The following is a 56898-nucleotide window of genomic DNA, read 5'->3' as shown; positions in this document are numbered from 1 at the left end:
GAACAGTTTGCCGGCAACGCCAGCCTGCGTGCGGCCGTCAATCAGGAACTGGTGCCGGATTCGGCGCTGGTGCAGCCGGGCGACGAGGTAGCATTCTTCCCGCCCGTCACGGGAGGCTGAATGACGGCACGCGTGCAGGAGAAGGATTTCGACGTAGGCGAGGAAATCACCCGCTTGCGTCTGCAGTACCCCCAGGCGGGCGCGGTGGTGTCGTTCACCGGGCAGGTGCGCGACCTGAATGACGGCAATGCCGTTTCCAGCCTGACGCTGGAGCATTATCCAGGCATGACCGAGAAATCGCTTGCCGCCATTATCGAGCAGGCAAGACAGCGCTGGCCGATACTCGATGCGGTCGTGATCCATCGCATCGGGACGCTGCAGCCGCAGGCGCAGATCGTGCTGGTCGTCGTGGCAAGCGCACACCGGGGCGATGCCTTTGCCGCCTGCGAGTTCATCATGGACTATCTCAAGACCGAAGCGCCTTTCTGGAAAAAGGAAGCGACTCCGGAAGGTGAAAAATGGCTGGATTCCCGCGAAAGCGACCAGTCTGCGCGCGAGCGCTGGCAATAGCATTCCTGCAACCTCAACCCTGACAACATGCCCATCTGATGCTAAGCAAGCTGACACCGCAACAACTCAATATATCCATTCATCCGCACACCCTGGGATTCGATACCACCGCAGAATTGCTGCCGGATGACCGGCATGCGACACAATGGATAGGCCAGGAGCGTGCATTTGCAGCGGCTAGCTTAGGCTTGCGCATGCAGCATCCCGGCTACCATATGCTGGTGATCGGCGAGCCCGGTTCCGGCCGGACCTCGTTGATGAAGAGCCTGATGGAACGGGCGCTGGCGCAGCAGCCGGTGCCGCCGGACCTGGTGTACCTGCTGAACTTCCAGCTGCCGGAAAAGCCAATCCTGCTGCGCCTGCAAGCAGGCAAGGGGAGCGAGCTGCGGCATTTGCTCGACCAATTTGCACGCAGGCAATTGCGGACCATTCCCGCCCTGCTGCAGTCAAGAATTCCGGGCGAGTCCCGGCATGGCAGCCCTGCAGTCATTAGCCCCGAGGGCAATCTCAAGTCGTCCCTGGAGCAAGAGCTGGCGAAGATTCGCCAGCAAATACTGCCGGGCCTGCTTGAACCTGAACTGTTCGACCGCTGGTCAGCGCAGCTAGTGCAGGAAGTGCTCGATAATACCGAACTGTTCGCCTTGGCGGCCAATAACGAAACCGATGAAATGCAGGAAGCTTTTCTCGGGCGGTTTCGCGCCAATCTCCTGCTCAGCAACCACGACCTCGCCGGAAGCCCAGTCATCTATGACGACGATCCCAGCCATACCTCGCTGTTTGGAGGCGTGGAGGCATCGGCTGACCATCATTTGGCGGATTTCATGCGCCTCAAGGCAGGCAATTTGTTGCGCGCCAACGGCGGCGTGCTGATCCTGCACCTGGAGGATATCCTTGGCGACCAGCAGGCAGGGGCGAACCCATTGCTGGAAAAGCTGGGGCGCGTATTGCGCAACCGCAAGCTGCAGATCGAGGATGCGGGCAGCGCCTCAGGCAATGCCGCATTGAATGCGCTGACGCCCGATGCCCTGCCGCTCGATTTCAAGCTGATCCTGGTGGCGAGCCGCGACGATTATTATCACCTGCACGAGCAACATGCAGCCTTCCTGGAATATTTCCGCATTAAGGTCGAGTTCGCGGACAGCGCAAAAGCCACGCCCGATGTGTATCGCCAGGTAGCCGGCTATATCGCGCGTTGTTCGGCTGAAAATGGCTTGCCGCATTTCACTGCCGCCGCGGTAGCGCGTTTGCTCCAGGTATTGCACGAGTGGGAGGAGGACCAGTCCCGGGTCAGTCTGGCGCTTGGGCGCTTGCTGCCTTTGCTGCATGAGGCGGCGGCCTTGGCGTCACAGGGCGGCGCAGTCGATGCGGCAGAGGTCGAGCAGGCGTTGTCGGCAACGCGGCAGCGCCACGATTATGCCGAGGAGCAGATCAGGGATTCCATCCTTGACGGCGAGCTGAAGATAGCGGTGACGGGGCGCCAGGTCGGGCGCATCAACGGCCTGACCCATATCGACATGGGGGATGCCGCGTTCGGGTCGCCGGTGCAGATTTCCGCACGCTGCCATCCCGGCCGGCACGGCATCATCAATATCGACCGCGAGGTCAAGCTGACGGGGCCGCAGCATGACAAGGGCATGTTCATCCTGCAGCACTGGCTGGCCGCCATGTTCGTGCAGCAGGCGCCTTTGTCGCTCAACGCTTCACTGGTGTTCGAGCAGGAGTATCACGGCGTGGAGGGCGATTCCGCTTCGTGCGCCGAGCTGTATGCCTTGCTTTCCAGCCTTTCTGGCCTGCCGTTGGCGCAAGGCATCGCAGTGACGGGCGCATTGAACCAGCATGGGGAAGTGCTGCCGATAGGCGGGATCAACGAAAAAATAGAAGGGCATTTCCGCCTGTGCGAAAAGCTGGGGCTCGACGGCCAGCAAGGCGTATTGCTGCCGGCAAGCAACCTGCGCCACGTGCTGCTGCATCAGGATGTCATCCGTGCAATGACGGAGGGCAGGTTCCATCTCTATGCCATGGAGCATGTGCTGGACGGGATAGAGCTGTTGACCGGGTTGGCGGCAGGCAGTGCGGATGCGGCCGGTGTTTATCCGGCCGGCAGTGTGCTTGGCCATGTGCAGCGCAGCTTGCAGGCCTACCAGGACATCTACCAGCGTAATCACCACCCTACAGGCCGATAGCATGAGCGAACAGGACAACAAGTGCCGCCTGGACAAATGGCTCTGGGCCGCAAGATTTTTCAAGACCCGCAGCCTGGCGACGGATGCCATCGATACCGGCAAGATACATGTGGACGGAGACCGCGTTAAGCCGGCTAAGGAAGTCCGTCTGGGGCAAGTGATTCACATCCGCCGCAAGGAGCTGGAAATGGAAGTCATCGTGCGCGGGCTTAGCACGCAACGCCGCGGCGCGCCAGAAGCGGCGCTATTGTATGAAGAAACCCCTGAAAGCATGGCCAAGCGCGAGAACCTTGCCGTGACCCGCGAGCATGAGCATGCACAGCGCGAACGCGGCATGGGGCGCCCCACCAAGCGCCAGCGCCGCGATATCAAGAAGTTTACCGGTATTGATTGGTGACTAAGTACTGCAGGCTTGTTCGTTGCAATACCTGATGATATTAATGAAAAAGCCCTCATGAAGAGGGCTTTTTAAATTTAGATGAATGCTATTTGTCTAACTCAAGAACAGCTTCACAATAACAATGGCAGCACCAAAAATACCGGCCACTGCAATGAATGGATACCATTTTGCCTCGGCATTGATCTTGCTGGTTTCAGCGATCAGTTTGGCAATCTCTGCGTCGATTTTCCTTAAATCGTGTTCTTGTGTGCTCATGTGCTAGACTCCTTTCGCTCGTATCTTACGCTTTTTATCTTGAGTGTTAAAACTCCACCTTTCATATTGCAGTAAAATCGCGGCTGGTTGCTTTTGTTGGGAAGCTTGATATATTGCTTGATCTAATCGAACAAGCCAATTTGTTCAGGTTTCCCTGGCGGTCGGAACAGCCCGGCATTCATCTCCAGGTTGCGCTGGTTGAGCCCTAGTTTCTTGGTCGCCAGCTTGAAGCGTTGGCGGATCATGTCGGCGAATATGCCCTTGCCCCTCATGCGCTCATGGAACTCGGACTGGTTGTTTTGCCCGCCCCGGCTTTGGCGGATGATGCTCATCACATGGCTGGCTTTGAGCGGGTAGTGGTGCTGCAGCCATTCCTCGAACAGCGGCGCAACCTCCAGGGGCAGCCGCAACAGCACATAACCCGCGCTGGCGGCCCCGGCATCGTGGGCGGCAGCCAGTATCTCTTCCATTTCCGGGTCAGTCAGCACCGGGATAACCGGCGCCGTCATCACGCCAACCGGAATCCCGGCCGCATGCAGGCGCCTGATCGTCTCCAGGCGGCGCTGTGGCGCTGCTGCACGGGGCTCCAGCGTGCGGCTGATCTGGTTGCTCAAGGTGGTGACTGAAATAAACACCTGGGCCAGCCCCTCACGAGCCATCTCGGACAGGATGTCGATATCGCGCTCCACCATCGCGGCCTTGGTGACGATGCTGACGGGATGCTTGAACTCCGCCAATACCTGCAGGATCTGCCGTGTGAGCTGTTGCTGCCTTTCCAGCGGCTGGTAGGGGTCGGTGTTGGTTCCCATCGCCATGGGCGCGCAGCGGTAATTCTTATTGCTCAACTCCTTGCGCAGCAGGCGTGCCGCATCCGGCTTGACCAGGATGCGGCTTTCGAAATCCAGCCCGGCGGAAAGGCCCAGGTAGGTATGGGTAGGGCGCGCAAAGCAGTAAATGCATCCATGCTCGCACCCGCGGTAGGGATTGATGGAGCGGTCGAAAGGGATGTCCGGTGATTTGACCCAGTTAATGATGCTGCGCGTGCTGTCGATCAGCACTTCGGTGGCAAGCGGCGCCAGGTCTTGTTCCAGGTTGCTCCAGCCGTCATCGATATCCGCATGTTGCAGATGATCGAAGCGGCCGCTGTGGTTGCTGATCGCGCCGCGCCCCTTGAACACCAACGGGCGCAGCACGGCATGGGCGTGCAATGGATTACCAGGGGATTTCTTGCCCGTCATATGCGTAAAATTTGCCTGCATCCGCAAGCGTGGCATGGTCTATCACCTGGCGCAGGCCGCTGATGCTCTGCTCGGTGTTGATCAATGCGTTGGGGCCGCCCATATCGGTCAGCACCCAGCCGGGATGCAGCACCAGAGTCGTAATGCCTTCTTTTGCCAGTTCGATCGCCAGGCTTTTGGTGATCATATTGAGCGCGGTCTTGCTGGAACGGTATATGTAGCTGCCGCCGCTGGTGTTGTCCGCAATACTGCCCATCTTGCTGGTCATATTGACAAGCTTCTTGACCTGCCCCTGTTTCAAATGGGGAGTGAAGGCCTGGGCCATCTTGAACGGCGCCAGACTGTTGATGCGGAATGCCTCGATCCATGCTTCATAATCCGCATCTGCAAAGAACTGGGTTGGGCCATCAGGGTAAATCCCGGCATTGTTGATCAATACGTCAATCGGCTGGCCTGACAACGAGGCGGCCAATTCGTCCACCTGGTGGAAATTGCCCACGTCCAGCTTATGCACGCTGACCAAGTCCTTGAAACGGGATGCAAGCTGCAACAGCTCCTCGGCCGATTCCGGCTGGCGACAGCAGGCCAATACATGCCAGCCGGCTTCGGCATATTGCCGTGTGAATTCAAGGCCCAGGCCCCGATTGGCGCCGGTAATGAGGACAGTTGCCATGCTTCAATGCTCCGTAGTGACTAGGGCTAACTAGGATAACATCCGGGGGTGAATTTTTCAGGGTTGTGAGGATTGAAAAGTTTTTGTAAACTGCGTTCATCATTTGAACGCAGTGCGATCCAATATATTCATGCTCACCGACGAATACCGGTACAAGATCCTCAAGCTGGTGCAGGAAAAGCCGGAGATCAGCCAGCGTGAGCTGGCGAAGGCTTTGGGTATCAGCCTGGGAAAGACGAATTTCTGCCTCAAGGCCTTGGCTGAAGTCGGCTTGCTCAAGGTTTCCAACTTCCGCAACAGCAAGAATAAGCTGGCCTATATGTATGTGCTGACGCCTAAAGGGATAGAGGAGAAAGCCGGTATCACCATGCGCTTCCTTAAATACAAAATGCAAGAATATGAAAACCTGCAGGCGGAAATTGAAGAGCTGCGCCGGGCAGCAGGTGAACTCGTAGATGAGGAGGCCAAATGAGCGAGCGCTATGCCGTGATGCTTTGCGGCGGTTCTGGGACACGGCTATGGCCGTTGTCACGCACATTGCGGCCCAAGCAACTGCTTGCCTTGAACGGCAAGGAAACCTTGCTTCAGCAAACTGCGCTGCGTCTTTCCCGTCATGTACAGTCCAGTAACCTGATTACCGTCACTCACGAGGATCACAAGTTCGAGGTCAAGGGCCAGCTTGCCGACATCCTGCCGGAGGCAATCAACGGCGTCATGGCAGAACCGTGCGCCCGCAATACACTGCCTGCCATTGCATGGGCTGTCAGCCGCATCCATCTTCGATCCCCGGACGCGATCGTCGGCGTCTTTCCTTCTGATCATTCGATTGATAATGAAGAAGCTTTCCATCAGGCTTGGACTGCTGCGGAAGAGGGAGCGGCCCAGGGATACCTCACCCTGCTTGGCATATCGCCGACCGAGCCGGCAACCGGTTACGGATATATCCAGCCTGCCGATACGACTGTCGGAGGCAATTCCGGGCATGCCATATACGAAGTCGCCCGTTTCGTGGAGAAGCCCGACCGGGCCAATGCTGAAGCGTTCCTGGCGCAAGGCTATTTGTGGAATAGCGGCATGTTCGTTTTCCGTGCCGATATCTTTATGCAATTGCTGGCCGAACATCAGCCTGAAATCAGTGCATTGATAAGCAAGCTCGATAGCGGAAACCTGGCCGAAGAATATGCAAAACTGCCCAATGTTTCCATTGACTACGGATTGGCTGAAAAAGTGAGCAGCGCCGCTGTCGTACCGGTCGATATGGCCTGGAGCGACCTAGGCAATTGGGATTCGATCTATCAGCGCAATGGCAAGAATGCCGATGACAATGTCTGCGAGGGCGACGTCATCGCTTTGGATACCAACAACAGCCTGTTATGGAACACGCATGGCTTATTGGCAACATTGGGTGTCAGCAACCTCGCCATCATCCAGACCGCTGATGCCACCTTGATCTGTGATCGCGGACGGACCGAGGACATCAAGCAGTTGGTGGCGTTGGTGCAGAAGCAAAAACCTGAGCTTACCGAGCTGCATCGGACAGTTCAGCGTCCCTGGGGAGCATATACCGTGTTGGAGGAAGGCATCAATTTCAAGATCAAGCGCATCTCGGTCAACCCCGGCGCCAGCCTTTCAATGCAAATGCATCACCACCGGTCTGAACACTGGGTGGTAGTGTCCGGCGTTGCCCGCATTACCAATGGCGATCGGGAAGTCACATTAACAGAAAACGAATCCACATATATTCCCAAAACCCACCGTCACCGATTATCGAATCCGGGAGATGTGCCGTTGCATATCATCGAAGTGCAATGCGGTGAATATGTTGGAGAGGACGATATTGTCCGCTTTGAAGATACTTATGGAAGGTGTGAGAAACAATGAGCAAGGTTGCTTTGATTACGGGTGTTACCGGGCAGGATGGCGCCTATCTATCTGAATTTCTATTGAGTAAAGGTTATATAGTCCACGGCATCAAGCGCCGTGCATCGTTGTTCAATACCGATCGTATCGACCACCTGTACCAAGACCCGCATGTCGACAATCAGAACTTCATTCTGCATTACGGCGACCTGACCGACTCCACCAATCTTATTCGCATCATCCAGCAAGTCCAGCCAGACGAAATCTACAACCTGGCTGCCATGAGTCATGTTGCCGTCAGCTTTGAAACCCCGGAATACACCGCCAATGCCGATGGTATTGGTACATTGCGCATTCTTGAAGCCATCCGCATCCTCGGCCTGGAAAAAAAGACTCGCTTCTACCAAGCCTCTACTTCTGAGCTCTATGGCCTTGTACAAGAAGTGCCGCAGAAAGAAACCACACCTTTCTATCCACGTAGCCCCTATGCCGTCGCCAAGCTCTACGGCTACTGGATAACCGTTAACTACCGCGAAGCCTATGGCATCTACGCCTGTAACGGCGTCCTCTTCAATCACGAAAGCCCGTTGCGTGGCGAAACCTTCGTCACCCGCAAGATCACCCGTGCATTGGCCCGTATCAAGCTAGGCCTGCAAGACAGTCTCTACCTCGGTAATCTCGATGCCTTGCGCGACTGGGGCCACGCCAAGGACTACGTCGAAATGCAATGGCTCATGCTGCAACAAGACCATCCAGAAGACTTCGTCATCGCCACAGGCGTGCAATACAGCGTGCGTGACTTCGTCAACGCTGCTGCCAAGGAACTCGATATTGCCATTACCTGGAAGGGCGAAGGCGTAGAAGAAAAGGGCTATGACGCCAATGGCAAAGCCATCGTCCAGGTCGACCCACGCTACTTCCGTCCGACCGAAGTTGAAACCTTACTGGGTGACCCGACCAAAGCCAAACAAAAACTCGGCTGGACTCCTAAGACCACCTTCCAGGAACTCGTCTCTGAAATGGTGCGTGAAGACCTCAAGAGCGCCGAGCGTGACGAACTTGTCAAAAAGCACGGCTTTGCTGCCTACGACTACAACGAGTAATTTCATGGAACAAAATGCAAAAATCTATGTAGCAGGGCATCGCGGTTTGGTAGGATCCGCTTTTATCCGTCAATTGCAGCGCCTTGGTTATCAAAACATTGTGACACGTACACACGCAGAGCTGGATTTGACAGACCAGTCTGCCGTGCAGAAATTTTTTGAAGCAGAGCAACCAAAGTATGTGTTGCTTGCGGCGGCAAAAGTAGGGGGCATCCACGCCAATAACATCTATCCGGCAGAATTCATCCATGAAAACCTGGCCATACAAACCAATGTCATCCATCAGTCCTATCTCTCCGGGGTGAAACGTCTGCTGTTTCTTGGCTCAAGCTGTATCTATCCACGAGATTGCACGCAGCCCATTAAAGAGGAGTATCTCCTGACCGGCCCGCTGGAACCGACTAACCGTCCTTACGCACTAGCCAAGATCGCCGGCATCGAAATGTGCTGGAGTTACAATCGTCAGTACGGTACGCAATACCTTGCCGTTATGCCTACTAACCTTTATGGGCCTGGGGATAACTATAATTTGCAGACATCGCATGTCTTGCCTGCACTCATTAGGAAATTTCATGAAGCTAGGCAATCCGGTAGCCCAACTGTTACTGTGTGGGGAACAGGTATGCCGAGGCGAGAGTTACTGCACAGCGATGATATGGCTGAAGCCTGCATCCATTTTTTGCAGATTTCTCCAGAGAAATTAGCGCAACATCTAGCAACGGATCAGCCGCCTCTTATCAATATTGGTTGTGGTGAAGATCTGACTATTTCTGAATTAGCCAATAAAGTGAAGGCTATCGTTGGCTATCAGGGTGAAATTGTATTGGATGCTACAAAACCTGATGGCACCATGCGCAAATTGCTAGATGTAAATCTCGCTAAAAAGCTGGGTTGGCAGGCAAGGATATCGCTCGATGATGGGATTGCCTGTACCTATGAGGACTATGCTAAATGAAAATTGCAGTGGCTGGTACTGGATATGTTGGTTTGTCAAATGCAATACTGCTATCACAGCAGAATGAGGTTGTTGCTTATGATATTGATGCGAGCAAGGTTGCGCTTCTTAATCAGCGAAAGTCGCCTATTGTTGATGCAGAAATTATTGATTATATTAAAACTAAAACACTTCATTTCCGAGCCACTATAGACAAGGATGATGCTTATAAAAATGCTGAATTTGTCATTATCGCAACTCCCACCGATTACGACACCGAGACAAACCATTTCAATACACAATCAGTAGAGAATGTGATCGCTGATGTAAGGCGTATCGCACCCGATGCAACTATTATCATTAAATCGACTGTTCCGGTAGGTTATACAGCCAAATCTAGGGCAAAATTTTCCTATGAGCGGATTATTTTTTCTCCAGAATTTCTACGAGAAGGTAAAGCGTTGCAAGATAATCTTTATCCCTCTCGTATTGTCGTGGGAGATTACTCACCAATTGCACAAAAATTTGCACATTTATTGCAAGAGGGAGCATTAAAGGAAAATATTCCAACTATTTTTACAGGCTCAACTGAGGCAGAAGCCATTAAGTTGTTTGCCAACACCTATTTGGCAATGAGAGTAGCCTATTTTAATGAGTTGGATACTTATGCGCTTACGCATGATTTAAATACTCAGCAAATTATTGAAGGAGTGTGTCTTGATCCACGCATTGGCAGTCACTACAACAATCCATCATTTGGGTATGGTGGCTATTGCCTGCCCAAAGACACCAAACAACTCCTAGCTAACTATCAGGATGTACCTCAAAACCTGATTAATGCGATTGTCGATGCCAACACCACCAGAAAAGACTTTATTGCTCAGGATATCCTCAAGCGAAAGCCCAAGGTGGTGGGAATTTATCGTCTGATCATGAAGTCCGGCTCAGATAACTTTAGAGCATCCAGCGTGCAGGGGGTCATGAAACGCATCAAGGCTAAGGGTACTGAGATATTGATCTATGAGCCCGTACTTAAGGAGGATAGTTTCTTTAACTCACGCGTATGCCGCGATCTGCATGAATTCAAGAGCAATGCAGATGTGATTGTGGCCAACAGAATGACCCCCGAGATAGAGGATGTTGCTGGCAAGGTATACACGCGTGATTTGTTTGGTTTGGATTAGGTTACTATGATATCCCCTTCACGCTGGATACGTTATCTACCAGCCAACTTGAGAGCTACGCTTGAGCATCGTCCAAATTTGCAAAAAATAATTTCTAATATTGGGTGGTTATTTGGCGATCGTATATTGCGTATGGGTTTGGGGTTGTTTATTGGAATCTGGATAGCACGTTATCTTGGACCACAGCAGTATGGATTATTAAATTACGCTTTATCCTTTGTTGCGTTATTTAGTGCTATTGCCAGTTTAGGATTAAATGGGATTGTGGTTCGTGATTTAGTCAAAGAGCCTGACACTGCGAATATTTCACTTGGATCCGCTTTTTTTCTGCAAGTTATTGGTGGGTTTCTGGCTTTAGGTCTTGCTGTATTTGCTATTGGTATTTTTCGGCCTGCTGATTCGGTGATCCGCCTCATGGTCGCAGTGCTTGGTTGTATCATGGTGTTTAAAGCTAGCGAAGTAGTGAAATATTGGTTTGAATCTCAGGTGCAGTCAAAATATGTTGTCTGGGTTGAAAACTCTGTATTTCTAATCTTTGGCATTATTAATGTTATCTTGATTTTAACTCAATCCCAGCTTATGACATTCGTTTGGGCCTTATTTGCTGAAGGTGCGATGGTTGCTATTGCTTTAATCAGTCTTTACACATGGCGCGGGAGAAGTTTGCTTGATTGGCATTTTAGTATCCAACGAGTCAGGATATTAATTAAGGATAGTTGGCCATTAGTTCTTTCGGGGCTGGCTATTATGGCGTATATGCGTATAGACCAGATCATGATTGGGCAAATGCTAGGCGATGAAGCCGTAGGGGTTTATTCTGTAGCAGTGCGGGTTAGTGAGATTTGGTATTTTATCCCAATGGCAATAGCAGCATCGACTTTTCCGGCTATTATTGAGTCAAAAAATCGGGGTGAAATGATTTATTATCAGCGACTCCAGCGACTTTATAACTTGATGGTATTGTTAGCCTTTATAGTTGCCTTGCCAATGACAGTTTTTTCAAAATTATTGGTTGTTATGCTTTTTGGACAGGCTTATGAGCAAGCGGGAAATGTTCTTGTTATTCATATTTGGGCAAGTGTATTTGTTTTTCTAGGGGTTGCAAGTAGTAAATGGTTCGTGATGGAAAACATGCAAAAATACCTCTTTTATAGATCCGCTTGTGGCTTATTAGTAAATGTTTTAGCTAATTTTATGCTTATTCCACTTTATGGTGTCGTTGGTGCTGCATTTGGAACATTACTTTCGCAAATATTTTCAACCTATTTATTCGATATATTTAATAAAAAAACTAGGCATAAATTTTGGATGAAAACTTCATCTTTAATTCCTCTAAATTTTATAAGAAAGAAAGCTAATAGTTATATTGATAATTAAAATTTATCGCTTTATATTTGCGCGCCCAGTTTTTAATTTTTTTAATATAGCAATTTATCGTCTTAGTTTGGCTGGTCTAGGAGTGCTGAACTATGAATCTGAAAAAGTCAGCGGCGAAGCTTATTTCTTAAAGCAGTATTTTAAAAAAATACAGGTGTTGTTGTGGATGTTGGGGCAAATATTAGAAATTTTTCTAACTTGTCAGAAGTTATAGTAGTAAGTCTAATATATATGCATTTGAGCCACACCCCAAAACATATCAGAAGCTTAAACAGTCTTGTGACTCTGATAAAGGAATTCATTGTTTTAATGTGGCTGTGGCACAATAGCGCTTTACGATTACGAAAATAATGATGGATCATCTCATGCATCAATATTTAAAGATGTTATAGAGGAAATTCATCATGCCAAAGCTGTTGAGCATATTGTGAATATGATTACTCTTGATGAGTTTGTAATTAAATATAAGCTTAACAATATTTCCTTGTTAAAAATTGATACAGAAGGAAATGAGTTAAATGTGTTAATGAGTGCCTTGGAAAGTATAAGAAAGAGAAAAGTTAATGCAATGCAGTTTGAATTTAATGAGATGAATGTTGCAAAACTTATTTTAGAGATTTCTGGAACTTACTGAGTGATTATGACTTTTATCGTCTCCATACCTAATGGAATGATCAAAATAGATGAGTATAGCCCACTTTTATGTGAAATTTTTGCATATCAGAATATTGTTGCCATATTGAAGACGAATGCAAATGGCTGATCTGTCTCCTATCGCCTTATTTGTTTATAACCGGCCCAAGCATACCCGTGAGACAGTAGAAGCGCTGCTGAAGAACGCTGAGGCCGAGAATTCTGATTTATTAATATTTTCTGATGCTGCAAAGCATGAAGGTGCGCACGCCGCTGTAAATGAGGTTAGGGAATATATACGCCAGATAGCTGGGTTTAAGACGGTCACTATTGTTGAGCGTGAAAAAAACTGGGGCCTCGCAAATTCGGTGATTGATGGTGTGACAAGGCTGTGTAATGAGCATGGCAGTGTCATTGTGCTTGAAGATGATTTGCGTGTGTCACCACATTTTCTGGCGTATATGAATGCCGGACTGCAACGCTACCAAAATAATGAGAATGTCATGCAAATTGCTGGTTACATGTTTCCAGCCAAGTTGGAATTGGAAGATGACGCTTTCTTTTTACCGTTTATTTCTTCATGGGGGTGGGCAACATGGTCGCGTGCTTGGGATAAATTTGACCCGTCAGCATCAAACTTTAGCCTGCTTAAAAATGATAAGAAGAAAATTAAAGAATTTAATCTTGGTGGAAAATATGATTACTTTAGGATGCTTAAGTCCCAACAAGACGGTAAAACAAACTCGTGGGCTATTCGCTGGTATTTGTCTGTCTTCTATTTGAAAGGCTTAACACTCTATCCCAAAAAAAACCTGGTTGAGAATTTGGGGTTCGATGGTACTGGTGAGAACTGTATTGTCAGTGGTATTGAAACTTCAGAATTGGATATTAATTTTAGAGTTCAAAATCTCCCAAGCTCGGTTGCTATCACATCATATCTAAATGATGTTCTTGATGTTTTACCTAAGCCAAGGCCAAAGATTGAACTTATATTCTCATACCTTAGAAGGATTTTAACCAATTGAAAATAGTTAGAAATTTAATTATTTTGTTGTCAAAATTTTATCTAAAGTCCCGGCTAGAGGTTTTTTCTTGTGAGGATAGAGCCAATGTTTACGGATGGCGTGTAAAAGGGCAAAAGAAAGTAAAACTTATAGTGGCAAATGATTCTGTAGTGATGGCAAATATCTATTTCGAGAGGCCTGGGTCTCAACTCAAAGTTGGCAGAAGAACGTTTGTGGGAAAATCAATGTTTTCAGTAGCTCATAATGTTGAGATAGGTGATGACGTGATGATCTCTTGGGGAGTAACTCTTTCTGATCACAACTCACATAGTACTAAATTTAGTGAAAGAGCCACCGATGTTGTCGATTGGATTATTGGTAGTAAGAATTGGACAAATGTTAAAGTCGACGCTGTGAAGATTGGCGATAAATCATGGATCGGATTCAATAGCATTATTCTTAAAGGTGTTTGTATAGGCGAAGGCGCTATTGTCGGCGCTGGTTCAGTAGTGACAAAAGATGTCCCGCCATGGACGATTGTTGCAGGCAATCCTGCCAAGGTTATCAGGGAGCTGTCACCAGATGAGCGATAAAATGTTCATGACATGGGAAGCCGCGGTTTCCTGGTTAATGACACAGCCTGATAAGCAGCAATTGGTGCTGGATTGCTACTACGATGCTTCTGTTCATGAGGCGGCTGAACGCTACCACCAGAGCCTTGAATGGCAAGCTATTCAAAAATTGATTCCAACTACGCCCGGCATGGCGCTTGATCTTGGCGCTGGTCGAGGAATAGCAAGTTATGCGTTGGCAAAAGATGGTTGGCGTGTGGCTGCGGTTGAGCCAGATGATAGCAATCTGGTTGGGGCTGGGGCGATTCAATCTTTGGCTGATGCAAATCAACTGCCAATTTCAGTATCTCGTGATTTTGGAGAGCGCATTCAGTTTGAGTCTAATACCTTTGATTTGGTATTTGCTCGGCAAGTGTTGCATCACGCAAATCAACTCGACCAACTGTGTATGGAGTTATTTCGGGTGTTAAAGCCAGGAGGTACTTTTATTGCTGTAAGAGACCATGTGATTTCTTCTCACGCAGATTTGCCTAAATTCTACGAGGCCCATCCTCTTCATTATCTTTATGGCGGTGAAAATGCATACACAATGGAACAGTACCTGGCAGCCATGAGGCAGGCTGGTTTTGAGATCAAGAGGGTCATGCGTCCTTTTGATAGCGTAATCAATTATTCCCCTTATACATATGAAACGCTCAGGCAGGCAATCAAGGCGCGACTTTCCAGGATTCCACTTCTGGGTTGGGCTTCAGCTATGTTAAATGCAGATGTTGTATTCAATGCTCTGTTGCGTTTGCTGTCGTGGCTGGATAAAAGGCCCGGCAGATTGTGTTCGTTTGTGTGTGTCAAGCCCCTGAAATCATGACGCAACCAATCTGGATCACCGGTGGAAAGGGCTTTATTGGCCGCAATCTTGCCCAATATATTTCCAAGAAATCACAAACTGTGCGTGGCTTGGGGCATGGGTTCTGGACGGAAGATGACTTTGCACCCTGGGGCTTCAAGAGCTGGTTGAATGCCGAGGTCGATTTTTCCAGTCTGAGTCATCTGGCTTCCAGTTTCGGGTTGCCCAATATTATTTTTCATCTGGCAGGCGGATCGGCGGTTGGGCCTTCTATTCAGAATCCTTATGAAGATTTTCAACGTACTGTTGAAACCACGGCGCGGTTACTGGAATGGGTGCGGCAGCATGCGCCTGAAACCAGGGTGGTCGGGGTATCCAGTGCTGCAGTGTATGGCGCTGGTTTTACAGGGCCAATCAGTGAACAGGCCCAGAGCACGCCATTTTCACCTTATGGTTTTCATAAAGCCATGCTGGAAAGTCTGTTTGCTTCTTACCGGGAAACTTATGGGTTAAAGCTGGGGGTGGCGCGTCTGTTCTCTGTATATGGGCCGGGCTTGGAGAAGCAGTTGCTGTGGGATATCTGCCAAAAGCTTGAGAAAGCGAATGACGGTGAAGTTCTGTTGCACGGCACCGGGCGGGAGTTGCGAGACTGGCTGCATGTGAATGATGCCTGTGACCTGCTTTGGCGTATGGCTACTACGCCTGAGTTACCGCAGGTAATCAACGGTGGTACCGGGCAGGCAACCAGTATTGCAGGCATCGCTGCACTGGTTTCAGCAGCATGGGGTGGCCGCAATAATATTGTGTTCAGTGGTATTGGCCGCAAAGGCGACCCAGCCTCACTGGTGGCTGATATTACCCGTGCGCGGGAACTGGGCTTTTCTCCGAAAATTACAACCGACATGGGCATTGAAGAAGTTGTTCGCTGGTATCGGGCGAGGTCACGTTGAGGCGTATTGCATTCACCCAGATTGGCGGGCGTGGCTGGATGGGCGGGTTGAATTATCAGGCTAATCTGTTGAGCGCCTTGGTTGCCAACGAGGGCCATAGGATTAAACCGGTTTTGTTTCTAGGGCTCGATACAGATCAAGCTGTCCTGAAGAGGTTTCAGCAAATACAAGACCTTGAAATTGTGCAATCAGCCGTGTTTGATCAAAAGCATAAGCGCACTCGCTTGATCAACGCCTTATTCCTGGGTGTTGATGCCCAGGCGCTAAAGTTGTTCAAGCAGCATGCCATTGATATTGTGTTTGAGTCTGCCAATTTTTATGGTTGGCGATTCCCGATTAAAAGTATTGCCTGGATTCCGGATCTGCAGCATCAGCGGCTGAGGCATTATTTTGGTTTTTTTGCGTTCTGGAAGCGTGAAATCGGCTTTCGCATGCAGATCCTAGGTGGCCGCCATATTATGCTGAGCAGCAATGATGCCAGGGCTGATTTTCAGCATTTCTACCGTATTCCACAGCAAAGATTGCATGTGGTCCGGTTTTCCGTCCCGATAGAAGCTCGTACCTTTGATGTGGATGTGCTGGTTTCCAGATATGGATTGCCAGAACATTTTTTTTACCTGCCCAACCAGTTCTGGCGACACAAGAACCATGAATGTGTAATTCGTGCACTGGCAATTGCTAAACAGGCTGGTCACGAGATTGTCGTTGCCGTATCAGGGAACACTAGTGACCCGCGTGATCCGGAATATTTTCCCAATCTGCTGGCGCTTGCGAATAGACTGGGGGTAGAGAATAACTTCAGAGTGCTCGGCTTGATTCCCTACGAGGATGTTCAAGCCTTGATGATGAGTTGTATTGCGCTTCTCAATCCCTCACGGTTTGAGGGGTGGAGTACTACCGTGGAAGAGGCGAAGGTATTGGGCGTGGAAATGCTGCTCTCCGATATCAATGTGCATCGCGAGCAAGCTGGAGAGCAAGCGAAGTATTTTAAGCTAGATGACGCTGAGCATTTGGCCGAGATGCTGAAGAGACATGTCATCCGCCCCCAGCGTCCAAGACTGCAGCAAGAGCAAACGGTGGTTGAGCGGGCGTGTAAAGGTATGGCTGATTTTTCAGCCAGCTTTGCCAACATGGTTAAAGAGGTTGCCGGGTAAGTATGAAAATTTCCATTATCACCGTTTGCTATAACAGTGCTGCAACCATTGCTGATACGATTGCCTCAGTCGCGTCCCAGCAATACAGTAATCGTGAGCATATTGTTGTGGATGGCGCTTCTCAGGACAACACCATGGAGATTGTAAAGGGCGCTCCCAGTGTTACGCAGTATGTCTCGGAGCTGGATCAAGGTATTTATGATGCGATGAACAAGGGATTGAAGCTGGCGACAGGTGATGTGGTCGGGCTGTTGAATGCGGATGATTTCTATGCCGATGATACAGTGCTGGATCAGGTGGCCGAGGTTTTCAAGGATCCGGATGTGCAAGCCTGTTATGCCGATCTTTTATATGTAGATCAATCTGATACGTCACGCGTGATTAGATACTGGAAATCTAGAGATTTTGAAGCGGGTCTTTTCAAGCGGGGCTGGATGCCGGCCCATCCCACTTTTTTTGTGAGGCGCAGCGTCTATGAATCATTGGGAGGGTTCGACCTTCGCTTCCCACGACAGGCGGATTTTGAGCTCACGATGCGGTTTCTTGAAGTTCACGGTATCCGGTCAGTTTATGTCCCGCGTGTCTGGATCAGAATGCGCGTGGGTGGCGCTTCCAATAACAGCATCCGTGGCGTGATCAAGGGTAATCTGGAAGCGTATCGCGCATGTAAGCTGCATGGCCTGAATGTGGGGCCGCTGTTTATTCCGCGTAAGGTCTTCTCTCGCTTGCCACAATTTTTCATTAAACCTCATATAGATAATACGAATTAATGCGTATTTTGATTACAGGGGCAAGTGGATTTGTTGGTCGAGCATTGTGTACTGCTCTGGCAGATTCTGCTCATAAAGTGGTCGCTTGTGCCAGAAGCAAGCTATTTCAAGAAGTTGCCAAGCATGAGTATATTTTAGTACCGGTCGTTGATGGTCATACTGATTGGCAAATGTACTTGGCTGAGATGGATGTTGTTGTCCATCTTGCTGCCCGGGTTCATGTCATGCGTGAATCGCTTGCCAATCCTTTGGATGCATATCGCGAAACGAATGTCGAAGGGACTTTGAACCTGGCCCGTCAAGCTGCTCTTGCTGGGGTAAAACGGTTTGTTTTTGTTAGCTCAATCAAAGTTAACGGTGAACAGACGGTATCTGAGCAGCCTTTTACTGCGAACGATATACCAGCTCCCGAAGATGCATACGGTATTTCAAAGTTCGAGGCGGAGCAGGGTTTATTGGCCTTGGCGAGGGAAACTGGGATGGAGGTTGTGATCATTCGTCCTCCGTTGGTGTATGGATCTGGGGTGAAAGGTAACTTTGCCAGTATGATGAAACTGGTTACAAGCGGTGTGCCTTTGCCTTTGGGGGCTATCCACAACCAGCGCTCTTTGGTGGCGATTGATAATTTGGTGAGCCTGATCATGACATGCATTGATCATCCAGCAGCTGCTAACCAGGTTTTTCTGGTAAGCGATGGCGAGGATTTGTCCACTTCTGATTTGTTGCGGCGTTTAGCCAAGGCTGCAGGAGTTTCTTCCCGGTTAATTCCGATTCCAGCCGGTGTGTTAAACACGGGTTTGACCATGCTGGGTAAAAGGATGGTTGCCCAGCGGCTTTTAGGTTCTTTGCAAGTCGATATTTCCAAAACTCAGGAAATGTTGGAATGGACGCCGCCTGTGACTGTAGATGAAGGTCTGCGACGTTGCTTTGTTGCAGAAGGCTGATCGTGATTCGATTTTTTGATGTTGTGTTCTCACTATTAGGCTTGGTTCTCGGTTTGCCATTGCTGCTGATTATCTATTTATTAGGATTATGGGATACAGGGTCGCCTTTATTTCGCCAGGTGCGTGTCGGACGCTACCAGCAACCTTTCACCTTGGTGAAGTTTCGCACCATGCAGGTGGATACTGCTTCGGTCGCCAGTCATTTGGCTTCAGCTTCATCGATTACAAAGTTGGGAAGTTTTTTGCGCAAGACCAAGTTGGATGAGTTGCCGCAGTTATGGAATGTACTGAAAGGGGAAATGAGCCTTGTCGGACCGCGGCCTAATTTGTTCAATCAAGAGGAGCTGATCGCCGAGCGGGCAAAGCTAGGTGTCTATGATGCGCGCCCTGGCATTACGGGAATTGCGCAGGTAAACGATATTGATATGTCCGTTCCTAAGCTGTTGGCTGAAACCGATGCGCGAATGTTGCGCGACATGCGGATATCGCTTTATTTTAAATTGTTGTTCCAGACATTGCTGGGTAAAGGGCGTGGCGATCGTGTTGTGCGTTAACTGCAAGGACATGAGCTAGTTGTTTTGGATGATGGATTATTGGGAAACGTTTTTGAGTAAAATGCATTTATTTCATTTTGGGTTTGATGCGTGCTGAACATCCATTCAACATTCAAGTGGTCCAATTATATTAGTTTGAGGAACCCACGGTCTTTAAGCGCCTGGCTTCATGATATTGCTGTGGCGGCGTTGGCATGGTGGGTGGCTTTTCTTTTCCGCTTTAATTTCGACATTCCAAGCAATTTCACGCAAAGCATGCTGGAAAGTGCCGCTTGGGTGATTCCTTTGCAGGCAATGGTGTTCTTGTTTACTGGCCTTTATCGCGGAGTTTGGCGCTTTGCCAGCATTCCGGACTTGCAACGCTTGATTCGTGCGATTTCTATAAGTGCTGCTGCTGTCGTTGCCATCTTGTTCATGTTCAAGCCGCACGGCATTGTCCCAAGATCGGTATTGCTCATGGACCCGATGTTGTTATTGCTATTCATGGGAGGCAGCCGTTTTGCCTATCGTGCATGGAAAGAGCATCGATTGTATGGCGCTGCCGAATTAGCTGGAAAACCGGTGCTGGTGCTCGGGGCTGGCGAGGCGGCGATTGCCTTGTTGAAAGACCTTTCCAAAAGCCGTGAATGGTATGTGGTCGGATTGCTGGATGACAAGAAAACGATGCTTGGGCGAGAGTTGCTGGGCATCAATGTGTTGGGGGAAATTGAGCAATTGCCGCAGATTGCCGATGATTTGTCCGTCAGCCATGTGATTGTCGCCATGCCGTCCGCACGTCATCAACGGCGCAGGCAGGTGGTTGAACTAGCCAACAAGAGCGGCTTGACCGCACTCACCGTGCCGTCTTTTGACGACCTGATGAGCGGGCGCCTGAGCATGGCACAGCTTAGGCCGGTGGAAGTGGAGGATTTGCTCGGACGCGAGCCGGTCAGTCTTGACGGGGAGGGGCTGCAACATTTGCTTGAGGGGCAGGCGGTGTTGATCAGCGGCGCCGGCGGTTCCATCGGTTCTGAGTTGTGCCGCCAGGTGCTGAAGTATCGCCCGGCATGCCTGGTTTGCCTGGATCAGTCGGAATATGCGCTGTATCGATTGGAGCAGGAGTTCAATAGGGTTGAGACCGATACCAGCATCGAGTATGTGGTGGGCGATGTGAGAAATGCCCGGCGGGTAAGGCAAGTGCTTGGGCGCTACATGCCCCAGGTGGTGTTTCATGCCGCAGCGTACAAGCATGTGCCCATGATGGAGAACCGAAATGTGGCCGAGTCATTGTCAAATAATGTCAACGGTACTTACACATTGGCCCAGGCGTGTAAAACTGCAGGGGTTGCCAAGTTTGTGCTGGTCTCGACCGATAAGGCGGTGAACCCGACGAACGTCATGGGGGCCAGCAAGCGCTTGGCGGAGATGGTATGTCAAGGCTTGCAGGAGGAGTCGGGCACGCGCTTCGTCGTGGTACGTTTTGGCAATGTGCTGGGCAGCAGCGGCAGTGTCATCCCTAAGTTCCGGGAGCAGATTGCGGCAGGCGGGCCGATTACGGTCACGCATCCCGAGATTACCCGTTATTTCATGTCGATTCCCGAGGCGTGCCAGTTGGTCATGCAGGCCGGCATGATGGGAAGCGGAGGGGAGATATTCGTGTTGGACATGGGAGACCCTGTCAGGATTGTGGACTTGGCGCGTGATATGATACGGCTATCCGGTCTTAATGAAGATGACATTGAGATCGTATATTCTGGGTTGCGTCCCGGCGAGAAGCTCTATGAGGAACTTTTGGCCGACGACGAACTCACTTTACCGACGCCGCATGATAAGTTGCGTATTGCTGTGGCGCGGAACGTAGATGAGGCTTGGGTGCAAGCGCTGCTGAAGTGGATAGACAGGGCATCGCTCATAGATGAATCTGTCATCAAGCAAGAGCTGGGCATGTGGGTGGAGGAGTATGCGGGGGACATCCATGCTAACCCGGCGCTAGTGTTGCCATCCGAGTCTTCAACCATACATTAAATCAAGAAAGACATTGAAGAGATGACCAAAAAAATTACCAAGGCAGTATTCCCTGTAGCTGGTTTGGGTACACGTTTCTTGCCGGCAACCAAGGCAAGCCCTAAAGAGATGTTGCCCATCGTAGATAAGCCATTGATCCAGTATGCGGCAGAGGAAGCCGTGGCGGCCGGTGCGACAGAGCTGATTTTCATCATTGGGCGCAACAAGCGCTCGATTCCAGACCATTTCGATAAGTCTTTCGAGCTTGAGGCAACACTTGAGATTAGTAAGAAGCTGGATGTGCTGCACCAGATCCAGAACATTCTGCCGAAAAATGTTTCCTGCATCTATATTCGCCAGGCTGAGGCGCTTGGCCTGGGACATGCAGTACTGCTTGCCAAATCTGTCGTCGGCAATGAGCCTTTCTCGGTGATTCTGGCGGACGACTTGATCGATGCCGACAAGCCCGCAATGCAACAAATGACAGAGCTGTTTGAAAAGGAAGGCGTCAGTATCCTGGGCGTTGAAGATGTCGAGCCTAGTGAGACTGCCAGCTATGGCATCGTGGATGCGACAGAGGTGAGCGGACCCAATGTCCTGCAGTTGAATGGCATTGTGGAGAAGCCTCAGCCAGAAGAGGCGCCATCCAACCTAGCCGTTGTCGGCCGTTATATCCTTACGCCTGAGATTTTTGCATGCCTGGAGAACGTCAAGCCTGGCAAGGGCGGTGAAATCCAATTGACCGATGGTATAGCCGCCTTGATGGAGCAACAAAAAATACTGGCCTACCGCTTTGACGGAAAACGCTACGATTGCGGCAGCAAGCTGGGTTACGTCAAGGCCAATGTCGAATACTCCTTGAAGCATGAGGAATTCGGCACAGAGTTTGCACAGTATTTGCGTGACCTGACCAAGTAGTCGTTGTGTCTGTGTTACAGGGAAATCCCGGGCTCATCTTGCAGCAGTCCATTCTGATTCATGATGAGCAACATGTAGCGCAAGCAGTGGCGAGGGTTGCGCAGGAGGTGATTGCCCTGCTGAAGGAAGAGAAGCCCCTCGTCCTATGTGTCATGGGAGGAGGGGTCGTATTCACCGGGCAGCTATTGCCTCAGCTGACATTTCCCTTGGAATTCGGCTATGTCCAGGCGAGCCGTTATCACAACCGTACGCATGGTGATGCGCAACTGGTTTGGAAGGTAAAGCCTGGGGAGGAGGTTCGCGGCAGGACCGTTTTGGTGCTGGACGATATCCTGGATGAGGGCGTGACGCTGGCGGAAATCAAGACGCAATGCTTGGCGCTTGGCGCCAAGCGTGTGGTGGTGGCAGTTCTGGTCGAAAAAACGCTGGGGCGTGATAAGCCGATCAAGGCGGATTTCGTCGGCCTGGAAGTCCCGGATCAGTATGTTTTTGGCTGCGGCATGGATGCATATGGCTGGTGGCGTAACTTGCCTGCCATCTATGCCCTGCAGGATTGATCTGACTTAGTAGTGTTTGGCCGCGGCATTGCTGTTTGCGAGCAGGGACTTGACGATTTCCGCCAGCCTGATCGGACTGAAGGGTTTGACCAGGTAGTCGTCGCAACCTGAGCGGTAGCCGTCCAGCATGTCTTGCTCTTGGGCGCGGGCAGTCAGGAACACGATTCTAGTGTTCTTGAAGTCTTTCTTTCCCTTCAATGCGTCGCATATCTGGTAGCCGTTCATGATGCCCGGCATCATGATGTCCATCAGGATCAGGTCCGGTTTCAATTGCTCTGCCAGGGCTAGGCCGCTATCTCCGTTGGTCGCTTCGTAAATGGCATACTGATCGTCTCCCAGGCTGATGTGGATGAGTTTGCGCACGTCTTCTTGATCTTCAATGATGAGTATCTTACGCAATTCGCGCTCCCCTTTTTTTGTTGGTTTTATTGGCATGACACCATAATGCTATTTATGAGTGGTATTCTTATCATTTTTATCATATTGATTAAATATGTCAACGCACATGATAGGGGAGTGAATCTATCTGATTGATTTTTATTTATAACTCAGGATAATGTCTATATTACATTCCAATAATAGCGTCATGGTTAATCAAGATACTGGGAAGGAAGAGTTCATATCCACGAGGGATGCCTCCAGGGTGCTGGAGGTTTCCTTGCGCACAGTACAATTATGGGTCGAGTCGGGGGTGCTGAAGGCGTGGAAGACGGCAGGGGGGCATCGCCGGATCGCGCGCTCTTCGATTGACCATATCCTCGGCCAGCGCAAGCAGGCCATTGCACATGCGAGCGGCGCGGCCGTAGCGCCAAAAGCATTCCATATTCTTCTGGTCGAGGATGACAGCGCATTGCGCAATCTCTTTACTTATTTCTTTTCCAGTTGGAAGCACCCTGTACGCATCGATGTGGCCACAGACGGATTCGAGGGGCTGATCAGCCTTGGGCGTGAAGTCCCGAACCTTTTGATCACCGACCTGAACATGCCCGGCATGAGCGGCTTCGAGATGTTGCGTCACCTGAAAAGCTCCAATCAGTTCAGCAAGCTGAATATCATTGCACTGACGGCATTGAACGATGACTATATCCAAGACAAGGGCGGGTTGCCTGAAGGCGTATTGTTGTTCCGCAAACCAGTCGCCCTGAGTCAACTCGAACCCATCATTGAGTCGATGATCGCCAATGCATCGGACAAGGCCAGATGAAAGCTCATGCGTCAATTTAGGCCAGCGCTACAATTACCCCGTTCAATACCAGATTTCCTGGCTGCTTTTCCCTTCCATATCATTGTCGATGAACAACTGGTTATCCAGGAGTCGGGCGATGGGCTGCAGGTTTTGGATTGCGGGCGGCTGAATGGCCGCAAGCTGCCTGACTGCTTCGAGAGCATTTCCCCGGTTGAGGAGTTTTGCCTGGCGTCGTTGCTGAACATGCGCGGGCAGGCCTGCCTTTTGCGGCATAAGGCAAGCGGATTGCTGTTAGGCGGCAAGGTGGCATTGCATCAAGAGGACTGTGTTGCCTTCCTGCTGGTGCCCTGGATCGAAGATACATCGGATATGAGCAAACTTCGCATCGGCCCCAGGATTTCGAGACGTGCGGGCTCCCGCATCTCCAATTCATCTGTAGCCAATATGCGCAAGCTGACTGTGCAGAAAAAACAGTTGTTCCAAGCGCATGCCTTGCTGTCAATGCGGGAAACCGAATCCAGGACGCTCACCCATATCGTCTCCATGACCGACAACTCCGTGGTCATTGCCAATGCGCTGGGCTATGTGGAATGGGTGAATGATGCCTATGTGCGTCGTTCGGGATACTTGCCCGAAGAGGTGGTCGGCCGATATCTCGGAGACCTGATGGACGGAGATGAGGAAGCGGTTGCGCAGATCAAGCGGCAGCTAGACGCCAAGCAAAGCTTCCAAGCCGAGTTGCTGCGGACTGCAAAAGATGGCTCAAGCTATTGGGTTGACCTTGATATCGAACCTTTGTTCGATGCCAATGGGCAGGTCTTCAACTATATTGCCGTTGCGCGCGACATTACCGAAAAGAAAGCAGCCCAGGAAACCTCCAGCCGCCTGCATGGCATCATGCAAAGCACGTTTGAACTTAGCCCGGATGGTTTCGTGACATTCAACAAGAAAGGCATCCTGAGTTTCTTCAATCCTGCCTTCTTGAACATGACGGGGCTGAAGCCAGAGCAACTGTATGCAATCCCGCAGGATGAATTTGTCCGTCTTCTGAAGTCGCTTTGCCAGGATGACCACGGGACGGCATCCCAACGGTTGCCGGATGCCGTCGTCATGCGGATGACGAAACCAAAATTGACGGTAATCAAGCACTCTGTCCGCGAGGCACATGATTCAGATGACCGTTTCGTGGGTACCATCCATTATTTTCGCGACATTACCCAAGAGTCGGAGCTGCACCGTATGAAAGGGGAGTTCCTTTCCATGGCCGCGCATGAGCTAAGAACGCCGATGTCGAGCATCCATGGCTTCACGGAACTGCTCTTGAAGCGCGAGTTCACCGCCGAGCAGCAAAAAGACATGTTGGCGACCGTGCACCGGCAATCCGTGAGGTTGACCAAGCTGATCAACGATCTGCTCGACCTTGCCAAGATCGAGGCAAGGAAGGGGATGAGTTTCGATATCAAGCCTTATCGGCTGACGGACATTGTCGATACTGCGCTCAAAGAGTTTCTCGTCAGCGGCGATGGGCGGGCGATCAGCTTCCACTTCAACAATCATGCGCTCAAAGTGTCTGCGGATTTTGACAAACTGATCCAAGCCCTGGTGAACGTGCTTTCCAATGCGCATAAATATTCCGATCCGGGCACCGAGATCCGCCTGCATATCCAGGAACAGCAGCGATATCAGCATACCTATGTCGGGATTGCGATCGAGGATCATGGGATCGGCATGAGCAAGGAGCACATGGATCATTTGTTCGAGCGTTTTTACCGCGCCGATACCTCAGGCAGCATTCCCGGCACAGGCCTGGGGCTCTGCTTGGTCAAGGAAATCATGGAGATTCATGGCGGATGGGTTGACGTTTCCTCTGTTTATGGAGAGGGCAGTGTGGTCACCTTATGGCTGAAGAAGCTCAAGGACTAAATTAGGAGCCATCAATTGTCTCTGAAGCCGATCGGCTGATTTTTCCTCTAGTTTCGATATACAAGCCATTTCCCGAGTGATTAGGGAAATGGCTTTTTTATTTCCATCACATGAATACAGGAAAATAATTGACACTTTTGATAAAAGTGATAAAAATGATAAATATGTGGCTTGGATATGAAATAAACAGCCACTCGATCGACAACAAGCTACCCAACAAGTCGCTTTACGTTATCTGGGCCGCTTGGCGTTATGTATGGAAACGGAACCAAGTACTAATTGGCTCCATCAATATTGAAGGGGAATGCAATGTCCACCAAATCAAAAGTGCCGCTGAACAATGCGATCAGCATGGCCGTCATCTGCTCTTCCATCGCGTTGGTCGGCTGCGATGGCGACGGCAAAAGCAACGTTAGACCAACATCATCCAGCAATACTCCAGTTGTAACGACCACCTCCAATACGCTCAATGACACGATTGACAGCGTCAACAGCCTGACCAATGACGTCATCGAACCAGTCACCACCGCTTTGCAGCCAGTGACCGATCCGCTAGGAACGGCGCTGGATCCTGTGCTGGCGCCAGTGGTTTCAGCCTTGCAGCCTGTGCTGACTCCAGTCATACATACTGTCAATCCGTTAACCAGCGCGCTTGCTCCCGTCACCGATAGTTTATTGCCCGTGACCGGCGCCTTGGGAGATATTGTCGCCCCCGTTGCTACGGCGCTCGGGCCTACGTCCGAATCACTTTCCGGTGTTGTCGCACCGTTGGCAACCGCCTTGGGCCCTGTGGCGGACGGGGTGAACGGAGCACTGCTGCCGCTGACGTCGGCAACCGGCAATGCGATCACCCCGGTGCTTGGCGGCCTTGGCGCAGTGATCGAGCCGATTGCCGGCCCGTTGGCGCCAGTGATCAATACGGCTGGCGGCGTCTTGCAGCCGGTGGTTGAGCCTGTGGCAGGCGTGCTTGCTCCGGTGGTGCAGACATTGTCGCCTGTCACGGACACGCTTGCTCCTGTGGTCAATACGGTAGCGGGCGTTGCCAATCCGTTGCTGGATACTGTCGCGGGCGTCACTGCCCCTGTAGCGTCAACACTGGCCCCTACCTTGCAAACCGTGGGTAATACAGTAGGCACGCTGGCTGGCGCAACTACCGCTGTCGGTGGCACTGTGGACGGCATCGTGACGCCCTTGACCACGACAGTCGGCGGCGTGGTGGGACAGCTTGGCTCCAGCCTCGGCAGCGCTATTCCTGGCGTTGAGGGCGGCTTGTCCCCAGTAACTGATCTGCTCGGCGGCGGCAATGGCTTGCCAGGCCTGGACGGTCTGGGCAACGGCCTGATCGCGCAAGTGGCGGATACCAGCAAATATGCGGTCGATGGCGTGGCCGGCCTGGCCAAGAGTGTCGTTGGTTCTGTCGCGGGCAATGGCGCCTTGGCTCCAGTCACTAATGTACTGGCTGGGGCGGGCGGTGTCCTTGATCCCCTGGTCGGCACCAATGGCGTCCTGCCTTTGACCACCGCAGGCGGCGACCAGACATTGCTCGACCCGTTGGTGGGCAAGAATGGCGTTTTGCCATTGACTAGCGGCCAAGCCGGAAATGGCCAGCCGACACTGCTTGATCCCCTGGTGGGCCAAGGCGGCGTGTTGCCGTTGGCGAGTGCGGAGGGTAATAAGACAGCGTTGGATCCATTGATCGGCCCATCTGGCGTCTTGCCGCTCACCAGCAGTGCCGCCGGGAATGGCAATGGCGGTGTGCTGGCGCCCGTTCTGAACCTCTCGTCGGGCAACCTGGGCGGATTAGGCAACGTGCTTGCCCCGGTCACCAATGTGCTGGCCGCTGGCACTGGCAATGTGAACGGTTTGAATGGGTTGCTGGCACCTCTAACCGGCCTGCTGGGAGGAGCATTACCCAACGGCAACTTGTTGGCCCCAGTGACAAACCTGGCGGGTAACGGCACATCTCTCAATGGCGGCTTATTGACGCCTCTCACCAACGTCTTGGCATTGGGCTCTGCAGAGGGGGGCGCTCCTGCAGGTAATCTTCTGACACCAGTCACGGCATTGTTGTCAGGCAATAATGGTGGTGGTCTGCTTGTACCTGTTACCAATATTCTGAGTGGCATCACCCAGAATGGGGGGGTGGCTGCTGCAAGCTCACCTGCGGCCAATGGCGGCAATTCTGCAGGGAATGGCTTGTCCGGCCTGTTGGGCGCTCTTTTGGGGCAGTAATGTCTTGAAAGCCATAAGGTCCCGGTAGTAGTTCCTACTGCCGGGATTTTTATTGAGTTGCATGGATGGACTGCATAGGGGAGAAGATGCAGAAGGGAAAAAAATGCCTGGCAAGGGCAGGAGTAGGCGTGCTGGTGGCCAGCATGCTGGCGGGCCCGCCTTATTCATACGCAGTGGAAAACCCGGTGGATACCTTGCCCAAGGCCGAGGCCCCAAGAACCAGGCCGCAAGCCGAAGTGCAGGTGGAGCAAAAAAGCGGGATATCCCCGGAGGTGCAGAAGATACTGGCGACGGAGGTGCAGCCTGCCAGTTTCGGGATTTATGGCGTGAAAGCGGTGCCGTTCGAGGAGGTCAGCGCTTTTTTCGCCCCTTATGCCAATAAAAAGATCACTATTGCCAAGATCATAGAATTATCCAACCAGGTCACCGAGTTTTACCAGAAGCGCGGCCTGCCGTTATCGTTCTGCTATATTCCCGCACAAAACTTCAATGAGCCGATCATCAAGGTCGTCGTCATCGAAGGGCATATCGGTTCCGTCAAGATCGAGGGCAATCCGGGAGCCACCGAAGGCAAGATCCGCGAGATCATCGCCCCGCTGCTGGCGGAAAAGCCATTGACCCGCCCCACCATGGAGCGTTATACGACCATGCTGGGCTTGTTGCCGGGCTTGAAGATACAAGCCTCCCTCCCATTGCCCCAACAGATGGATGGCGCGTCCGAGTTGTCCCTCAAGGTAGAGCGCAAGGCCATGGAGGCCTTGGGCCGGCTGGAGACTGTGCAGCCGTTCACGCGCGGCATCTTTACTGTCAAGGCAAGCGGCAATACCCGGCTGGCGGAGGAGATCACGGCATCCACCCTGATTTCCGCGGAGAACGAGCAATACTATGCGTTGAGCTATGCGCAGCCCATCGGCAAGGAAGGGCTGGTGGCGAGGGTGGAGGCCTCCGATTATGACGGCAAGCCAACTGCGGAGCTGGCATCAGGTTTAGGCCGCCAGGTGAAGTCGCAGCGGCTGAGCGTCGGCCTGAGCTATCCCTTGGTGCTGCGCCAGGATAGAAGCCTGCTGGCGAACGTGTCATTGACCGCCAATAATTTCGAGGATGAGATCCACAGCAAGCAAAACGGCGCCGCCATTACCACGACCTCCGACGTGCGCACGCTCTCGGTAGGAGGCAGCTATAGCGATAGCACCGCGCGGCGCGGGCGACGGTTGCAGTTGACGATGAGCCGCGGCTTGGACGCCATGGGCGCTTCGAAGGAGATTGCCACCAATTTCCCTGCACCGCCCATTAACAGCGACATCGACTTGAATTTTTCCAAGTACGTCGTGAGCTTCGTGCAGCGCAACTACCTTGATGGGGCCTGGGGCACGTCGGTATCAGGCACTGTGCAGTATTCGCCGGATAACTTGCCCATCACCGAGAAAGTGCAGTTCGGCGGCTACCAGCATGGCCGCGCTTACCGTCCCGGCCGCTTGGTAGGCGATTCGGGGTGGGGGATCACCCTAGAGCTGAACCGTACCGTGCCATTCAATTACAAATTGCCGTTTTACCAGATGGTCGGCTTGCAACCCTATGTGTTGCTTGAGTCGGCGCGCATCTACGAGCATACCAAGACGCAGGACTTCGACCATATGAGTTCGGTCTCTCTCGGCGTGCGCTTGATCAGCGACCAGCCTGACCGTACCAACCTGGATTTTTCCCTTTCCAAGGCGATTACGTCGGGCGGACGCGGCAATGCGTTGAAGGATCTCGCATTCGGCTTCAATTTCGGCATTCCGTTCTAAAGCGGCGCAAGCCGGCATAAAAAAAGAGCACCCATAGGGTGCTCTTTTTGTGAGGCAGTCGGGCGTCTAGATCACGCCTTGCGCCAGCATGGCGTCGGCTACCTTGACGAATCCGGCGATGTTGGCGCCGTCGACATAGTTCACGCTGCCGTCTTCACGGGTGCCGTATTGCACGCAGGCATCGTGGATGCCCTTCATGATGTCGAACAGGCGCGCATCGACTTCTTCACGCGTCCATGACAGGCGCATGGCATTCTGGGTCATCTCGAGGCCGGATGTCGCCACGCCGCCGGCATTGGTCGCCTTGCCTGGCGCATAAAGGATACGGTGCTCGTCGAACAGCTTCATCGCTTCGGCGGTACATGGCATATTGGCGCCTTCGGCTACGCACAGCACACCATTTGCAACCAGGGCGGCCGCGTCATCCTTGGTCAGTTCGTTCTGTGTAGCGCATGGCAATGCGACATCGGCTTTGACGCTCCATGGGGAGGCGCCGGGGACGAAACGTGCGCCGACACGCTCGGCATAGTCCTTGATGCGGCCATACTCGACATTCTTGACCTGCATGAGGACTTGCAGCTTTTCGGTGGTGAAACCGGCTTCGTCAATCACCGTGCCGCTGGAGTCGGAGGCTGTAATCACCTTGGCGCCCAGCGCCAGGGCCTTTTCAATCGCGTATTGGGCCACGTTGCCGGAGCCGGAAACGGCGACGCGCAGGCCCGCAATGGTGCGGCCGCTATGGCGCAGCATCTCTTCGGCGAAATAGACGGTGCCGTAGCCAGTGGCTTCGGGACGGATCAGCGATCCGCCGTAGCTCAGGCCCTTGCCGGTCAGCACGCAGTCGGCACGGTTGGTGAGTTTCTTGATCATGCCGGCCATGAAGCCGATCTCGCGCGCTCCCACGCCGATATCGCCGGCAGGGACGTCGGTGTCGGAACCTACATGCCGGAACAACTCGCTGGCAAACGCCTGGCAGAAGCGCATGATCTCGCCATTGCTCTTGCCTTTGGGGTCGAAATCGGAGCCGCCCTTGCCGCCGCCCATGGGCAATGTGGTCAATGCATTCTTGAAGGTCTGCTCGAAAGCGAGGAATTTCAGGATGGACAAGTTCACGGAAGGGTGGAAACGCAAGCCACCCTTGTATGGGCCGATGGCGCCATTGTGCTGGATGCGGTAACCGCGGTTGACCTGGACCTCGCCCTTGTCATCCACCCAGGAGACGCGGAACAGAATGGCACGCTCCGGCTCTACCAGCCGGTCCAGGACGCCGTGTTCAGCGTAACGCGGATTGGCGCTGATGAATGGCCACAGGCTTTCCACTACTTCAGTGACTGCCTGCAGGTATTCCGGCTGACCGGGATTTTTTTGTGCGACAACGGCTAGGAAATCATGTGCCGATTGATACTTCATTCCCTCTTATCTCCATGAGCATGATCAAAAGTAGTGCATTTTCTCTTATTGAAAGTAAAAATGCACCAAAATAATTCATATGCTGATGATTTATTGCCCCAAATTCGTGCATTGGCGTTGTGGGTAGGGTATGGCGGCAAGTGGATGCTTGATTCAGCGATAGCGTGATAAGCTATCCCGCGCGATAAACCAGGCGTTGGATAATGCAATCACGCCAGTTTCTCGAATCTCACCTTAATCCTATAAAGCTTTTCCGATGACAATGACGCCGTTTTCCACCCTGACCCCAGACCTGATTCTTGACGCCATGAGCAGCGTCGGCATTCTGGGAGACGGGCGCCTGCTGGCTTTGAACAGCTATGAAAACCGCGTTTACCAAGTCGGGGTCGAGGACCAGGCGCCGGTGGTCGCCAAGTTCTACCGCCCCGGACGTTGGAGCGAAGCGAAGATACTGGAGGAACATGCGTTTTCATTGGAGCTCGCAGAGGAGGAAATACCGGTAATAGCGCCGCTTGCGTTGGCAGGCAGAACATTGCAGCATTACCAAGGCTTCCATTTCGCGGTCTTTCCCCGGCGCGGCGGGCGCATCCCAGAACTGGACCAGCCAGGGCGCCTGGAATGGATAGGGCGTTTCCTCGGCCGTATCCATGCGATAGGGGCGCAGACAACATTCCAGCACCGGCCCGCCATCGATATCAGGAGTTTTGGCGAAGAGCCTGCCGCTTGGTTGATGGCCAACAATTTCATTCCCGCGGACATACTTCCCGCATACCGCAGCGTGGTGGAACAGGCACTGGAGGGAGCGAGGTCCTGTTATCAGCGGGCAGGAAACGTGGCATCGCTGCGCTTGCATGGCGATTGCCATTTGAGCAATATGTTGTGGACGGATGACGGGCCGCATTTCGTGGATTTTGACGACAGCAGGATGGGGCCGGCAGTTCAGGATTTATGGATGCTGCTTTCCGGATCGCATGCCGAAATGAGCCTGCAGCTTGGCGAGCTGCTCGAAGGCTATGAATGCTTTTATGATTTCAACCCGGCAGAGCTGCACTTGATCGAGGCGCTACGCACCCTGCGTCTGATCCATTATTCCGCCTGGCTGGCAAAGCGCTGGAATGATCCGGCATTCCCGATGACGTTTACCTGGTTCAATACCCAGCAGTATTGGCAGGACCGCATTCTGGAACTGCGGGAGCAGGTCGCATTGATGCAGGAACCGCCGCTCTCGATCGCAGGCGGCAATCGATAGTGTGATTTTTAAGGAGATGATCATGAGTACAATCAAGGTAGAGCATAATCCCAGCACCGAGCGGCTGAACGAGCTTGGCGTCTCCCGCTGGCCGACCTGGTCCAAGGAAGTCTCGGTATTTCCTTGGAGTTTCGGCGAACAGGAAATCGCCTATATCCTGGAAGGCGAGGTAACCATCACCCCGGACGGCGGTGGCGGGCCGGTCAATTTCGGCAAGGGCGATCTCGTCACTTTCCCCGCCGGCCTATCCTGCACCTGGAACGTCAAGCAGGCGTTGCGCAAGCATTATCAATTAGGGTAGCACAACCTTAAAACTGCAACATTGTTGCAATTTTGGTGGAGAGCGAGGATAATCTGGCATGTCCTGAATGAGGAGCTTGTTATGAAAATCCTGTCGTCACTCAAATCTGCCAAGACACGCCACCGCGACTGTAAGGTCGTGCGCCGTCATGGCAAAATATTCGTGATCTGCAAAAGCAATCCGCGCTTCAAGGCGCGTCAGCGCTGATGAGTCAAATTGGATGACTTAAAAAAATAAAGGGAAGCCATGCTTCCCTTTATTTTTTCAGTTGTTGGCTGACTCCAGCACAAAACGATTCGCGCCGGCTCTGCTGCCATGGTACAAGCCTGCGAGCGTGACGGCAGTGATGAGCCAGCCCGCTTTATCCCAATTGCCGCTTGCCTCATGAATGATCCCCAGCAACAAGGGACCCAGGGAGGCCAGGATATAGCCCAGCCCTTGCGACATGGCGGAAAGCTGCGCAGCCTGTACCGGATTGCGAGTGCGCAACACAATCATGGTCAGTGCCATGGCAAAACCTCCGCCTTGGCCCAGCCCCAGCAATACCATCCACCACCACATATAGCCAACAGGCGCATATATCGCGCCCATCAAGCCGGTATAGATCAAGGCGAACATGATGCCGTTGACGAGTTTCTGGTCCCGCATGAGCGAAGATAACCACGGAACCAACAAGGCCGAGATGACCTGCACCATCACCGAACCGGAAAGAAATAAGCCGGACTGCACGGCAGGGACGCCGCGGGCCTGCAATATGGTAGGCAGCCAGCCGAACACGCAATAGGCCAACGCGCTTTGCGTAGCCATGAACAATGTCACTTGCCAGGCAAGGGGATCACGCAATAAATGCGGGTTGCGGCGGCGATCCGCGACGGCGGAGGGGCTGCCTGCCAAGCGACGGAGCGGCCACCACGACAAGGCGGCCAGTCCTGCGGGCAGCGACCAGAAGGCGAGCGCCAATGGCAGGCTGCCCAAAGCTTCGAGCAAAGGCACGGAGAATCCAGCTGCCAGCGCCGTGCCCAGGCACAAGGCCATGGTGTAGACCCCGGTCATGAGGTCGGGGTGGCGCGGAAACTCACGCTTGATCACGCTGGGCAGCAATATGCCCAGCAAACCGATGCTCATGCCTGCGAGGCCGGTGCCGAGGAAGAGGCTGGCGGTATTCCATACGCCGCGCAAGGCAAGGCCGGCCGCCAATGCCAGCAGCAGCGGTATGACCAGCCTTTCTGCCCCATAGCGTTTTGCCAGCCAGGCAGCGAAAGGGGCGAACAACCCGAGAAAAGCCACGGGCAGCGTCGTCAGCATGCCGGCGGCACTGCCGCTCAGGCCCAGGCTCAGGCTGATGTGAGCCAGCAACGGGGAAACGCTGGAGAATGCCGGCCGCAGGTTGATGCCGACCAGGATGACGGCGACCACGAGCAATACGGTTTGCGGGCGATGATGCGGACTGTCAGGGCTAGTGTTGATCATAAGCAAGCGTCAGCCCTGTCTGACGGGCATTTCGGAATAAGCTGATAGGGTAGGGAGTCGTTCATCTTTATGCTAAGGGTATCCGGCATCAAGTAAAGCACACAATCCATGGAGAATACCATGCGCCAATTTACCGCAATAGCCTTGGGCAGCCTGTTTGCAATGCTGGCTTGCCATGCTTACAGCGTCGAGCTGGACTTGGATGACCCGCTTACCCCGGGCAAACGGGATTCTGAAGTCCAGCCCCCGCCGACCCATAATTCGGACCCTACCAGGGATAAGTTGCAGCGTCCTGTCCGCCCCGATGCCGAGCAAAAAACTCCTGCGCCAAAGTCGCTGCCTAATAAGCGTAAGCCAAGCGATGCGCCCGCGATCGACCCCGATGCCGAACAAATCAACCGCGGAGCCGTGAGCCCGCGTTAAAGGCTTTCATTATTTGCAATTCACCTAGAAAAGGAAGAACAATGGCGGATTATCTGGATAGCGTGACCGGCATTTACCCGACCGTGGATGATGCCCAGAAGGCAGCCCAAGCGTTAATCGACCAAGGCTTTAGCCAGGAGCAGGTGCAAATCGCAATCGGACGCACCGACCATATAGAGCAGGATGAGGACGACAAGGAAACGCTGAAGAATGTCGTCGTGGATAGCGCAATCGGTACCGCGGTGGGTGCCGGGGTAGGCGCCCTCGGGCAATTAGCCATCGTGGCAGCCAATGTCAGCCTGTTTGTAGCCAGTCCGCTGGTGGGCCCTCTATTCATGGTGGGATGGGGGGCGGCCGTTGGCGGCTTCATCGGGGCAGGTAAAGGGATTTCCAACCAGGATCGACGTTACGCTGAGTTGCTAGCGAATGCAGTAGAGAAGGGCCATGCCGTCCTGGTGGCATATGCCAAGACAGAAGCCGAGGCCGAGACTGCGCGCGTAGTGGTGGGGACCTCCATGGAGCAATATGCATAAACTGAGAAACAGGCAAATAAAAAGCCGTCGCATGCGACGGCTTTTTATTTGATCAAATAGACCTTGATCCCTGTCTAATCCTAATCCACCTTGACCTGATGCTCGGCAGCCGACGGCGTGCGGGCCGCGACCCAGACGCCATCCTTGCGCGGCTCCTTGAAGTCGATCGACATCATGACGCTCAAGGCCGTGATGGTCACGATCGAGAACATGAACAGTTTTTTTGCCCAGATCTGGTCGTTGTTCGTCTTGTAGCCGGCCAGTGCCAGACCCAGCCAATAAATGCTGATGACGCCGGCCACCACCAGGTACTGGTTCCCGGTATAGCCGCTGAAGGTCAGCATGATGGTTGCGATCACGAAGGCCACGATATAAATCACGATGTGCTTCTTGGTCGCGAGGATGCCTTTTTTCACGGGCAGGACCGGGATGGCGGCTGCCGTATAATCCTTGAGCCGGAAGATAGCGATAGCGTATGAGTGCGGCATCTGCCAGAGGCTGAAGATCACGAGCAGGATCACCGCGCCCATATCGAACTCGTTGCTGACGGCACAGTAGCCGATCACCGGGGGCGCGGCACCGGACAGGCTGCCGATCAACGTGCCGTAGACCGAGTTGCGCTTCAGGTAGAGGCTATAGGCTCCGACATAGATTGCAAAGCCGAACAGGGACAGCCAGACGGTCAGCATATTGGTGGTGGCGTAGAGCAGGGTAATCCCCGCCACCCCAAGCAGGCAGCCGTAGACCACGGCATTCCTGGCGGGGATGAGGCCGCGCACCAGCACGCGGTTGCGCGTGCGTTCCATCTTGCTGTCGATGTCGCGGTCGATGTAATTGTTGAGGACGCAGCCAGAGGCAATCACCAAAGAGATACCGATGGCGGTTGCCAGGAACAGGGCGAAATCGATTTCGCCCCTTGACGCCAGGAAGAAGCCCCCGGCAACCGAGATCAGGTTGCCGAAGATAATGCCTGGCTTAGTGATGAGTAGGTATTGCTTCATCAATCTGGCTTTTAATGCCTCAACATGTTGTGGTTCAGGTGGAACATGACCCACAGCGAGCCTACCACGACGATCGCGAGAATGATCACGGTGAAGATGAAGGCCGTCACGTTCCAGCTCTGTTCCGACGAGGTGTTCATGTGCAGGAAGTACACGAGGTGCACCACGATCTGTACCACGGCGAACACCAGGATGGTGGCCAGCACGGTGGACGAGGACAACTCGTTAGGGAACATCAACAGCCCGAACGGAATGACCGTCAGGATTACGGAAAGAACAAAGCCAATCAGGTAAGACTTGACGCTGCCGTGGCCTGCGCCAGCGCGCTCAACGTGCCCGTGTGACATTTACAGCACTCCCATCAGATAAACAACAGTAAATACGCAGATCCAGACAATGTCCAGGAAGTGCCAGAACAGGCTCAGGCACATCAGGCGGGTATTGTTGGTGTCGGTCAGGCCCTTGCTCCAGACTTGCGCCATCAGCACTGCCATCCAGATCAGGCCGCAAGTCACGTGCAGGCCGTGGGTGCCGACCAGCGTGAAGAACGCGGACAGGAAGGCGCTGCGGTCGGGACCGAAACCTTCATGGATCAGGTGATGGAACTCGTTGACTTCCATCACGATGAAGCCCAGGCCGAACAGGAAAGTGACGGCGAGCCAGTTCAGCACGGCCTGCTTGTTGCCCTTGTGCTGGGCAATCATGGCAAAGCCGTAGGTGATGCTGCTGAACAGCAGAAGGAAGGTTTCGCCCAGCACGTAGTCGAGCTCGAAGATATCCTTGCCGGTGGGGCCGCCAGCAAAGCTGTGGCTCAGGACCGCATAGGTCGCGAACAGGGTCGCGAACAATATCAAGTCCGTCATCAGGTAAATCCAGAACCCGAATATCTTCGTGGCGCCGGCGTCGTGGTGGTGCGCATGCTCATCGGCATGCGCGTGTTGTGTATGCAAAGTTTGACTAGACATGGTTACGCCTGACTCGCTTGTTTAACTTGAAGGTGCTTGTTTTCAACTGCCGTGACTTCCTCGACCGGCACGTAGTAGTCGATATCCTCGTTGTAGCTACGCGCGATCACGGTCACCAGCATGGCGATGGTGCTGAGGATCACCAGCCACCAGATGTGCCAGATGAAGGCAAAGCCGAACACCAGGCTGAACGCGCTGATGATCACGCCTTCGGAAGCATTCTTGGGCATGTGGATCTTCTCGTACTTGGCAGGTGCCTTGTTGGCGCTGCCGTCCTGCTTCATATCCCACCACGCATCCAGGTCCTTGACCACAGGTACATGGGCGAAGTTATAGAAAGGAGGAGGAGAGGAAGTGGACCATTCCAGCGTGCGGCCGCCCCATGGATCGCCAGTCAGGTCGAGGTTCTGCTTGCGGTCGCGGATGCTGACATACAGCTGGAGCAGTTGCACCAGGATAGCCGCGCCGATAACGAACGCGCCTACCAGGGCAACGTACAGCAACGGCGTCCATGCCGGATTGTCATAGTTGTTGAGGCGGCGTGTCATGCCCATGAAGCCCAGCATGTACAGCGGGATGAAAGCCAGGAAGAAGCCACTGATCCACAGGTAGGCAGCGATACGGCCCAGCTTTTCATTCAGCTTGAAGCCGAACGCCTTGGGGAACCAGTAGACGAAACCAGCCAGGTAGCCGAACACCACGCCGCCGATAATGACGTTATGGAAGTGGGCGATCAGGAACAGGCTGTTGTGCAGCACGAAGTCCGCACCAGGCACTGCCAGCAATACGCCGGTCATGCCGCCGATGGTGAAGGTGATCAGGAAGCCGATGGTCCAGATGATCGGGGTGGAGAACTCGATACGGCCGCGGTACATCGTGAACAGCCAGTTGAAGATCTTCACACCAGTCGGGATCGAGATGATCATGGTGGCAATGCCGAAGAACGCGTTGACGTTGGCGCCTGCGCCCATCGTGAAGAAGTGGTGCAGCCAGACGATAAACGACAGGATGGTGATCACCGCGGTCGCCCATACCAGGGAGGTGTAGCCGAACAGCTTCTTCTTGGTGAAGGTCGCAACGACTTCGGAGAAGATGCCGAAAGCCGGCAGGATCAGGATGTACACTTCAGGGTGGCCCCATATCCAGATGAGGTTGACGTACATCATCTGGTTGCCGCCGAGCTCATTGGTAAAGAAGTGGGTGCCCAGGTAGCGGTCCAGGGTCAGCAATGCAATGGTCGCCGTCAGGACAGGGAAAGCCGCCAGGATCAGGATGTTGGTGCAGAGCGCTGTCCAGGTGAACACGGGCATCTTCATCAGCGTCATGCCGGGCGCGCGCATCTTCATGATGGTCACGAAGAAGTTGACCCCGGTAAGCAAGGTCCCCAGCCCGGAAATCTGCAAGCTCCAGATCCAGTAGTCAACGCCTACGCCTGGGCTGTATTCAATGCCGGAAAGCGGAGGATATGCCAGCCAGCCGGTCTGCGCGAACTCGCCGACGCCGAGCGAAATGTTGATCAGCGCGACACCGACCACGAACAGCCAGAAGCTCAGCGAGTTGAGGAAAGGGTAGGCGACGTCGCGCGCACCGATTTGCAACGGCACGACGATATTCATGAGGCCGACCATGAACGGCATGGCCATGAAGAAAATCATGATGACGCCGTGGGCGGTGAAAATCTGGTCGTAGTGGTGCGGAGGCAGGAAGCCTTCAGCGCCGGCCGAGGCGACTGCCAGCTGGCCGCGCATCATGATGGCGTCGGCAAAGCCGCGCAGCAGCATGATGAGGGCGACGGCGATGTACATGACGCCGATCTTCTTGTGGTCGACAGACGTCAGCCATTCGGACCAGAGCCATTTCCATTTCTTGAAGTGGGTGAGGGCGGCGGCAATGCCTATGCCCAGCACGCCGACGACTGCCAGCGTGATCATGATAATCGGTTCGTGGTAGGGAACCGCTTCCAGGGTTAATTTGCCAAACATTTTTACTCCTTGCCCTCCGAGAGTGAGTGCGCATTCGAACCAGAAGAATGTGTGTACTTCGCGACAATTCCGTCATAGAGATCAGGCGTTACGGTGGAGAAACGCTCAATCGGATTGTTGAAGGAAGCTTTTTCAAGAGCGGTGTACTTGTCAGCATCGAGCGCGGCGCTGGATTGCTTGACTTGCTGTACCCATTCATCGAATTTTTCCTGAGAGGTCACGTTGGCATTGAATTTCATGCCCGAGAAGCCGTGGCCGCTGTAGTTTGCGGATAAGCCGTGGTAGACGCCTTCTTCGTTGGCGATCAGGTGCAAGGTGTTCTTCATGCCGGCCATGGCGTAGATCTGGCTGCCCAGCTGCGGGATGAAGAAGGAGTTCATGACGGACCCGGAAGTCACTTCAAAGCGCACCGGCACATTGGCAGGGAAAGCCAGTTCGTTCACGGTGGCGATGCCTTGTTCCGGATAGATGAACAGCCATTTCCAGTCCAGCGATACGACTTGGACCGTCAGGTGGGGATGCTCGGAATCGATGGGCTGGCGCGGGTCCAGGGAGTGGGTGGTTTTCCAGGTGATGGTGCCGAGAACCAGGATGATGAGGACGGGGATAGTCCAGACAACTGCTTCGATCTTATTGGAGTGCGCCCAGTCTGGGGCGTAGGTGGCTTTGGTGTTGGAAGCGCGATAGCGCCAGGCAAATACGATCGTCATGATGATGACCGGGACCACGACAATCAGCATTAGCAATATCGCGGTGATGATAAGGGATTTTTCTTCAACTCCTATCTGGCCTTTGGGATCGAACAGCACAAAGTCGCAACCGCTTAGCAACAACGTGACACCTAGAGAAGACAATAGACTGAAAAGTCTGGGATATCGCTTTTTTATCATTTCAGCATCTCAACATGTAAAAGACGTATAAAACCACTGCCATACATCCATGGACGGTGTTGTTGCTTACCGCCTAAGGATACCTATCATCGGCTGGTAAGCCGCCGATATCTTGAAGTGTTGCTTGTAAGCGACACTCCAGGCTGGTCATTCAATTGCCACCATCAAACCGTGATTAAGTGAGCAATCCTGGAAGGGGAGGAGTTGCTGCCCCTGACGATCAGTCCCCGACTCCTGGGTTGATCCCCTTACCAACCTTATATTTTATACGATTAAACGAATTAGGCCCACATCAAATAAGGACAATTTCCACTTCGATGGGCAGGGCTTGGATGGCAGCTGAAATAATTTGTTACAACTGTCGCCTGGCGGTAACAGAATGTTACAGATCAGCCTGGCTTAGGCGGTCGGGAGGAACGACCGGGAATAGGTCATTCCGGTGCGACAGTCTTGAATTCCTGCGAGGGCTGCCAGGTGCGGTACCTCAATTCAAAACCTGCCGGGATATATACCACGACAGGCAGCTTGCTGTTGTAGCGCACGACGAAGCCGTTGCCGTTGGCAGCGACGAATTTCGAGGCCTCGGTGCCGGGCGGACAGGCCATCCGGGTGGAAACCGGGCCGTTGATGCTATCCACTTCGTAATAGGGGTAACCCCATCCCTGCACGGTATGCTCGACGAGAGTTGCGCCAAAGCTATGGCGGTTGCAGTCCACCTGCATGGTTTTGCCGACTTGCAGTTCCAATTTGACATCGTGCTCTTCGGCCAATGCCGGCAACTGGATGACATGGCGTTGATAGCCCGCTTCAGCTTTGGGATAGGGGACTTTCTCGTCGACCTTGCCTGCATGGACGCAGCCGTTGAGCATCAGCAGCGCCAGGGCGGCGAGGGCGGTTTGATGGGACTGTAACGGCATGGCCGGGCTCCTCGGGAATGAAGGTAGCGTTACTTTACCCCGGGAACGCGGTTTTGGTAAGCCACGTCGCCAGGTCAGGCATGCCCCGAAAGCTCGACGATTTCCACGACCCAGTAGACCAAGATATAGATGAGAACGGCCGCAATCGCGAAGATGAGGAGTTTATGCATGGCTGTGTCACTGAATGATGAGGTTGACAGTATGGCGTGCACGGCCTGGAGCAGGGTTCCGTCGTTATCTGAAACGCCTGTCGGAAAAACTAACGCAGCCCAAATAAAAATGGCGCCACGTAGTGGCGCCATTGTGATTGGTCTAACAAGTAAGGTTACACGCGCTCGGGGCGGAACGGTTCGAGCACGCAGCGGATTTCCAGTACTTTGGATTCGTTTTCCACGCCTTCTTCCTTGGTGAAGCTCACCTTGGTGTTGCGCGGCGCGGTGTACACCACATTCCCGGCTTTCTTGATCTGCTCTGCGGTGTTTTGCAGGCGGGCGGAACAGGACTCGATATCGTCATGGACGGAAGTCTTCAACAGGTAGTGGTTCTCCAGGTGATCGAAAATCGCAATCACCGTGCTCCACTGCCCGGGTTGGGGATCAAGCTTGGACACGTCTTCAGCGGCATAGGCCTGTGCAGAAAAAGCACCGATCATGGTCAGCGCGGCAAGAGTACGTTTCATCATGTTAGCCTTCCTCATATGGTTATTCATTTATTGGGTGTTGCCAGTCCATCTAGACCGTCTCCGACCCAAAAAGTGCCCGCATCGTTCGTTCGTGCAGTTTCATGCACATATTCTGTGGATAAAATTGTGGGTGCTATCAGGATTGCGGCGCTAAGTGCTTGTGGGGGCAGCGCAAGCCCAGGCTGATCATATTTTCAGCAAGGCTGGAAGCGGTTCCCGGAGTAGTTGGGAACTCCCGGGGAAAACTGTTGTAAAAGGCAGTGTCGAATACAACGATGGCAAATTGATGACATAATGCACCATGGTTTTTGTTCCTGATCTACTCTCTCAAGCCAGCGAGCAAGGGATGCTCGATGTCGAGTCCTGGCTCGCGTCGCTGGACAAGCAATTTACTCCCGAAGAAGTCACGCTCATCCGCAAAAGCGCGGATTTTGCCGCGCCACGCTATGCCGGCCACCATGAAATCACGGCCGTGCCGGTCCTGCACCACGTGCTGGGGGTGGCTTCCATCCTGGCCGGCATGGGCATGGATGCCGAAACCATTGCCGCGACCATTCTCCATGCCTGCCCGGAGCACCTGCCCGAGTGGAAGGCGAAGCTGCAGGAAGCGTTCTCCCCGCAGATCGTGGCGCTGGTCGAGGGTATTGCGCGCATGGAGCAGATCCAGGGCTTCAGCCGGCCTGACATCGGCCATGCCAAGGACCGCAAGAAGGACGGTGAGGCGCAGCAGGCGCAGGTCGAAAGCCTGCGCAAGATGCTGCTTGCCATGGTCGAGGATATCCGCGTCGTCCTGATCAAGCTCGCCGACCGGGTGGAAACCCTGCGCAGCCTCGCAGGCGCGCCTGAAGAAGAGCAGCAGCGCATCGCCCACGAGGCGGAGACGGTTTTCGCGCCGTTAGCCAACCGCCTGGGCATCTGGCATATCAAATGGGAGCTGGAAGACCTGTCCCTGCGCTTCCTCGAGCCAAAGCTATATAAGGAAGTCGCCAAGCTGCTGGCGGAGAAGCGCGTCGGGCGCGAGCAATATATCAAGGAGGTATTGGATGTATTGCAGCAGCACTTGCAGTCCGCGGGCATCCAGGCGGAAATGATGGGGCGCCCCAAGCATATCTACAGCATCGTCAACAAGATGCGGCGCAAGCAGCTTTCCTTCAACGAGCTTTATGACGTACGCGCGGTGCGCATCCTGGTCGACGATATCAAGGATTGCTACGCCGCGCTCGGCTTGATCCACAACCTCTGGCAGCCGATCCCCAAGGAGTTCGACGACTACATCGCGCGTCCCAAGAGCAACAACTACCGCTCGCTGCACACCGTGGTGATCGGGCCGCGCAACCTGCCGCTGGAAATCCAGATCCGCACCCATGAAATGCATCACCACTCCGAGCTGGGCGTGGCGGCGCACTGGCGCTACAAGGAAGGGGGAAAGGCCGACAGCAAGTTTGACGACAAGATCGTCTGGCTGCGGCAGATCCTCGAATGGAAACAGGACGTGTCGGACGACGGTGGCGCCATCGGCCAGTTCAAGAACGAGCTGTTCCAGGACAAGGTCTACGTGCTGACCCCGCAGGGCCGGGTCGTCGATCTGCCGCGCGGCGCGACGCCGGTGGATTTCGCCTATATCCTCCATACCGACCTCGGACACCGCACGCGCGGCGCCAAGGTGGACGGCAGCATTGTGCCGCTCAACTACAAGCTGCAGAACGGCCAACGTGTCGAGATTCTCGCGGCAAAGCAGGGTGCCCCGAGCCGGGATTGGCTGAACCCTAATTTAGGCTACCTGCAAAGCTCGCGCGCCCGCGCCAAAGTGCGGCACTGGTTCCGCTACCAGAACTTTGAGGAGGATGCCGCCCAGGGCCGTTTACGGCTGGACAAGGAGCTGCACCGCCTGGGCGCGGTCGATGTCAACCTGGAAAAAATTTCCCAGAAACTGCATTTTCCCAAGCTGGAAGAGCTGCTGGCGGCGATCGGGCGCGGGGAAGTCGGCGAGCACCAGATCACCCAGGCCGTACAAAGCGAGCTACCGGCCAAGTCTGAGCAGGACGTGCCGTTCCTGCTCAAGTCGAAAAGCGATACCGATTCTTCAGGTGTTTTGGTAGAAGGCGTCGGCAACCTGATGACTTATATGGCAAAGTGCTGCAAACCCGCACCGCCGGATGCGATTATCGGCTACGTGACGCGGGGACGGGGCGTGACCATCCATCGCCAGGCCTGCCCGTTCATCAAGCGCTTGCCTGAGGAAAAACACGGCCGGCTGCTGGCAACGCAATGGGGCAACCGCCAGGAAAAGCTTGCCGGCGTGGATATCGATATCGAGGCCTATGACCGCCAGGGCCTGTTGCGCGACATCAGCGACCTGTTTGCGCGCGAGCGGGTGAATGTGACGCAGGTCAAGACGCAGAGCCGCAACAACCAGGCCAGGATGAGCTTTTCCATCGAGATTGCAGACCTGGACCAGTTGACGAGATTGCTGGCTTTGTTGCACCAAGTGCCTAGCGTGAATTTAGCGAAGCGGCACTTATAACCCTGCTGTAAAACTTATCCAGCTTATAGCGCAGGATAGTCCCTGGGCACGCGCCACAGATACCAGGCGGCGCTGCTGCGGTGCGGGCTCCACGCTATCCCGATGTCCTGCAGGCTGCGCGGGGTGGGAGCAGTGCCCAACCCCTTCATGCGGCGGAATCCCTCGCGTACGCCGAGGTCGTCGACAGGCAGGATGTCGGCGCGCCTCAATGTGTGCATGAGCATCATTTCCACCGTCCAGCGCCCGATTCCCGGCAATGCGGTGAGTTGGGCGATCAACGCCTCGTCCTCCATTGCCAGCGCGGTTGCATGGTCCGGGATGCTTCCCGCGAGCGATGCCTCAGCCAAGCCGGTGATGTACGCGATCTTGCGCCCGGAAAACCCGCAGGCGCGCAATTGCGCGACATCGGTGGCCAGCAATGCGGCAGGCGAGGGGAATTGTCCGCCATGCAACTCCAGCAGCCTGCCGAGAATCGCGGCGGCAGCCTTGCCATGCAGTTGCTGGTAGGCTACCGCCCTGACCAGCGCCTCATAAGGCTCCTGCGTGTCGGGGGCCATGTCGGGCCTGGGGCCTATCGTTTCCACCAGCCTGGCCCAGTCGGGATCGATCGATGCCAGGAACAGGCTGGCTTCTGAAGGGGATTGCATGGATATCAAGCGCTCTCAAGTTGCCGGGGAGAATGGCAGCATAACGCGCTTCGCCAGACAGATGGCGATAAATTCAATCGCAGGAAACACCAAGCCCGCACCTGCCGAGTTTTGCTAGACTGGCTATATGACATGAAAAGACAAAGCTGCTCAGGATGGAGCCAATAACCCCAATGAATTCGGAAGACAAGCCAACGGGCGATAGGCATAAACGCTATGCACGGTGACCTGTTCAACGAGGCATCGATCCCGGCAGCATTTGTCCCCGGCGCCTATATCCTGCGCGGTTTTGCCGGCAAGCAGGACCGTCAGCTCCTGCATGACCTGCAAACCGTATTAGCCCAAGCGCCCTGGCGGCATATGCAGACGCCGGGCGGCCTGGCCATGTCGGTTGCCATGAGCAACTGCGGCCCGCTGGGCTGGGTGTCTGACCGCGCCGGGTACCGTTATGTCGCTCATGATCCCTTGTCCGGCAAGCCATGGCCGGCGATGCCGCCATCCTTTACCGCGCTGGCCCAATCCGCCGCCGCTACTGCCGGGTTCGACCAGTTCGTGCCGGATGCCTGCCTGATCAACCGCTACGAGGCGGGCGCGAAGCTCAGCCTGCACCAGGACAAGGACGAGCAGGATTTCTCGCAGCCTATCGTATCGGTGTCCCTCGGGCTGGCGGCCACTTTACTGTTCGGCGGCCTGCGGCGGAGCGACCCGGTGTTGCGCACCGAGCTCCATCATGGCGATGTCGTGGTCTGGGGCGGCCCGGCCAGGTTGCGCTATCATGGCATCCTGCCGCTCAAGCCAGGCCAGCACCCGTTGACTGGCGATGTACGCATCAACCTGACTTTTCGCACGGCAGGCTAGCGGTCGAGCTATCGTCTAAACCTATCGTCCGAGTTGCGTTTGTTGTTAAATGAAGCCTGTTTCATTCTTGACCACAATAACAAGGAACATGTCATGAAAACCGCTATCGCCTTGCGCCATATCGCGTTCGAGGACCTCGACGGAATTGCGCCTTTGCTCGGCCGCGCAGGTTACGAAGTGCATTACGTCGATACGCCCAATGCCACGGGCACGGAGCTCAAACAGGCGCGCGATGCCGATTTGCTGGTGATATTGGGCGGGCCCATCGGCGTCTATCAGACGGCGGAATTTCCCTTCCTGCAAACGGTGATCGACGTGGCCGAGACTCGCTTGCAACACGGGCAGCCGACATTGGGCATATGCCTGGGCGCGCAGATCATGGCGCGGGCGCTGGGCGCCAAGGTCTATGCCGGAAAAGCGGGCAAGGAGATCGGCTGGAGCCCGTTGAGCCTGACTGCGGAAGGCCGACAATCGCCCTTGGCCGTATTGGGGGAGGGCGAACCGGTGCTGCATTGGCATGGCGATACCTTCGACCTGCCGCAAGGCGCGGTCCGGCTGGCGTCATCAGCGCTTTACGCCAACCAGGCGTTTGCCTATGGCAGGCATGGCTTGGCCTTGCAATTCCATATCGAGGTGACGGCGGCAGGGCTGGAACGCTGGTATGTCGGGCATATCGGCGAGCTGGGCGGATTGTCGATACCGGAGTTGCGCAAGCAGGGACAGGTGCTGGCGCCTCAGCTTGCACCCAAGCTCGAGCAAGTGATCGCGCAATGGCTGGATCAGTTGTCCTGACGCCATGGGTTATCGCACTAACGAATATGGACAGCCGGTCGGGGAACCCGTGCCAGGCTGGACGCCGCGCCCGTTTCCCACCCGCGTTACCTTGCAAGGCCGCTATTGCCGGCTGGAGCCCATAGACGATCGCCACGCGGCAAGCCTGTTTGCCGCATATCAATTGGCAGCCGATAGCCGGGACTGGACTTATATCCCCTTGGAGCGGCCGGAGAAGCTGGACGATTTCCGCGCATATGTCGCGTCATTGCAGGCGTCGGCAGATCCGCAGCATTACGCGATCGTCGATCCTGCCACCGGCCATGCGCTTGGTACGCTCGCCCTGATGCGGGTCGCTCCTGCGGCAGGCTCGGTCGAGGTCGGCTTTGTCGTGTATTCGCCAGTATTGCAGAAGACCACGGCGGCGACCGAGGCCCAGTTCCTGCTGATGCAGTATGTGTTCGATACCCTTGGCTACCGGCGCTATGAATGGAAGTGCGACAGCCTGAACGCGCCTTCCCGGGCTGCCGCGTTGCGGCTGGGCTTCCAGTTCGAGGGCATCTTCCGCCAGGCGGTGGTGTACAAGGGGCGCAACCGAGATACGGCCTGGTTTTCGATCATTGACAGCGAGTGGCCGATACTGTCACGGGTATACCGGCAATGGCTGTCGCCGGATAATATCGATGCGTCAGGCAGGCAGCGTCAGCGCCTGCAGGCCCTCATGCCAGAGCGCAGTCTTGCAGCTGGTTGAGGCGCTGGCCGGGCTGCTGCGCCAGCAACTGCCTCTTGATGCGGGTGAGGGAGTCCAGGTCCTGGTCGGTCAGGCCCAATAGCGGGTTGCACTTGACCAGGCGGTTGAAGCGTTCGGGGAATACGCCGTCGTCCAGCACTAGCCATTCTTGCTGGGTGCCGCAATACTGCAGCCAATCGAAAATCTCGCTCAGGCGCCAGTAGCGGTCATGCGCCTGGTCGCGCGGTCCCGGCGTGACGCCGAGAACCCTGTGCCGTACGTCCTCATTGAATAACTGGCGCAATTCCGCAATGTCCATGCTGTTGCGCCACTTGCTGCTGATCACGATGTTGACTTCGGGATGCTGCCTTAGCCATTGCTCGAGCATCGCGAGCCTGTCGAATTTCTGCCGGCGCTTTCCCGTGGCGTGCAATACGCCGTCGAAGCTGAGGAAAAGAATCATCAGGTTGAGCCTGTATTTGAGTGCACGGGGAGTGTGCGCCTTCAATATGAAACCCATATGACAAGCGCAGGCATCGTCAGATTATTGTCAGCCGGGGTTAAGGTTGATGTATGGACCGCCTGCCTACAATCCGGCCATCATGCAGAACATATGGAACCGTTTGCTGTGCATGGCCGTGCTGGCATCGTCTGGATGGGCCGTAACTCCTTTGCAGGCGGCAGAGCCTGAACCGTTGACCCTGCGCCAGCTGGCGCAGGAGCTGCGCGCGCGCAATCCCCAGTTCGTGCAGGCGGAGCAGGAGCGCGTGCAGATCGAGGCGCGCATCCCGCAGGCGCTGGCATGGGACCGGCCCATGATCGGCATGGAGCAAGCGCCGTTGCCGCGCAGCCCGCTCAATATCAACCGCTCCCAGGGCATGAGTTATCGCTTGACCCAGACCATGTCGTTCCCGGGCAAGAAGCGCCTGGCCGCCGACATCCTGGAAGCCGAGGCAGGCAGCGCAAGCGCGCAGATCGACGGCTTGTACGTCGGCCTGCTGGCGGAATTGAAGCGCCAGTATTACCAGTTGCTCGCCCTGCAGCAACAGGCCGACATCAACCACAATACTCTGGAGCGCCTCAACCAGATCAAGCAGGTGGCCAAGGTGCGCTATGCCAACAATGCCGCGGCATTCGTGGAGTACATGAATGCCCAGGTGGCGCACGGCAGTGCGGAAAACGACATCTACCAGACCCAGCGCCAGATCGAGCAGACCCTGCAGGGGCTGAACACTTTGATCGGGCGCGACCCAGCTCAGCCTCTTGCTGTCACAACCGAGACATGGTCGGAATTGGAACTGCCGCCGTTGGCTGAGTTGACCAGCCGGGCACAGGGGCTGCACCCCAATTTGCGCGATTCGGCCTACCGATTGCAAGCGGCGCGCAAAAGCCTGGACCTGGCGAAAAAAGCCTACTACCCGGACCTGCAGCTCATCCTCACCAAGCACAGCAACAACCCGCCCTACGGCCTGGCGGGCAATGAATACGGCGTGGAGGTGGACTTGATCCTGCCGACCTGGTTCTTCGAGCGCGAGAAAGCAGGCGTCAGCGAGGCCAATGCAGGCGTGATTTCCGCCCTGGCCGGGGCGGAGCTGGCTTGGCGCCAGGTGCAACTGGGGATTGCCAATGCCTACAGCCAGGTGCAGCAGGTCATCAAGGAAAAGGAGCTGTTGCAGCAGCGCCGCTTGCCGGAAGCGCAAGCCGCTTACCGCCTCGCCTTGAACGGCTATGCAAACAACGCCGGGGATTTCAACGGGCTATTGCTGGCGCAGCAGAACCTGCGCGACACCGAGCTGTCAGCCGCCTGGGTCGATAGCGCGCTGCAGCAAGCCAAGGCCGCGCTGGATGCGGCAATAGGGCAGGGGATGGAATCGCCATGAAGCGCCTCTTGTTGCCGCTGGCATTTATGTCGGGCGTAGGGCTGGGAGGCTGGCTGATTCCGTGGACATCAACCACGTCGCTCGAGCCGGAAGCCGTCAGCCAACCAGCGCAGAAAGAAGAAGCGCTGCGCGCGGACAAGGTTGCTGCGGATTTCTTTGCCAGTGCCTTGCCCGAGCAGCGCGAAATCGATGAGGTGGTGCCCTTGATGGGGCGGCTGGCGTTCAATGCCGAGAAGATACACCTGGTATCGGCGCGCATCGCCGGCAGGCTGGACCGCATCTTGGTGTTCGAGGGCGCACAGGTGCAGCAGGGGCAGCCGTTGGCGGCGCTTTACAGTCCCGAATACGTTTCAGCGCAAAACGAACTGCTGCTGGCGCGCAATACCTGGCGTACCTTGCAGGCCAGCAAGGCGACGCAGGAACTGGCGCAGGATGCCGAGTCCACGCTGCAATCCGCGCGCGAGCGCATGCGGGTGATGGGCGCTTCCGAGCAGGATATTGCCGTCCTGGAGCAAAGCGGGCGGGTCAATGAGCACCTGTTGCTGCGCGCGCCGATCAGCGGCGTGGTCACGCAGCGCAACCTCGACCCGGGCGCTTTCATCAACCTGGGCGACAGCTTCATGTCGCTCGCCGACACTTCCACGCTTTGGTTTTTCGGCAACGTCTATGAACAGGATTACCAGCGCATCCGCCAGGGGCAGCCATTGCAGCTTGAGGTGCAGGCGCTGCCCGGCAAGCGCTATAGCGCGCGCGTCGATATCCTGTCTCCCACCTTGGACGTGGAAACCAATACGTTGCGCGTGCGTTGCCTGGTGGCGAATGACGGCGCATTGCGCCCGGACTTGTTCGCCACGGCCAGCCTCAATGTCGGCAAGCGTCCGGCATTGCTGGTGCCGGTCGATGCCGTGGTGCGCTCGCAGCAGGTGGATTACCTGATCGTGGAAACGCCTGACGGCAATTACCGCAGGCGGCAGGTAAGCGTCAGGCCGTACCGGGAAGGCCTGGTTGCGGTCACGGAAGGCTTGTCCGCCAACGAGAAGGTGGTGGTGCGCGGCGCAACCCTGCTCAACCAGAAGCTCTCGGGAGCCATGTAGTGCAGGCAACCGGCGCCTTCATCGCGGGCGTATTGCGCCGGCGCCTGCTCATTCTCGGGCTGTCGATCGGCTTGCTGGTGCTCGGCTACATCAGCTTCACCAAGCTGCCGATCGAGCCTTATCCGAATATCTCGCCGCTCAACGTGCAGGTGATCACCCAATGGCAGGGACGCGGCACCAACGAGGTGGAGCGGCAGATCACCGTGCCGGTGGAAACCGCGCTCGCCAACCTGCCCAGGCTCAAGACCTTCCGTTCGGTATCGCTGTTCGGCCTGTCGGTGGTGACGCTGCAATTCGAGGACGGCACGGATTCCTTCACCGCGCGGCAGAACGTGCAGCTGCACCTGGATAGCGCCTCATTGCCGGACGGCGTGCAGAGCGAGCTGAGCCCGGATGCGGACGCCCTGGGAGAGGTGTTGCGCTATCGCGTGGCCTCGGAGAGCGGCGACGATGTCATGGTGCTCAAGTCCTTCCAGGACTGGGAAATCTACCGCCAGCTCAAAACCGTGCCCGGCATTGCCGACATCAACGGCTTTGGCGGCCCGACCAAGCAATACCAGGTGCTGCCCGACATCCGCAAGCTGCAATCCTACAATATCTCGCTCAACGAGCTGGTCGAGGCGCTGAGCAACGCCAACGCCAATGCGGGCGGCGGCAACCTGCGGGCAGGGGAGCAGCAGTACGTGGTGCGCGGCATCGGCCTGATCAAGACCCTGCAGGATGTGCGCAATATCGTGATCGTCTCGCGCAACGGCCTGCCGGTCCGCGTGGGCGACGTGGCGCGCGTGGAGTTCGGTTTCGCGCCGCGACTGGGCGTGGTGCAATACAACCAGGACCCGGACGCGGTGGAAGGCATTGTGCTGATGCGGCGCGGCGGCAATGCCTCGGAAATGCTGGAGCGCGTCCACCACAAGGTGGACGAGATCAACAGCGGCGGCATCCTGCCGCAAGGCATCAAGCTGGAGCCTTTCTACGATAGGCAGGAGCTGCTGGACTTGACCATGGGCACGGTGCACCACACCTTGCTGTTCGGCATGGCGCTGGTATTGATCGTGCTGTTCGTCTTTCTCGGCAGCCTGCGCGCGGCATTGGCCGTGGCCTTGGTGATCCCGCTAGCGCTCAGCGTTTCTTTCGCCGGCATGGTATTGGCTATTCCCGCCAACCTGATCTCGCTGGGCGCGATTGATTTCGGCCTGATCGTCGATGCGGCGGTGATCGTGATCGAGAACATCATGCGCCGCATGGAAAACGGCACCAGCAACCTGCGCCAGACCATCGTCGCGGCAGCGGCGGAAGTGCAGCGCCCGATGATCTTCTCCACCATGATCATCATCATGGCCTATGCGCCGCTGTTCATCATGGGCGGCGTGGAAGGCAAGATCTTCCATCCCATGGCCTACACCATGGGTCTTGCCTTGCTCGCCTCCATGGTGCTGAGCCTGACCTTCATCCCCTCGGCGGCTTCATTCCTGTTCAAGCCCGACAAGCTCGAGCATCGCCCGGGCATGATCAACGTCCTGGTCAAGCTCTACCGTCCCGTATTGGCAAGATTGCTGCGCAACCCCGGCCTGGTGGCGCTGGCAGCCTTGCTGGCTTTTTCCGTCGCCTTGTTCGGCGCCAGCCGGCTGGGCACCAGCTTCCTGCCAACATTGGAGGAAAACAACCTCTGGCTGCGCATCAGCCTGCCCAATACGGTGGACCTGCAATATTCCTCAGGCTTCGCCACCCAGGTGCGCGGCTACCTGCGCGAACAGCCGGAAGTGAAGACCGTCGTGGCCCAGATCGGCCGCCCGGACGACGGCACCGACGCCACCGGGGTGTTCAACGTCGAGTTCGGGGTGTACCTGAAAAAGCCCGAACTGTGGCCGCAAGGCGTCACGCGCAGCGACCTGGTACGCCGGGTGGAAGCCTATCTGCAACAGGTCCCCGGCATCGAGTACAACTTCTCGCAATACATCCAGGACAATGTGGCGGAAGCCTTGTCGGGAGTGAAAGGGGAGAACTCGGTCAAGATTTTCGGCGACGACCTGGATGTGCTGCATGAAAAAGCGCTGGAAGTGCAGGCCATCCTGCAAGGCATCAAGGGCATGAGCGATGTCGGCATCTTCCGCGAACTGGGGCAGCCGACCATGAATATCCGCGTCGACCGCGCAGCCAGCGCGCGTTTCGGCCTCAATGTGGCCGATGTGCAGGCGCTGGTGGTGAACGCCATCGGCGGCAACCCGATCAGCAAAGTGCTGGAAGGCGAGCGTACCTTCGACCTTGCCTTGCGATTCCCCGAAGGCCAGCGCAACCGCCTGGACCTGATCCAGCGCCTGTTCGTCGATACGCCGGACGGGCAGCGCATCCCGCTCTCCATGGTGGCGCAGGTGGAGCTCAGCGACGGCCCGTTCTTCATCTACCGAGAATCCGGGCGGCGCTTCATCGCCATCCGCTTCGGCGTGCGCGACCGCGACCTGGGCAGCGCCGCGGCCGAGGCGCAAAAGCTGGTGGCGGAGCAGGTCGAGCTGCCGCGCGGATACCGCACGCAGTGGGACGGGCAGTTCAACCAGATGAAGGAGGCGCACAAGAAGCTGGCCGTCATCGTACCGCTGACCCTGCTGGCGATCTTCATCATGCTGTATTCCGCGTTCGGTTCCGCCAAGGATGCCAGCCTGGTGCTGCTCAACGTGCCGTTCGCCACCATCGGCGGCATTGCCGCGCTCTATCTTGCAGGAGAGGAGCTTTCCATCTCCGCCGGCATCGGCTTTCTCTCGCTGTTCGGCATCGCCATCCAGGATGGCGTGATCCTGATCTCGTATATCAAGAGTTTGTATAATCAGGGGGAGCATGCGCTGGACGAGGCTATTCTCGAAGGCGCCGCCATGCGCCTGCGCCCGGTGTTGATGACGGCGATGCTGGCCGGCCTGGGCCTACTGCCCGCCGCCTTGTCGCATGCGATCGGCTCGCAGGCGCAGCGCCCGCTGGCGCTGGTGATCGTGGGCGGCATGGTCACGACCACCTTGTTGACCCTGCTGGTGCTGCCCGTGGTGTTCGGCTGGATTTACCGCCATTATCCCAGGAGCGTCAGTACCCAGAGTGCTTACTAAGCCTGTTAACCTAAGGAAAACCATGCGCATATTGGTTGTTGAAGACGATGCCATCCTCGCCGAGGGCACTTGCGAGTCGCTCTCCAAGGCGGGCTATGCCGTCGACCTGGCGGAAACCGGTACCAAGGCCAACGCCATGATAGAAGCCGGGCATTACGACATGCTGCTGCTCGACATCGGCCTGCCGGGCATGGACGGCTTCGAGGTGCTGCGCCGCCTGCGCAAGCACAACAGCAGCATTCCCGTCCTCATTATCTCTGCGCGCGACGATGTCGATTTCCGCATTTACGGCCTGGACCTCGGCGCGGACGACTTCATGCTCAAGCCCTTCGTGCTTGCGGAACTGCATGCGCGCACCCGCGCCTTGCTGCGCCGCCATACATTGAGCGAGCGCAACACCCTGGCCTGCGGCAAGCTGGTGGTGGACCTCGGCGCCCAGCGCGCCAGCGTCGACGGCGAGCCGATCGAACTCTCGATCCGCGAATGGGACGTGCTGGTCTACCTGTTGCGCAATCTCGGTAAAGTAGTGCGCAAGGAGGCCATCATCGAAACCCTGTGCGACTGGAAGACGGACATCAGCCTCAACGCGGTGGAAGTCTATATCTCGCGCCTGCGCAGCAAGCTGGACGCCCATGGCATCCAGATCCGCACCGTGCGCGGCTTCGGCTATCTGCTGGAAGAACCGGCGCCATGAAAGCGGCCAACAGCCTACGGCGCAAGCTGCTGCGCTGGCTGCTGGTCGCGCTGAGCGCGCTGGTGGCCGTCGGCATCCTCACCGACTACTTCATGGCGCTCGAGCCTGCGCGCGAAGTGTACGACCAGCACCTGCTCAAGCTGGCGTACAACCTGGAGCGCTCGCTGCCGAACGACCCTAGCAAGTGGCATGAGGCCTATCCGCAAATCGAGCGCACCCTGTTGCGCAGCGAGCAGGATAGCTACGATGCGGCAAAGGCTGCCATCTTCGATCTCCAAGGCCAATTCCTGGCAGGCGTGGCAGGCCTGCCCATCCAGCTTCCCTCCGCCGACAACAAGCCTTATTTCTACGAGGCCGAATATCAGGGCGACCCGATCCGCGTCGTCGCCATCAAGAGCCCATCACTGGATGCCGTGCTCTACCTGGCGGAAACTACCTACAAGCGCAACCGTCTGGTGCAGAAGACGCTGATCCACATGATCGTGCCCGAACTCATTTTCGCGATTTTCTCTATCGTCGTGCTCTGGATCGGGGTAGGGCGGGGCCTGCAGCCGTTGGCGCAAATCCGCGCCCAGATCAACGCGCGCTCCGAAACCGACCTCAGTCCCATGGACGAAGGCAAGGCCCCGGTGGAAGTCCGCGAGATCATCGTCGCGCTCAACTCATTGCTGGCACGGCTCGACCATTCCCTCAAGCTGCAAAACCAGTTCCTGGCCAATGCCGCACACCAGTTGCGTACCCCGCTGGCAGGCTTGCAGATGCAGCTTGAACTGGCCTCCGAACAAAGCCCGGAAGAAAGAATGCAGTCTCATGAACGTATGGTGGTGAGCACCCGGCGCATCGTGCGTCTTGCCAACCAGCTATTGGCGTTGGCGCGTGCGGAAGGAGAGGGCGAAGTCAACAAGTTCGCCGAGCTGGACATCAGCAACGCGATCGAGGCGATGGCGACGGAATGGCTGGCGCGCGCCGATGCGAAAAGCATAGACTTGGGCTTCGACCTGCATCCCGCCAAGGTCAGCGGCAGCCTGTGGCAAATCCAGGAAATGCTCGCCAACCTAGTCGACAATGCCCTGCGCTACACCCCCATGCAAGGCAATATCACCATCCGCTGCAGGCAGCAGGAGCAAGAGGTCGTGATCGAAGTGGAAGACAACGGCCCCGGCATCCCGCCGGATCAGCGCGAGCACGTATTCAACCGTTTCTATCGCCTGGACGAAGGCCCAGAGGGCTGCGGTCTTGGCCTATCCATCGTCCGCGAAATCGTGCGGCGTCATGACGGAAAAGTTGTTCTGAGTACACCGCTGAGCAAGCGAGGCACCTTGGTCCAGATCACTTTGCCGGCCGTAGAAACGTTTAAAAGCATTGTTTAAGCGCGGTTGAAGCGTAGCTGGCATCAGGTGGTGGGTAACAGCTTCTTACATGGAGTTTCTCCGCTTTCCTAATGTCGTTACCCGCGCCGGCTCGTAACATTGGACTTTCTCTTCTATTTTATGGAAAGGGGTTCATCATGGATACCACCTGGATTCTCGTTGCTGATAGCAGCCGCGCTCGCATTTTTGAGATGCAAGCTCATCATGCGCCTACCGAGATCATGGATTTAAGGAACGGGGCTGGCCAACTTCAAAATAGAGAGCTGAGAACGGATGGCAAGGGTCGCTTTTTTGGTAGCGCTGGCACGCAAGGCAATACGTATGAGCCTGTTGTGACGCCTAAAGCACATGAAGCATCCTTGTTCGCCGAAGAGGTCAATCAATATCTCACTGAACACTATAATCATCACCATTTTTCAAGATTACAGGTGATTGCCCAACCAAAATTCCTGGGGTTGTTACGCGATAAGCTGAATGACCAAGTGCGCAAACTGGTGGTGGAAGAAGTTTCCAAAGACTTGTCCAAAGCCAGCGTGGAGGATATCCAGCAGCAAGTCAGCAATCTGCATTGATACAAAACGGCGGTTTAGGTTGCCCGCTTAAGCCTTTTATAAGAGTAGACCGTCGGTCAGCCCTGCCTGAGCGATCTTTTTTTACCTGAACTGCCCCAAACTACTATTGCGGACAAGAGGTCGAATCGGCATTTCTTTTCCTGAAGGACCGTGTTTGCCAAGAAGGGAATCACTTCTGGAATAAGCGTGGGCTTGAGATTTATCATTTCGCGCTACTCAACCATGACCGTCAAGTGATAGAATACGCGCTGCTCCATTCGGGGCTTCTCAAGCATCTCCTGCCCGGGTGGTGAAATTGGTAGACACAAGAGACTTAAAATCTCTCGCCCTTTGGGCGTGCCGGTTCGATTCCGGCCCCGGGCACCAAATCAATTGCTTAGATTGTTTTCCCGCATCCTGAAGCTTTCCATTTTCTAACGGTGCCAACTTCGTATCAGCTTGAGCATCTTTAGTTTTTCATGGCAGGTTTGGTGCAGCATGTGTGATAACTGACATTGCGGCGGATTGATATTGATAACATCGTACCGCTAGCTATAACAACCACTTAAAGTTGATTTGGCATAGAAAGAAGCCTACCGCAAACTACCGATAGGCTTCTTTAATTTTATTAAAGCAGATTAAGCCTTTTTACGTCGCGCTGCAAATCCCAAAAGACCAACACCAGCGAGCAACATGGCATAGGTGCTTGGTTCCGGTACTGGTGCGGTGACGAATTTCACTTCGCTCAAACCTACCCAAGGCCATTGGGAGTCAAAGTTTGTCAGAATATCGAATTGCACATAGCGGGCTGTTGCGGTGAAGTCCACTACTTGCGCAGGAATATCGCCGCCTGTGGAAACGGCCAGTGTGCGCAGATCGCCAACGGTTTCGAAGGTGATGCCATCGTTGGATACTTTGATGTAGAAGTCCTTAACGCCGCGGTTGTAATCGATTGAATCGCCCCCACTTTCCTAGACAGCTCAAGAGCCTCAAACTATGGAAGTTGAGGAGACATCATGAGCAAGCAACAACGTTACACCGAAGAATTCAAACAGGCCGCCGTCAAGCAAGTCACTGAA

Annotated in this window: 57 protein-coding genes, 1 tRNA gene and 1 pseudogene (1 of these 59 only partly in view); 43 read left to right on the top strand and 16 right to left on the bottom strand. The window is 54.8% G+C overall.

The window, feature by feature from the left end:
- The 4 genes in view from moaD to ACJSDX_RS06770 are tightly spaced (at most 38 nt apart) and all read left to right on the top strand, a layout consistent with a single transcriptional unit that may run on beyond the window.
- A protein-coding gene (gene moaD / locus ACJSDX_RS06785) for a molybdopterin converting factor subunit 1 (RefSeq protein ID WP_407994058.1) crosses the window boundary here: on the top strand, positions 1-120 show its end. Its footprint begins 132 nt before the window's first position; the window shows 120 of its 252 coding nt (coding positions 133-252); the start codon falls outside the window, past its left edge; the stop codon is at positions 118-120.
- Positions 121-570 carry a molybdopterin synthase catalytic subunit MoaE gene (gene moaE / locus ACJSDX_RS06780; RefSeq protein ID WP_407994057.1) on the top strand — a complete coding sequence of 150 codons (450 nt, stop codon included), beginning with the start codon at positions 121-123 and terminating at the stop codon, positions 568-570.
- 38 nt (positions 571-608) lie between these two features.
- Positions 609-2753, top strand: a complete 2145-nt coding sequence (locus ACJSDX_RS06775; protein ID WP_407994056.1) for a Lon protease family protein — start codon at positions 609-611, stop codon at positions 2751-2753.
- Between the two features lies 1 nt (position 2754).
- Entirely contained in the window at positions 2755-3150 is a 396-nt protein-coding gene (locus ACJSDX_RS06770; RefSeq protein WP_309565049.1) for an Hsp15 family ribosome-associated heat shock protein, read from the top strand.
- A gap of 96 nt (positions 3151-3246) precedes the next feature.
- Here ACJSDX_RS06770 and ACJSDX_RS06765 read toward each other — a convergent pair whose 3' ends face one another.
- From ACJSDX_RS06765 to ACJSDX_RS06755, 3 genes are all read right to left on the bottom strand, one after another.
- Positions 3247-3408, bottom strand: coding sequence for a hypothetical protein (locus ACJSDX_RS06765; protein ID WP_407994055.1), 162 nt, complete (start codon positions 3406-3408; stop codon positions 3247-3249).
- A 122-nt stretch (positions 3409-3530) separates the two neighbouring features.
- Positions 3531-4646 carry a PA0069 family radical SAM protein gene (locus ACJSDX_RS06760; RefSeq protein WP_407994054.1) on the bottom strand — a complete coding sequence of 372 codons (1116 nt, stop codon included), beginning with the start codon at positions 4644-4646 and terminating at the stop codon, positions 3531-3533.
- Positions 4621-5319 (bottom strand): SDR family oxidoreductase, encoded by a 699-nt coding sequence (locus tag ACJSDX_RS06755; protein ID WP_407994053.1) that lies wholly within the window; start codon positions 5317-5319, stop codon positions 4621-4623. Before ACJSDX_RS06755 ends, ACJSDX_RS06760 begins: the two co-directional genes overlap by 26 nt.
- 130 nt (positions 5320-5449) lie before the next feature.
- Between ACJSDX_RS06755 and ACJSDX_RS06750 the strand changes: the two genes are divergently transcribed.
- The 18 genes from ACJSDX_RS06750 to ACJSDX_RS06665 all read left to right on the top strand — a co-directional run bounded on the left by ACJSDX_RS06750 (position 5450) and on the right by ACJSDX_RS06665 (position 22660).
- Entirely contained in the window at positions 5450-5791 is a 342-nt protein-coding gene (locus ACJSDX_RS06750) for a MarR family EPS-associated transcriptional regulator (protein ID WP_407994382.1), read from the top strand.
- Positions 5788-7200 carry a mannose-1-phosphate guanylyltransferase/mannose-6-phosphate isomerase gene (locus ACJSDX_RS06745; RefSeq protein WP_407994052.1) on the top strand — a complete coding sequence of 471 codons (1413 nt, stop codon included), beginning with the start codon at positions 5788-5790 and terminating at the stop codon, positions 7198-7200. The genes ACJSDX_RS06750 and ACJSDX_RS06745 overlap by 4 nt, the downstream gene beginning before the upstream one ends.
- Complete coding sequence (gene gmd / locus ACJSDX_RS06740; RefSeq protein WP_407994051.1) at positions 7197-8282, top strand: GDP-mannose 4,6-dehydratase; 1086 nt, start codon at positions 7197-7199, stop codon at positions 8280-8282. Before ACJSDX_RS06745 ends, gmd begins: the two co-directional genes overlap by 4 nt.
- Positions 8283-8286: 4 nt before the next feature.
- Positions 8287-9237 (top strand): GDP-L-fucose synthase family protein, encoded by a 951-nt coding sequence (locus ACJSDX_RS06735; protein WP_407994050.1) that lies wholly within the window; start codon positions 8287-8289, stop codon positions 9235-9237.
- Positions 9234-10400 carry a nucleotide sugar dehydrogenase gene (locus tag ACJSDX_RS06730; protein WP_407994049.1) on the top strand — a complete coding sequence of 389 codons (1167 nt, stop codon included), beginning with the start codon at positions 9234-9236 and terminating at the stop codon, positions 10398-10400. The genes ACJSDX_RS06735 and ACJSDX_RS06730 overlap by 4 nt, the downstream gene beginning before the upstream one ends.
- 6 nt (positions 10401-10406) lie before the next feature.
- Complete coding sequence (locus ACJSDX_RS06725) at positions 10407-11777, top strand: flippase (RefSeq protein WP_407994048.1); 1371 nt, start codon at positions 10407-10409, stop codon at positions 11775-11777.
- A 325-nt stretch (positions 11778-12102) separates the two neighbouring features.
- Complete coding sequence (locus ACJSDX_RS06720) at positions 12103-12411, top strand: FkbM family methyltransferase (RefSeq protein ID WP_407994381.1); 309 nt, start codon at positions 12103-12105, stop codon at positions 12409-12411.
- A gap of 121 nt (positions 12412-12532) precedes the next feature.
- The gene (locus tag ACJSDX_RS06715; protein ID WP_407994047.1) at positions 12533-13435 is read left to right on the top strand and encodes a glycosyltransferase; all 903 of its coding nucleotides are present in this window, start codon (positions 12533-12535) and stop codon (positions 13433-13435) included.
- On the top strand, positions 13432-14007 hold the full coding sequence (locus tag ACJSDX_RS06710) for an acyltransferase (protein ID WP_407994046.1): 576 nt from the start codon (positions 13432-13434) through the stop codon (positions 14005-14007). Before ACJSDX_RS06715 ends, ACJSDX_RS06710 begins: the two co-directional genes overlap by 4 nt.
- Positions 13997-14851, top strand: coding sequence for a class I SAM-dependent methyltransferase (locus tag ACJSDX_RS06705; protein ID WP_407994045.1), 855 nt, complete (start codon positions 13997-13999; stop codon positions 14849-14851). The genes ACJSDX_RS06710 and ACJSDX_RS06705 overlap by 11 nt, the downstream gene beginning before the upstream one ends.
- Entirely contained in the window at positions 14848-15780 is a 933-nt protein-coding gene (locus tag ACJSDX_RS06700; protein ID WP_407994044.1) for an NAD-dependent epimerase/dehydratase family protein, read from the top strand. Before ACJSDX_RS06705 ends, ACJSDX_RS06700 begins: the two co-directional genes overlap by 4 nt.
- Positions 15777-16934 (top strand): glycosyltransferase family 4 protein, encoded by a 1158-nt coding sequence (locus ACJSDX_RS06695; protein WP_407994043.1) that lies wholly within the window; start codon positions 15777-15779, stop codon positions 16932-16934. The genes ACJSDX_RS06700 and ACJSDX_RS06695 overlap by 4 nt, the downstream gene beginning before the upstream one ends.
- A 2-nt stretch (positions 16935-16936) precedes the next feature.
- Positions 16937-17704: a glycosyltransferase family 2 protein gene (locus ACJSDX_RS06690; protein WP_407994042.1), complete on the top strand. Its 768-nt coding sequence runs from the start codon at positions 16937-16939 to the stop codon at positions 17702-17704.
- On the top strand, positions 17704-18648 hold the full coding sequence (locus ACJSDX_RS06685) for a UDP-glucose 4-epimerase family protein (RefSeq protein ID WP_407994041.1): 945 nt from the start codon (positions 17704-17706) through the stop codon (positions 18646-18648). Before ACJSDX_RS06690 ends, ACJSDX_RS06685 begins: the two co-directional genes overlap by 1 nt.
- Positions 18649-18650: 2 nt before the next feature.
- The gene (locus ACJSDX_RS06680; RefSeq protein ID WP_407994040.1) at positions 18651-19202 is read left to right on the top strand and encodes a sugar transferase; all 552 of its coding nucleotides are present in this window, start codon (positions 18651-18653) and stop codon (positions 19200-19202) included.
- Between the two features lie 174 nt (positions 19203-19376).
- Positions 19377-21206, top strand: coding sequence for a polysaccharide biosynthesis protein (locus tag ACJSDX_RS06675; protein ID WP_407994380.1), 1830 nt, complete (start codon positions 19377-19379; stop codon positions 21204-21206).
- A 21-nt stretch (positions 21207-21227) separates the two neighbouring features.
- Positions 21228-22103 carry a UTP--glucose-1-phosphate uridylyltransferase GalU gene (gene galU, locus ACJSDX_RS06670; protein WP_407994039.1) on the top strand — a complete coding sequence of 292 codons (876 nt, stop codon included), beginning with the start codon at positions 21228-21230 and terminating at the stop codon, positions 22101-22103.
- A 38-nt stretch (positions 22104-22141) separates the two neighbouring features.
- Positions 22142-22660 (top strand): hypoxanthine-guanine phosphoribosyltransferase, encoded by a 519-nt coding sequence (locus ACJSDX_RS06665; protein WP_407994038.1) that lies wholly within the window; start codon positions 22142-22144, stop codon positions 22658-22660.
- A gap of 6 nt (positions 22661-22666) precedes the next feature.
- On the opposite strand, the gene ACJSDX_RS06660 is transcribed toward ACJSDX_RS06665, so the two are convergent.
- Positions 22667-23059 carry a response regulator transcription factor gene (locus ACJSDX_RS06660; protein WP_407994037.1) on the bottom strand — a complete coding sequence of 131 codons (393 nt, stop codon included), beginning with the start codon at positions 23057-23059 and terminating at the stop codon, positions 22667-22669.
- Between the two features lie 157 nt (positions 23060-23216).
- Here ACJSDX_RS06660 and ACJSDX_RS06655 point away from each other — a divergent pair, with 157 nt between their 5' ends.
- The 5 genes and pseudogenes from ACJSDX_RS06655 (at position 23217) to ACJSDX_RS06635 (ending at position 29788) form a co-directional block, all read left to right on the top strand.
- Positions 23217-23864 (top strand): response regulator, encoded by a 648-nt coding sequence (locus ACJSDX_RS06655; RefSeq protein WP_407994036.1) that lies wholly within the window; start codon positions 23217-23219, stop codon positions 23862-23864.
- A gap of 6 nt (positions 23865-23870) precedes the next feature.
- A pseudogene (locus ACJSDX_RS06650) lies at positions 23871-24065 on the top strand (hypothetical protein); the annotation flags it as partial.
- Positions 24066-24215: 150 nt separating this feature from the next.
- Entirely contained in the window at positions 24216-25769 is a 1554-nt protein-coding gene (locus ACJSDX_RS06645) for a PAS domain-containing sensor histidine kinase (RefSeq protein ID WP_407994379.1), read from the top strand.
- Between the two features lie 309 nt (positions 25770-26078).
- A complete protein-coding gene (locus tag ACJSDX_RS06640) occupies positions 26079-28001 on the top strand; it encodes a beta strand repeat-containing protein (RefSeq protein ID WP_407994035.1) in 1923 nt (640 codons plus the stop codon).
- An 86-nt stretch (positions 28002-28087) separates the two neighbouring features.
- Entirely contained in the window at positions 28088-29788 is a 1701-nt protein-coding gene (locus ACJSDX_RS06635; protein ID WP_309565074.1) for a ShlB/FhaC/HecB family hemolysin secretion/activation protein, read from the top strand.
- 66 nt (positions 29789-29854) lie between these two features.
- On the opposite strand, the gene gdhA is transcribed toward ACJSDX_RS06635, so the two are convergent.
- Positions 29855-31198 (bottom strand): NADP-specific glutamate dehydrogenase, encoded by a 1344-nt coding sequence (gene gdhA, locus ACJSDX_RS06630; protein WP_407994034.1) that lies wholly within the window; start codon positions 31196-31198, stop codon positions 29855-29857.
- A gap of 256 nt (positions 31199-31454) precedes the next feature.
- On the opposite strand from gdhA, the gene ACJSDX_RS06625 reads away from it, so the two are divergent.
- The 3 genes from ACJSDX_RS06625 to ykgO all read left to right on the top strand — a co-directional run bounded on the left by ACJSDX_RS06625 (position 31455) and on the right by ykgO (position 32955).
- The gene (locus ACJSDX_RS06625; RefSeq protein ID WP_407994033.1) at positions 31455-32447 is read left to right on the top strand and encodes an SrkA family protein kinase; all 993 of its coding nucleotides are present in this window, start codon (positions 31455-31457) and stop codon (positions 32445-32447) included.
- Between the two features lie 22 nt (positions 32448-32469).
- The gene (locus tag ACJSDX_RS06620) at positions 32470-32748 is read left to right on the top strand and encodes a cupin domain-containing protein (RefSeq protein ID WP_407994032.1); all 279 of its coding nucleotides are present in this window, start codon (positions 32470-32472) and stop codon (positions 32746-32748) included.
- A gap of 81 nt (positions 32749-32829) precedes the next feature.
- A complete protein-coding gene (gene ykgO, locus ACJSDX_RS06615) occupies positions 32830-32955 on the top strand; it encodes a type B 50S ribosomal protein L36 (RefSeq protein ID WP_011479510.1) in 126 nt (41 codons plus the stop codon).
- Between the two features lie 57 nt (positions 32956-33012).
- Here the strand turns inward: ykgO and ACJSDX_RS06610 are convergent, their stop codons facing one another.
- The gene (locus tag ACJSDX_RS06610; RefSeq protein ID WP_407994031.1) at positions 33013-34218 is read right to left on the bottom strand and encodes a CynX/NimT family MFS transporter; all 1206 of its coding nucleotides are present in this window, start codon (positions 34216-34218) and stop codon (positions 33013-33015) included.
- Between the two features lie 120 nt (positions 34219-34338).
- On the opposite strand from ACJSDX_RS06610, the gene ACJSDX_RS06605 reads away from it, so the two are divergent.
- Positions 34339-34641, top strand: coding sequence for a hypothetical protein (locus ACJSDX_RS06605; RefSeq protein ID WP_407994030.1), 303 nt, complete (start codon positions 34339-34341; stop codon positions 34639-34641).
- A gap of 41 nt (positions 34642-34682) precedes the next feature.
- Positions 34683-35174 (top strand): hypothetical protein, encoded by a 492-nt coding sequence (locus tag ACJSDX_RS06600; protein ID WP_309565080.1) that lies wholly within the window; start codon positions 34683-34685, stop codon positions 35172-35174.
- Positions 35175-35254: 80 nt separating this feature from the next.
- On the opposite strand, the gene cyoE is transcribed toward ACJSDX_RS06600, so the two are convergent.
- The 7 genes from cyoE to ACJSDX_RS06565 all read right to left on the bottom strand — a co-directional run bounded on the left by cyoE (position 35255) and on the right by ACJSDX_RS06565 (position 41611).
- Positions 35255-36175 (bottom strand): heme o synthase, encoded by a 921-nt coding sequence (gene cyoE, locus ACJSDX_RS06595; RefSeq protein WP_407994029.1) that lies wholly within the window; start codon positions 36173-36175, stop codon positions 35255-35257.
- An 11-nt stretch (positions 36176-36186) separates the two neighbouring features.
- The gene (locus ACJSDX_RS06590) at positions 36187-36522 is read right to left on the bottom strand and encodes a cytochrome o ubiquinol oxidase subunit IV (protein ID WP_407994028.1); all 336 of its coding nucleotides are present in this window, start codon (positions 36520-36522) and stop codon (positions 36187-36189) included.
- The gene (locus tag ACJSDX_RS06585; protein WP_309565083.1) at positions 36523-37140 is read right to left on the bottom strand and encodes a cytochrome o ubiquinol oxidase subunit III; all 618 of its coding nucleotides are present in this window, start codon (positions 37138-37140) and stop codon (positions 36523-36525) included.
- Between the two features lie 2 nt (positions 37141-37142).
- On the bottom strand, positions 37143-39122 hold the full coding sequence (gene cyoB, locus ACJSDX_RS06580; RefSeq protein ID WP_309565084.1) for a cytochrome o ubiquinol oxidase subunit I: 1980 nt from the start codon (positions 39120-39122) through the stop codon (positions 37143-37145).
- Positions 39123-39124: 2 nt separating this feature from the next.
- A complete protein-coding gene (gene cyoA, locus ACJSDX_RS06575) occupies positions 39125-40012 on the bottom strand; it encodes a ubiquinol oxidase subunit II (protein WP_309565085.1) in 888 nt (295 codons plus the stop codon).
- Positions 40013-40443: 431 nt separating this feature from the next.
- Entirely contained in the window at positions 40444-40929 is a 486-nt protein-coding gene (eco, locus tag ACJSDX_RS06570) for a serine protease inhibitor ecotin (protein ID WP_407994027.1), read from the bottom strand.
- 325 nt (positions 40930-41254) lie between these two features.
- Positions 41255-41611 carry a hypothetical protein gene (locus tag ACJSDX_RS06565; protein WP_309565087.1) on the bottom strand — a complete coding sequence of 119 codons (357 nt, stop codon included), beginning with the start codon at positions 41609-41611 and terminating at the stop codon, positions 41255-41257.
- A 301-nt stretch (positions 41612-41912) separates the two neighbouring features.
- Here ACJSDX_RS06565 and ACJSDX_RS06560 point away from each other — a divergent pair, with 301 nt between their 5' ends.
- Positions 41913-44135 carry a RelA/SpoT family protein gene (locus ACJSDX_RS06560; protein WP_407994026.1) on the top strand — a complete coding sequence of 741 codons (2223 nt, stop codon included), beginning with the start codon at positions 41913-41915 and terminating at the stop codon, positions 44133-44135.
- Positions 44136-44158: 23 nt separating this feature from the next.
- Here ACJSDX_RS06560 and ACJSDX_RS06555 read toward each other — a convergent pair whose 3' ends face one another.
- Complete coding sequence (locus ACJSDX_RS06555) at positions 44159-44782, bottom strand: DNA-3-methyladenine glycosylase family protein (RefSeq protein WP_407994025.1); 624 nt, start codon at positions 44780-44782, stop codon at positions 44159-44161.
- A 216-nt stretch (positions 44783-44998) separates the two neighbouring features.
- On the opposite strand from ACJSDX_RS06555, the gene alkB reads away from it, so the two are divergent.
- The 3 genes from alkB (at position 44999) to ACJSDX_RS06540 (ending at position 47162) form a co-directional block, all read left to right on the top strand.
- Entirely contained in the window at positions 44999-45640 is a 642-nt protein-coding gene (gene alkB, locus ACJSDX_RS06550; RefSeq protein ID WP_407994024.1) for a DNA oxidative demethylase AlkB, read from the top strand.
- Positions 45641-45733: 93 nt separating this feature from the next.
- Complete coding sequence (locus tag ACJSDX_RS06545; protein WP_407994023.1) at positions 45734-46432, top strand: glutamine amidotransferase; 699 nt, start codon at positions 45734-45736, stop codon at positions 46430-46432.
- A gap of 4 nt (positions 46433-46436) precedes the next feature.
- Complete coding sequence (locus ACJSDX_RS06540; RefSeq protein ID WP_407994022.1) at positions 46437-47162, top strand: GNAT family N-acetyltransferase; 726 nt, start codon at positions 46437-46439, stop codon at positions 47160-47162.
- Here the strand turns inward: ACJSDX_RS06540 and ACJSDX_RS06535 are convergent.
- Entirely contained in the window at positions 47131-47604 is a 474-nt protein-coding gene (locus ACJSDX_RS06535; protein ID WP_309565093.1) for an HAD domain-containing protein, read from the bottom strand. The genes ACJSDX_RS06540 and ACJSDX_RS06535 overlap by 32 nt on opposite strands.
- A 139-nt stretch (positions 47605-47743) precedes the next feature.
- On the opposite strand from ACJSDX_RS06535, the gene ACJSDX_RS06530 reads away from it, so the two are divergent.
- From ACJSDX_RS06530 to ACJSDX_RS06500, 7 genes are all read left to right on the top strand, one after another.
- Positions 47744-49021 carry a TolC family protein gene (locus ACJSDX_RS06530; RefSeq protein WP_407994021.1) on the top strand — a complete coding sequence of 426 codons (1278 nt, stop codon included), beginning with the start codon at positions 47744-47746 and terminating at the stop codon, positions 49019-49021.
- Positions 49018-50115: an efflux RND transporter periplasmic adaptor subunit gene (locus ACJSDX_RS06525; RefSeq protein WP_407994020.1), complete on the top strand. Its 1098-nt coding sequence runs from the start codon at positions 49018-49020 to the stop codon at positions 50113-50115. The genes ACJSDX_RS06530 and ACJSDX_RS06525 overlap by 4 nt, the downstream gene beginning before the upstream one ends.
- Entirely contained in the window at positions 50115-53204 is a 3090-nt protein-coding gene (locus ACJSDX_RS06520) for an efflux RND transporter permease subunit (protein WP_407994019.1), read from the top strand. The genes ACJSDX_RS06525 and ACJSDX_RS06520 overlap by 1 nt, the downstream gene beginning before the upstream one ends.
- Positions 53205-53226: 22 nt before the next feature.
- On the top strand, positions 53227-53898 hold the full coding sequence (locus ACJSDX_RS06515) for a response regulator (protein ID WP_407994018.1): 672 nt from the start codon (positions 53227-53229) through the stop codon (positions 53896-53898).
- Positions 53895-55268, top strand: coding sequence for a sensor histidine kinase (locus tag ACJSDX_RS06510; RefSeq protein ID WP_407994017.1), 1374 nt, complete (start codon positions 53895-53897; stop codon positions 55266-55268). The genes ACJSDX_RS06515 and ACJSDX_RS06510 overlap by 4 nt, the downstream gene beginning before the upstream one ends.
- A gap of 137 nt (positions 55269-55405) precedes the next feature.
- Entirely contained in the window at positions 55406-55840 is a 435-nt protein-coding gene (locus ACJSDX_RS06505; protein WP_407994016.1) for a host attachment protein, read from the top strand.
- A 280-nt stretch (positions 55841-56120) separates the two neighbouring features.
- Positions 56121-56206: transfer RNA gene (locus ACJSDX_RS06500), tRNA-Leu, on the top strand.
- Positions 56207-56457: 251 nt separating this feature from the next.
- Here the strand turns inward: ACJSDX_RS06500 and ACJSDX_RS06495 are convergent.
- Complete coding sequence (locus ACJSDX_RS06495) at positions 56458-56646, bottom strand: PEP-CTERM sorting domain-containing protein (RefSeq protein WP_407994015.1); 189 nt, start codon at positions 56644-56646, stop codon at positions 56458-56460.
- Positions 56647-56898: the final 252 nt, after the last annotated feature.

The sequence above is a fragment of the Methylobacillus draconifructus genome, from assembly GCF_045984355.1.
GTDB lineage: Bacteria > Pseudomonadota > Gammaproteobacteria > Burkholderiales > Methylophilaceae > Methylobacillus > Methylobacillus flagellatus_A.
The sequence above is the reverse complement of the archived record's forward strand: the minus strand, read 5'-3'. Positions and strand labels throughout refer to the sequence as shown.

Coding starts and splice junctions, on each gene's coding strand:
- eco (WP_407994027.1), bottom strand. CDS start 40,929: ATGCCGTTACAGTCCCATCAAACCGCCCTCGCCGCCCTGGCGCTGCTG.
- ACJSDX_RS06730 (WP_407994049.1), top strand. CDS start 9,234: ATGAAAATTGCAGTGGCTGGTACTGGATATGTTGGTTTGTCAAATGCA.
- ACJSDX_RS06770 (WP_309565049.1), top strand. CDS start 2,755: ATGAGCGAACAGGACAACAAGTGCCGCCTGGACAAATGGCTCTGGGCC.
- ACJSDX_RS06620 (WP_407994032.1), top strand. CDS start 32,470: ATGAGTACAATCAAGGTAGAGCATAATCCCAGCACCGAGCGGCTGAAC.
- ACJSDX_RS06530 (WP_407994021.1), top strand. CDS start 47,744: ATGCAGAACATATGGAACCGTTTGCTGTGCATGGCCGTGCTGGCATCG.
- ACJSDX_RS06685 (WP_407994041.1), top strand. CDS start 17,704: ATGCGTATTTTGATTACAGGGGCAAGTGGATTTGTTGGTCGAGCATTG.
- alkB (WP_407994024.1), top strand. CDS start 44,999: ATGCACGGTGACCTGTTCAACGAGGCATCGATCCCGGCAGCATTTGTC.
- ACJSDX_RS06505 (WP_407994016.1), top strand. CDS start 55,406: ATGGATACCACCTGGATTCTCGTTGCTGATAGCAGCCGCGCTCGCATT.
- gmd (WP_407994051.1), top strand. CDS start 7,197: ATGAGCAAGGTTGCTTTGATTACGGGTGTTACCGGGCAGGATGGCGCC.
- ykgO (WP_011479510.1), top strand. CDS start 32,830: ATGAAAATCCTGTCGTCACTCAAATCTGCCAAGACACGCCACCGCGAC.
- ACJSDX_RS06515 (WP_407994018.1), top strand. CDS start 53,227: ATGCGCATATTGGTTGTTGAAGACGATGCCATCCTCGCCGAGGGCACT.
- ACJSDX_RS06555 (WP_407994025.1), bottom strand. CDS start 44,782: ATGCAATCCCCTTCAGAAGCCAGCCTGTTCCTGGCATCGATCGATCCC.
- ACJSDX_RS06750 (WP_407994382.1), top strand. CDS start 5,450: ATGCTCACCGACGAATACCGGTACAAGATCCTCAAGCTGGTGCAGGAA.
- ACJSDX_RS06510 (WP_407994017.1), top strand. CDS start 53,895: ATGAAAGCGGCCAACAGCCTACGGCGCAAGCTGCTGCGCTGGCTGCTG.
- ACJSDX_RS06560 (WP_407994026.1), top strand. CDS start 41,913: ATGGTTTTTGTTCCTGATCTACTCTCTCAAGCCAGCGAGCAAGGGATG.
- ACJSDX_RS06545 (WP_407994023.1), top strand. CDS start 45,734: ATGAAAACCGCTATCGCCTTGCGCCATATCGCGTTCGAGGACCTCGAC.
- ACJSDX_RS06605 (WP_407994030.1), top strand. CDS start 34,339: ATGCGCCAATTTACCGCAATAGCCTTGGGCAGCCTGTTTGCAATGCTG.
- ACJSDX_RS06700 (WP_407994044.1), top strand. CDS start 14,848: ATGACGCAACCAATCTGGATCACCGGTGGAAAGGGCTTTATTGGCCGC.
- ACJSDX_RS06655 (WP_407994036.1), top strand. CDS start 23,217: ATGTCTATATTACATTCCAATAATAGCGTCATGGTTAATCAAGATACT.
- ACJSDX_RS06640 (WP_407994035.1), top strand. CDS start 26,079: ATGTCCACCAAATCAAAAGTGCCGCTGAACAATGCGATCAGCATGGCC.
- ACJSDX_RS06645 (WP_407994379.1), top strand. CDS start 24,216: ATGAGCAAACTTCGCATCGGCCCCAGGATTTCGAGACGTGCGGGCTCC.
- galU (WP_407994039.1), top strand. CDS start 21,228: ATGACCAAAAAAATTACCAAGGCAGTATTCCCTGTAGCTGGTTTGGGT.
- ACJSDX_RS06765 (WP_407994055.1), bottom strand. CDS start 3,408: ATGAGCACACAAGAACACGATTTAAGGAAAATCGACGCAGAGATTGCC.
- moaE (WP_407994057.1), top strand. CDS start 121: ATGACGGCACGCGTGCAGGAGAAGGATTTCGACGTAGGCGAGGAAATC.
- ACJSDX_RS06775 (WP_407994056.1), top strand. CDS start 609: ATGCTAAGCAAGCTGACACCGCAACAACTCAATATATCCATTCATCCG.
- ACJSDX_RS06760 (WP_407994054.1), bottom strand. CDS start 4,646: ATGACGGGCAAGAAATCCCCTGGTAATCCATTGCACGCCCATGCCGTG.
- ACJSDX_RS06725 (WP_407994048.1), top strand. CDS start 10,407: ATGATATCCCCTTCACGCTGGATACGTTATCTACCAGCCAACTTGAGA.
- ACJSDX_RS06525 (WP_407994020.1), top strand. CDS start 49,018: ATGAAGCGCCTCTTGTTGCCGCTGGCATTTATGTCGGGCGTAGGGCTG.
- ACJSDX_RS06755 (WP_407994053.1), bottom strand. CDS start 5,319: ATGGCAACTGTCCTCATTACCGGCGCCAATCGGGGCCTGGGCCTTGAA.
- ACJSDX_RS06635 (WP_309565074.1), top strand. CDS start 28,088: ATGCAGAAGGGAAAAAAATGCCTGGCAAGGGCAGGAGTAGGCGTGCTG.
- ACJSDX_RS06715 (WP_407994047.1), top strand. CDS start 12,533: ATGGCTGATCTGTCTCCTATCGCCTTATTTGTTTATAACCGGCCCAAG.
- ACJSDX_RS06690 (WP_407994042.1), top strand. CDS start 16,937: ATGAAAATTTCCATTATCACCGTTTGCTATAACAGTGCTGCAACCATT.
- gdhA (WP_407994034.1), bottom strand. CDS start 31,198: ATGAAGTATCAATCGGCACATGATTTCCTAGCCGTTGTCGCACAAAAA.
- cyoB (WP_309565084.1), bottom strand. CDS start 39,122: ATGTTTGGCAAATTAACCCTGGAAGCGGTTCCCTACCACGAACCGATT.
- ACJSDX_RS06625 (WP_407994033.1), top strand. CDS start 31,455: ATGACAATGACGCCGTTTTCCACCCTGACCCCAGACCTGATTCTTGAC.
- ACJSDX_RS06565 (WP_309565087.1), bottom strand. CDS start 41,611: ATGATGAAACGTACTCTTGCCGCGCTGACCATGATCGGTGCTTTTTCT.
- cyoE (WP_407994029.1), bottom strand. CDS start 36,175: ATGAAGCAATACCTACTCATCACTAAGCCAGGCATTATCTTCGGCAAC.
- ACJSDX_RS06600 (WP_309565080.1), top strand. CDS start 34,683: ATGGCGGATTATCTGGATAGCGTGACCGGCATTTACCCGACCGTGGAT.
- ACJSDX_RS06590 (WP_407994028.1), bottom strand. CDS start 36,522: ATGTCACACGGGCACGTTGAGCGCGCTGGCGCAGGCCACGGCAGCGTC.
- ACJSDX_RS06540 (WP_407994022.1), top strand. CDS start 46,437: ATGGGTTATCGCACTAACGAATATGGACAGCCGGTCGGGGAACCCGTG.
- ACJSDX_RS06705 (WP_407994045.1), top strand. CDS start 13,997: ATGAGCGATAAAATGTTCATGACATGGGAAGCCGCGGTTTCCTGGTTA.
- cyoA (WP_309565085.1), bottom strand. CDS start 40,012: ATGATAAAAAAGCGATATCCCAGACTTTTCAGTCTATTGTCTTCTCTA.
- ACJSDX_RS06610 (WP_407994031.1), bottom strand. CDS start 34,218: ATGATCAACACTAGCCCTGACAGTCCGCATCATCGCCCGCAAACCGTA.
- ACJSDX_RS06735 (WP_407994050.1), top strand. CDS start 8,287: ATGGAACAAAATGCAAAAATCTATGTAGCAGGGCATCGCGGTTTGGTA.
- ACJSDX_RS06745 (WP_407994052.1), top strand. CDS start 5,788: ATGAGCGAGCGCTATGCCGTGATGCTTTGCGGCGGTTCTGGGACACGG.
- ACJSDX_RS06535 (WP_309565093.1), bottom strand. CDS start 47,604: ATGATTCTTTTCCTCAGCTTCGACGGCGTATTGCACGCCACGGGAAAG.
- ACJSDX_RS06585 (WP_309565083.1), bottom strand. CDS start 37,140: ATGTCTAGTCAAACTTTGCATACACAACACGCGCATGCCGATGAGCAT.